Here is a 57,671-nt window from a genome sequence, read left to right as displayed (position 1 = left end):
CGACTCAGACTTATCAGCAACCCCGTCAGGCAGCTCCTGCACAACAGGCTCCGACTGCAGGTGCAGTAACTCAGCAAAAATCTGGCCCTGGTGTGGGTGGTATGGTTGCTGCGGGTGTAGCGGGTGCTGCAATTGGTGCCGTCGCAGCGAATGCTTTGGCAGATGACAACGCGGCATCTCAAGCACAAGTTGAAGCTGTTCAAGAAGAAGAACAAGGTGGTATCCCAGGCTGGATCTGGATCTTACTTGCTGCAGCTGTTGCCTTCTTCATTTTCCGTAAAATGGGCGCAAAAAAAAAAGTAACTTCTAGCAATCCATTCGCTCCAAACAGTGGTGCTGGTTCGTCAGCACCATTTGGTCAAGCACCTGCTGCACCTCGCGGTGGTGATAGTACCAATATCTTTGGTCAGAATGTCGGTGGTCAAACACCTGGCAATAATGCCCCATTTGGTTCTGCTCCGGTAAATAACGCGCCGTTTGGTACTGCTTATACTCAAAGCGGTAGTCAGCTGCCTGATGGTACTGAACCTGCTGCCTTCTTGCGTGTTGCGCGTCAGCGTTTTAACCATATTCAGTCTATGAATACGGCGAGCAACATTTCAGAAATTCAGCGTTATCTGACCCCTGACCTGTATCAGTCTATGTATAACGACATTATGGCGAATCAGGATCAGGATGTTGCTGAGTTCTCTAACCTGAATGCCATGGTTGTAGATTCATCAAATGAAAATGGTCAATACGTAGTGAGCGTACGCTTTACCGGTACAGTAAGTGAAGACCTGAACAGTCTGCCACAGCCATTTGCTGAAGTTTGGCACTTTGTAAAACCTGCAGGTTCTAACCAGGACTGGCAGGTTGCGGGTATCCAGCAAGAAAGCTAAGACTTAAGTATTTTTAATAAAACAGCGGCCTTCGAGCCGCTGTTTTATTTTCAGTATTGGGTTCCCATGCTGTGCTTCAAAATCTTTTATTCCCCTATTTATTACTGCTTAAACTTACACTTCATTTTAATTATTTAAAAGATCTTTAAAAATAGTTATTTAAAATATAAACAATAATTGTTATCATTCGCATCAATGAAATTCCCACAAATAAATAGACAGTATTTTCAATGACCAGCAGTCCTCATATGGATCTTACAGCTACTGAAAAATTAGCTGTCCCCAATCCAGTCATCCGATCTAAAAAGAAAGTGCAGCCCAAACTCACGGCTTATCGCTTTATGATTTTCTACCGTTTCATACTTGCTGCTTTAGGCGGATATGCTTTAGCCACTTTTGCAGCCATGGTCATTGCTCAGTACTTCAGTGATTATCAAAGTAGTGCTGCCATATCCGCCACTATGATCGCTTTTCTTTTACAGACAGGGGCTTTCATCTGGGTATTTATGGTCAATAAAACCCTAAAAGCGACGCTAGGCATTTTGGTTCCAGCTGGGTTGTTCTATATCGCTTACCAGTTTTTAGGGAAATAAGATGAGACCAGATGCAAAACCGGAAGGTCCACGCCAGTCAATGTCATGGTTGCATACTTGGGCCAGTTTAATCTTGGGCTGGCTGCTTTATGCGATTTTTCTGACAGGTACATTAAGTTTTTTCCAGAATGAAATTACTATCTGGATGAAACCAGAGTTGCACCAGTCTGTTCCGCAAGCCACCCAGATTGAACAGACCCGAGTGGCACTCGCCTATTTACAGAAAAATCATCCTGATGCGGGTAGCTGGGCCATTCAGCTGCCGCATGCTCGTCAGAACTATACCACGCTCAATATCCGTGGCGCTGGTGAAGATCCTCGTGCACGCCGCGGCGGCACACGAATTACTTTGGACAGTGCAACCGGTGAAGTACTAGAAGCACGCGAAACCCGTGGTGGTAGTTTCCTGTACCGTTTTCATTTTGATTTATATGGCATGCCACGTATGTGGGCACGCTGGATTGTCGGGATTGCGACTTTACTGATGATGGTAGGGATTATCAGCGGGATTATTACCCATAAGAAAATCTTTAAGGATTTCTTTACCTTCCGCCCAGGTAAAGGACAACGTTCATGGCTAGATGCACACAATGCAACCGCGGTATTTGCACTTCCCTTCCATATTATGATTACATTCAGTGGCTTATTGCTGCTGTTATTTACCATCATGCCTTGGGGAGTAAACCAGATTTATGAAAATCGTGGTGCTTTCCTCCAAGATCAGCGTAAAACTTTAATTCAGGATAATGGTCAGGAAGCTGAATCTCGTGCAGGTCGTAGCGAACGTGGCGGCGAAGTGGCTGGTCGTGGTGAAGGCCGTACTGAAGCTGAAGAACGTCGTCCTCATGGGGCTGGTGAAGCACGTGGCGAACGAGGTGAAATGGCAGGTCGTGGTGAAACACGTCGATCTCGTGACGAAAACCCCTCTGCCCGTCCAGCGCCTTTAACCGATCTGGCACCGGTTTTGGCAGCTGCGGAAAAAGAATGGAATAACAATCCGATTGGTACCATCACCATTATTCGGCCAAATACCAGCAAAGCTGAAATCGAATTACGTGCTCTGAATGGTGTTAGTGTTGCCTATCGTAGTGTGTACCCAAGTCTGGAATTCAACGGCGTAACCGGTGCGCTCAAACCGGATCAAACCGAACTAAAAACACCTTCAGTCTCGAATGGCATCTATAACGTGCTGACTTCACTGCATGAAGCACGCGGTGTGGATCTCGTCCTGCGCTGGTTACTGTTCCTGTCCGGTATTGTCGGCACACTAATGATCGCTACTGGTCTGATTCTATGGTGTGTAAAACGCGCACCGCAACAGCAGAAACAGGGCTATAAATCTTTTGGTTATCGTACGGTGGAAGTGACCAATATCGCAGCAATTATTGGTCTGCCCATTACCTGTGCTGCTTACTTCTATGCCAATCGTTTTATTCCGGTGGAACTGGAAATGCGTGCCAACTGGGAAATCCGTACCTTTTTTATAGTATGGGTGCTGACTTTCTTCTATGCCATGATCCGAACTCATCGTCAGGCCTGGTTGGAGCTGTTAGCACTGGCAACTGCTTTATTTGCCCTGCTTCCGGTCATAAATGTCCTGACTGGTGGTCAGCCAATCTGGAATACTATAGCGAATGGTCAATGGGTCATTGCGAGCTTTGATCTGGCTATGTGGCTACTAGCTGTTGTGTTCTGGCTTGCCTTTAAGAAAGTGAAAAATCACCAAGGTCTGCCTGCTAAAAAAGCCAAGACTACAGCTGTGGAGACTGAAGTATGATGTTCTTCTTATTCATCTGGTCTGTATCTGCACTGGGCTTTATTGCCCTGGCTGCTTCAATGTCTAAACATCAAAAACAGATATTTGGCAAAGAACTGGATGCTGGCAAAACCCGACTAGCCACACTTGCTGGCTGGGGACTGCTGATCATTGCGCTAATTTTTTGCCTGTTTAGCGGTACGATCAGCAATATGGTCAGCTATTGGCTAGGTAGTCTGACTTTTGCAGCATTAGCAGTTGGTCTGAGCCTGACTTACTTTGAATCAAAAATTAAAATAATCAGTATTGGCTTTGTGCTCATTGCATTCATTTCTGGACTAATTTGCGTATTTTAAGCTCAATTTAATTTCTTTTATAAAAAAGCCAGTCTTCGGATTGGCTTTTTTATTTTGAACCTTTTAATCTACATGCAAAGATTTTTGAGATTTTGACATGACCGAGCGTGTTTCTCCCCCTGCCACTCTGGCAAACCGCGCACTGGCAGGCAATGCCGAAGCACAATTTGAACTTGCCGAACTATATATGCACAGCGAGCATGAAGATGACATTATCCTGGCTGAAGAATGGGCACTAAAAGCAGCGAACGGCGGTCTGGTTGAAGCCATGTACTGGCTCGGTGAAGGTTATACGGTTTATGCCAAAGAAATTGCGGAGGAAGACCTGGAAGATTCTAAAGCTCACTTTGAGTTAGCTTATTACTGGTTGAGCAAAGCCAATTTCGAAAAACACCCAGCGGCGACTTTAGAACTGGCAGGTTTTTATCGTCGTGGTGATGTGGTTGAAAAAGATGTCGAAAAATCTATTGCGCTGGTAAAACAGGCCGCTGAATGGGGTGAAGTTCAGGCCATGCGTGACCTTGCCTTTATCTATGCCAATGGTTTGGGTGTGGTAGCAGATGACATACAGGCAAATTACTGGACACAAAAAGCAGACGAAGCTGAGCAGGAAATAGAATAAAGAAAAAGCCCATCGGATGATGGGCTTTTTTATGAGAATTGAATCTGATTTAAGCTTTTAAAAGAATATTTATTTTTCAAAATATTTTGCAAATTTTCTTATTAGTCAGATATTAAACAATTTCGGATTGGAACCAAATTAATTTCCAAGTACAATACCCCGCTAGTCGAGGGATGCTGCGACGTTTTACAGGTACGAAATGTAAAAGCGCCAGGCTCGACGATCGGTCCATCTTTTTCTAGACAGACCAACAACGGCATCCGCGAACTGAATGATCAATTATTGTTTTTTATAAGGAGATCGTGATGAACGCGGTTAATGCTTCATTTACAGATTATAAAGTTGCCGATATTTCACTGGCTGACTACGGCCGTAAAGAAATCAAACTTGCAGAAGCTGAAATGCCAGCCCTAATGGGTCTGCGTAAGCGTTACTCTGCTGCTAAACCACTTGCTGGCGCTAAAATTTTGGGTTGTATCCACATGACAATCCAAACAGCTGTTCTTATCGAAACTTTGGTAGAACTGGGTGCTGAAGTTCGTTGGACATCTTGTAACATCTTCTCAACTCAAGACCACGCTGCTGCTGCCATTGCTGCGTCTGGTGTTCCAGTATTTGCCTGGAAAGGCGAAACTGAAGAAGAATACATGTGGTGTCTTGAACAACAAATCAATGTAAACGGCACACCTTGGGATGCCAATATGATTCTGGATGATGGCGGTGACTTAACTGCACTTGTTCATGAAAAATATCCAGAAGTGTTAGCGAAAATCCACGGTATTACTGAAGAAACCACAACAGGTGTGCAACGTCTGCTTGAAATGTGGAAAGACGGTTCACTTAAAGTGCCTGCAATCAACGTAAATGATTCAGTAACTAAATCTAAGAACGACAATAAATACGGTTGCCGTCACTCGCTAAATGATGCGATTAAACGTGCAACAGATATGCTGTTATCTGGTCGTCGTGCACTGGTCATTGGTTACGGTGACGTAGGTAAAGGTTCTGCACAATCGCTTCGTCAAGAAGGCATGATCGTACGTGTTTCTGAAATTGATCCAATCTGTGCAATGCAAGCATGTATGGACGGTTACGAAGTTGTATCTCCATACAAAAATGGCGTGCAAACAGGCAAGAAAGAAGACGTAAATGCTGACCTTCTTTTAAACACTGACTTGATCGTAACAACGACGGGTAACTACCACGTATGTGATGCTGCAATGCTTGATACATTAAAAGCAGGTGCTGTGGTATGTAACATCGGTCACTTTGACACTGAAATCGATACCAACTACTTACGTGGTTACAAGTGGGTTGAAGTGAAACCTCAAGTACACCAAGTATATCGTTCAGAAAACGAAAATGATTACCTGATCCTTCTTTCTGAAGGTCGTCTGGTGAACCTTGGTAATGCAACAGGTCACCCATCACGTGTAATGGACGGTTCTTTTGCTAACCAAGTATTGGGTCAAATGCATTTATTCGCTGAGAAATTTGCTGATCTACCTGAAGAGCAAAAACAAGCAGCGATTCGCGTTGAACTTCTTCCTAAGAAATTAGATGAAGAAGTTGCGGCAGCCATGGTTGCAGGCTTTGGTGGTGTGTTAACGCAGTTAACGCAAGAACAAGCGGATTACCTTGGTGTAGCTGTTGAAGGTCCGTTTAAGTCTGACGCTTATAAATATTAATTGATTAATCCCTCTCCCTAACCCTCTCCTGAGCTTGCTTCAAGCACTGCTTTGAAGCTCAGCGCAAGAGAGGGAATATTCATTACAATGTGAATATTTTACGAGGGTAAGTCCTCTCCTGAGCGAGTTTTAAGCACTGCTTTTAAACTGAGCGCAAGAGAGGATTCAGGAGAGGTGAAAAATATTAATAAGTATTTATAAAAAGGATTTAAACATGTCTAAACAGATTCCTATTTCTTTTGAGTTCTTCCCAACCAAAACTGATGCTGGTGCGGAAAAACTTAAAGTAGTTCATCAAGAACTACAATTGTTAAACCCAGAATTTTTCTCTGTGACTTATGGCGCGGGTGGTTCAACACGCGAACGTACTTTATCTACAATCAATGACTTTAATGGTAAAGGGACGCCAGTTGCCCCTCACCTTTCATGTATTGGTGATAGCAAAGAACGTATCGCAGAATTATTGGATTTATATAAATCTCAGGGTATCAACCGTATTGTGGCACTGCGTGGTGATTTACCATCAGGTCAAGTCGGTTTAGGTGAATTACCATACGCGCAAGATTTGGTTCGTTTTATCCGTGAACATTCAGGTGATCATTTCCATATTGAAGTGGCAGCCTACCCTGAAATGCATCCACAAGCAGATAACTTTGACGCTGATATCAAACGTTTCTGCGAAAAAGCCCATGCTGGTGCCAATACTGCACTTACACAGTTCTTCTTTAATCCAGATGCGTACTTCTACTTTGTAGAACGTATCCAAAAAGAAGGTGTGAATATTCCTGTCGCACCGGGCATTATGCCAATTACCAATGCCAGCAATTTAATCCGCTTTGCCGATGGTACAGGTGCAGAGATTCCACGCTGGATTCGCAAGCAATTGGCAACTTATGGTGACGATACTGCATCCATCAAAGCATTTGGTCATGAAGTGATCGTTAAACTTTGCGAACGCCTGATTGCTGGCGGTGCACCAAGCCTGCACTTCTACACCATGAACACCACTGACCCTACACGTCAACTTGTAAAAGACTTAGGTCTTGCATAAGTTTTGAGGCGGTATTTTCCCTCCTTAATTTATCCCTTTGGGAGCAATACAGAGGGGGCGTAAAAAAATACCGTCTTGTTTTGTTCCACTTGAGAGTAATCCTTAAATGCCACGTTTTTTTATTGAAGCAGACTTAAATGTTGATTCCACGGTTGAGTTAACTGAAACCGTTTTTCATCATTGGGTGAAGGTATTACGTGCTCAAGTCGGTGAAAAAGCTACCCTGTTCAATGGACAAGGTGGTGAATATGAAGTTGAACTTGTAGAAGTTGCCAAAAAGTCAGCTAATGTACAGGTTAATAGCTTTAACCCAAGCAACCGCATGCCAAAATTCAAAGCTTTACTGGGTCAGGTCATGAGTAAGGGCGACCGTATGGATTATGCCATTCAAAAAGCGGTTGAACTTGGTGTCTCAGAAATTCAGCTTTTAACCTCTGAGCGCTGCGAAATGCGCCTCAAGTACGATCGTGACCAAAAAAAGCTCGATCACTGGCAAGCTATTGCTACGGCAGCCTGCGAACAATGTGGTTTGAATATTGTTCCAAAAATTCTCCCTCCGATGTCACTAGAAAACTGGTTGCAAAGTGAACTTCCTCAAACCAAGCTCGTGTTGGCTCCAAACAAAGATGAAGTGGATGTTCTTTACAATGCAACACCAGACTTGGCGTTACTCATTGGTCCAGAGGGCGGACTCAGTGAAGCTGAAATCTCTGCTGCCAATACTCATGGATTTGTGAACTGGTGTATTGGTGAACGTGTTCTGCGTACCGAAACTGCGCCTGTCGTAGCTTTATCTATTTTGAACTACAAATTTTAATTTCTCTCAATGATCAATTTTACTTTATCGTATTTGTAAAAATTTGTGAGGCTTTTGATTGATTTTTATATATTGGCACTTTAGTCTTAATAAGATAAAAATGAATGACCTATTAAATGATAAAAGTTACTTATTTAAGGGGCTTAATAAAAACAATGCAGTACCACCCTTACGTAGATTAAAGGCATCTTAATCATGATTCATAATCAGGATGATTATATTCAGCAGCAGCTAAACAGTGCACAAATCGTGAATACGATTCGTCACAGTCGATACTTTTTAATTAGTATCCTGCTGGTATGTCTTTATATCTTCTGTATCTACCAGTTACATTATCATCCGGCAGACAACTACCTGAATCTCTGGTTTATTCTTACCGAGATGGTGGTCTGCATGTGCTGGCTGATTAGTACCGTCTACTTTAAACCGAATGAGTTTAAGCTGGAAACTGCTCACCGCTGGCTACAAATCCAGTGTCTACTGGTAGGTATCTGTATTTCAACCGGGATTTTTACCCTGTATGTTCATTTGCCGCGTGTAAATCCATCTTTTGAACTGATTGAAGCATTGACCCTGACTGGCTTGCTGATTATGGTGACTCAAGCTTTTGGTCTCACCTATCTCACGCAAAAACTGAGTTATTTCTGCCTGATATTCTTGCCGTCCCTGGTCCCATTCTTCTTTCTGCAGATTACGGAATCCTCTTCACTTAATCCGTTTTTCAGTCTGGCATTGAACTTTTCTGTCATTGTAATTTTGCTGTGTGCCAATAGTACTTACCGTATTCATCAACGTACTTCACGTCTATATGCAGAGAATAATCTGTTAGTAACAAATGCTGAACAGCAAGTTACCTGGACCGATGAACTGTGTAAACAGTTACAAACTGAAGTGAATAAATCCAAAGATATCGAACTTCAGTTACAGCTCAATAATCAGCTGCTGGAACAAAAAGTACGGGAACGTACTTATGATATCGAGCAGATTAATCTTGCCTTACAGGACCAGCATCAGAATCTGGAACTTGCGCATGAAATTGCGGGCATCCGCCCGTGGGACTGGAACATTAAAGATCGAACCATTACCCTAACTACGCATACACAAGAAAAAATCCAGCGCAGTTCCGGTCAGCATCAGGCACAACTGCATCATCTGATCCATCCGGATGATCTTCGTCATTTCAAAGATATGATGAAACAACACTTACGCGGTCAGGTAGAGCGCTATGAAGCCACCTACCGCATCCAGAATACCCAAGGGGTATGGGGCTGGGTTCATGATATCGGGCGTGTCATCAGCCGTGATCCAAAAACCAATAAACCCGTACGCATGGTCGGTATTCGCCGTGATATTCAGCAGGAACGTAATTCTCAGGAAGGATTAAAACTTGCAGCCAGCGTATTAGAGCAAGCGGCTGAAGGTATCTTTATACTTAATCAAGAGCTGAGCTATATCGAAGTTAATCCTTTTTTCGAGCAACTTTCTGGTTTTGAACGTCAGCAAATTCTGGGCAAGCACCTGTTTGATATTACGGTAAATACCAAATCTCAGCAGCGCAGTGTACATGCCAATATCATCAAGCAGGTCATGAAGATTGGTTCTTTTGATGGCGAACTTAATGAAAAATTCTTGTCCGGCAAAGAGATGCCACTATGGCTGCATATCAATGCCATTATGGATGATGAAGGCCGTATCACCCACTATATCGGGATTGTGTCAGACCTGACTGAACGTAAGCTTCAGGAACAGCGTCTGTCTTATCTGGAAAATTATGACACCCTGACCGACTTACCAAATCGTTTCTATTATAACTATCAGCTGCACCAGTACCTGGTGACACAAAAAGATTCCATCAAGCAGATGGCGGTGATTCGAATCAATATCGACCGTTTCCGTCCGCTGAATGAATATCTGAGCAACAACGGTGGTGATGAGTTATTACGTCAGGTGGCACAGCGCTTACGCTTAACCAATGCTGAAGCCATGTTTGTTGCGCATTTGAATGGCGATGACTTTGCCATTTTGTATGAAATCTCGCATATTCGCCCTTCCGTGCAGGAACATTGTGAGCATATTGCGAAAGCCTTTAGTCAGCCATTCAATATCTTTGGTCAGGACTATGAAATTACGCTTTCAATGGGGGTAGCTTTTTATCCTGATCATGGCCGTCAACTGGACTATCTCAATAACTGTGCCGAACAGGCACTGAGTGAAGCTAAGAATCTCGGTGGGAATACCATTCACTTTTATTCAAGTGAAAATACTGCCCTGCTGGAACAAGGAATTTTCATTGAACGCGATCTGCGTAAAGCCATCCAGAATGGTGAACTGATCGTCTATTATCAGCCGAAGATCAATCTTAATGACCAGAAGATCTACGGTTTTGAAGCCTTAATCCGCTGGAATCATCCGGAGAAAGGCATTATTCCACCGGGGATGTTTATTCCATTGGCAGAACAGACCAGTATGATTTCGGAAATCGGTCAACTGGTGATACAGCAAACGGCAAAGCAGATCCGTAAATGGAATGACCAGGGTTTCCATAATATCTGTATTTCAGTGAATATTGTGGCGCAGCAACTCCGCCGCGGCCAGTTACTGGATGATCTGGATGAAGCGATCAAACTGAACTGTATTTCTGGTTCGAATCTGGAACTGGAAATTACCGAATCTTCATTGGTAGAAAATTCTGAAACTGTAATGAATGTGCTGAATCAGATCAAGGAACGTGATATCAACATTTCCCTGGATGACTTTGGTACGGGCTATTCGTCCCTGTCTTATCTGGCAGAGTTCCCAATCGATATTTTAAAGATTGACCGCAGTTTTGTATCCAAAATTGGTGAATCCAAACAGGATGCTATTGTCAGTGCAATGGTTGCAATGGGCAAAGCCATGGGAATGAAAGTAGTAGCTGAAGGTATTGAGACAGAGCAGCAGCTAGATTTCCTGCGTCAACTCGGTTGTGATATTGCACAGGGCTATCTGTTTTCCAAGCCGCTTCCTGAACAGCAAGCGACCGAATTTCTTGAACAAAATATGACACCTGAGACTTATACCTATCAGGTATAAATCCAGACCTAAGACCAATTATTTCTTCAAAAAACGGGTGCGTTTGGCTGGGCTAAGCGCACAACTAGTGATATATTCTCCTGTATTCCGCGGTTATGTTACCTGCAATTGGGTAATTATTGATACATCGAGAGACTAATGGACGAACAATCTTTAAAACAACAGGCACTGTACTACCACGAATTTCCTACCCCCGGCAAAATCAGCGTCACCCCAAGCAAACAACTCGTTAACCAACATGATTTAGCACTAGCTTACTCTCCAGGTGTTGCAGCGCCATGTTTGGAAATTGAAAAAGACCCATCTAAAGCAGCACTGTATACAGCACGTGGTAACCTTGTTGCGGTAGTAAGTAATGGTACAGCGGTTCTTGGCCTGGGTAACATTGGTCCTTTAGCATCTAAACCGGTTATGGAAGGTAAAGGCGTCCTGTTCAAGAAATTTGCTGGCGTCGACGTATTCGATATCGAAATCGCAGAAAATGATCCAGACAAAATTGTCGACATCGTTGCAGCATTAGAACCGACTTTTGGTGGTATTAACCTCGAAGATATTAAAGCACCAGAATGTTTCTATATTGAACAGAAACTTCGTGAACGCATGAACATTCCGGTGTTCCACGATGACCAACACGGTACATCAATCATTGTAGGTTCAGCATTACTCAATGCTTTAATTATCAATGGTAAAAAAATTGAAGAAATCAAGATCGTAGCATCTGGTGCAGGCGCTGCTGCATTGTCTTGCTTGAACCTTCTTTGTGCACTAGGCGCGAAGAAAGAGAATATCATCGTTGCTGACTCACGTGGTTTATTGACTACAAAACGTGAAGGCTTAGATGAATCGAAAAAAGCGTATGTACAAGACATCGAAGGTACTCAGCTTGCTGACGTAATGGACGGCGCAGATATGTTCTTGGGTCTGTCTGCTGCAGGCATTCTGACTCAAGACATGGTCAAGAAAATGGCCAAAGATCCAATCATCTTTGCCTTGGCTAACCCGGATCCGGAAATTTTGCCAGAACATGCCCATGAAGCACGTTCAGACGTGATCATGGCAACTGGCCGTTCAGACTATCCGAACCAGGTGAATAACGCTCTTTGCTTCCCATACATCTTCCGTGGCGCACTCGACGTTGGTGCAACCACCATTAACGAAGAAATGAAGATTGCTTGTGTACACGCGATTGCGCGTATGGCACATGTCGAAGCAGATGCTGCATCTTATGGTGAAAAATCAGCATCATTTGGTCGTGATTACTTAATTCCTCGCCCACTGGATCAACGTTTGATTTTAGAGATTGCGCCAGCAGTTGCTAGAGCAGCGATGGATTCTGGCGTAGCAACACGTCCAATTCAAGACTTCTCTGTATATCATCAACGTTTGTCTGAGTTTGTTTATAACTCAGCATTTATGATGAAACCGATTTTTGCTCAAGCAAAATCAGATCCTAAGCGTATTGCATATGCGGAAGGTGAAGATCTTCGTGTACTTCGTGCTGTACAAATTGCAGTGGATGAAGGCATGGCGAAGCCAATTTTGGTGGGCCGTACAGCAGTAATTGAAGCAAATATCAAAAAATTGGGCTTACGCTTAGAAAACGGGGTAAACATCACCATCGTTGACCAAGAAAAGAATCCAGATTACGAAAAATTTGCCGATGACTACTATAGCATTATGCAGCGTAAAGGGGTAACACCAGAGTACGCACAACGTGAAGCTCGTCGTCGCTCAACACTTATCGCATCTATGCTTGTCAAACACGGCCTTGCAGACGGTATGTTATGTGGTACGTACTCAAGCTACGACATCCACTTGGACTTCGTCAGCAATATCATTGGTAAAAAAGACGGTCACAATACCTTCTTTACTTTGAATGCCTTAATGCTTGAAGAGCGTAACCTGTTTATTGCAGATACCTATATCAACCGTAATCCAACTGCTGAACAGCTTGCTGAGATGACCATTCTTGCTGCTGAAGAAGTACGTCGTTTCGGTATGACACCACGTATTGCGCTATTGTCTCACTCTAGCTTCGGTTCTGACCAGAACGATGCCAGTGCACAGAAAATGCGTAAGGTCTACGACATTCTGTCTGAGATTGCGCCTGAACTGGAAGTTGAAGGTGAAATGCATGGTGATGCGGCACTGGATGAAAATATCCGCCAGTTTGCTTATCCGAACTCACGCTTCAAAGGTGCTGCGAACCTGTTGATCATGCCAAACCTGGATGCAGCTAACATTTCGTTTAACCTGTTAAAAGCAACTTCTGGTAACAATGTGACCATTGGCCCGATTCTGCTGGGTGCAGCGAAACCAGTTCATATTTTAACGCCGACAGCGACTACACGCCGCGTCGTGAATATGACTGCTTTGACTGTTGCAGAAATCCAACAAGCGGAACAAGACGCCCTGTAAGCAAACGCGGCGAACGCCGAGTTTCTTGACTTGAGAAAACCTCTATTCTGTAGCATGATGCTTCTAAGAATAGAGGTTTTTTCATGCAAGTTTATTTAGTAGGCGGCGCAGTTCGAGATCATTTGCTCGGACACCCCTATCACGAAAAAGATTATGTAGTAGTGGGTGCAAGCCCCAATCAAATGCTCAATCTGGGCTATCAACCGGTTGGGAAGGATTTTCCTGTATTTTTGCATCCTGAAACAAAAGAAGAATATGCATTAGCACGTACCGAACGTAAATCCGGCACTGGTTATCATGGTTTTGAATTCCATACCGATACCAGCGTAACGCTTGAACAGGACTTGATCCGTCGCGACCTGACCATCAATGCCATGGCCATGGATGAAGCCGGTCATGTGCATGATCCCTATAATGGTCAACAGGATCTTGCTGACCGCGTTTTACGTCATGTTTCTGATGCTTTTATTGAAGATCCTCTCCGTGTATTACGTGTCGCGCGCTTTGCTGCGCGTTATCATGCAATGGGCTTCCATGTTGCCACGGAAACACTCGATTTAATGCGTCAACTTACTGAATCAGGTGAATTAAATACGCTAACGCCTGAACGGGTCTGGAAAGAAACATCCCGTGCCCTGATGGAATCACATGCGGATATTTATTTTGAAGTATTACGCAGCTGTGGTGCATTAAAAGTACTGTTCCCAGAAATTGATGCCCTGTTCGGCGTCCCGCAACGTCCGGAATATCATCCGGAAATTGACTGCGGCATTCACACCATGATGTCGCTACAACAGGCTTGTCGCCAGAACTATGATTTGGATGTACGTTTTGCTGTTCTGGTGCATGACTTAGGTAAAGCCTTAACGCCTACCGAGGAATTGCCACGTCATATCATGCACGAAGAGCGTGGTGTACAGCCCGTAACTGAATTATGCGAGCGTTTCAAAGTACCAACTTATACCAAACAACTGGCAATTGCAGTCTGTAAAGAACATTTAAAATGCCATCAGGCACTTAATCTGAAACCAGGTACTTTATGGCGGTTATTGCAGCGTCTGGATGTATTACGTCGCCCGGAACGTGTAGAAGCTTTTGTGCAAGCCTGTGAATGTGATTCTCGTGGCCGTTTAGGTCTGGAAGACCGTGCCTATCCACAAGCGCAATATGTGCGGGAAGCCATGCAAGTGGTTCGTGGTATCAAGGCTCAGGATTTACCCGCAGATATTCAAGGTCCTGATATTGGCGAGATGCTGATTGAACGTCGTATCCATGCCTTAGCCGAGCTGAAAGAACGCCATACTGCCTTAATTTAACAAAGCTCCTTCGGGAGCTTTCTTCTTTGTATATATTGATATCTAAAATACTTTTATTCTGCGCACTTATATTCATATTCAAAATTATTAGAATTCATTGACCTCATCTTCCACCTAGAATCGGGTTATCTCTCTTTCGCTTCTGTCTGATAAAAACTTATGAATTCTCTGATTCGTCCTTTGCAACTTGAACAGGACTTGCATGCAATCCATGCACTTACTACACAACTTGGCTATTCCACCACAGTAGAAAATATTCAGCAGCGCTGGCAACGCATTCATCAGGATTCGAATGATTTGACGCTGGTCGTTGAACATGAATAACAGGTCATAGGCTATACAGGTTTAATTCAGAAAGACACTTGGAAATTTGATGGGGGATATTTGCGAATTCAGTCTTTTGTAGTTGATCAGGCTCATCGCGGGCAAGGTGTGGGAAAAGGCTCATTGCAGCGATTGAAGAGTTAGCTAAACAACGTCTTTTAAAATTGATACAAGTAAATAGCGGCAATCGTGAGGAACGTTTAACTGCACATGCTTTTTATAAGAATCTGGTTTTTGATGCTTACAGTATCGATTTTTCGGAAATATCTGGCTTAATCAGCCTGCTCAGATAACAGGCTGATTAGATCAGGAAGAGGATCAGGAAATATCTGCCGGGAAAGTAATTACCTTTTCAAGCTTCATCTGATTGGTGGCGATCATCAACAGACGATCCACCCCAAGTGCGATCCCGGAACATTCCGGCATATTCGGTAAAGCAGCCAACAGATACTCATCAATCGGCATGACATGTAAACCGAGTGAGCTACGCTCTGCATTATCTGCTTCAAAGCGTGAGCGTAACACTTCCGCATCAATCAGCTCATCATAGGCATTCGCCAGTTCCAGACCTTCTATATAAAGTTCGAAACGTGCTGCAACCAGTTCACCATCTTCATCGAGTTTGGTTTTTGCTAATGAAGCAAGTTCAGGCGGGAAATCGGTCAGAAATACCGCTGTGTCAAATCCCAAGCTCGGTTCCACCATATGCGAGAACAACAGGTCAATATAAGCCAGACGATCCTGCCCCAGATCCAGATTTAAACCAACGCGACGGCAGCAGTCTTTTAACTCTTTTAAAGTTGCCTTTAAGGGATTCAGATCCAGTCGATCCATAAAGGCATGCTTATAGCTCAGTACTGTTGGACGAACTTCGCCAAAACGGGCTTTTAATACTACATTCAACAGATCTGAAACTTCAAACATCAGGTCTTTCAGGCTAAAGCCCGGACGATACCATTCCAGCATGGTGAATTCGCTGTTATGTTTACGCCCATGCTCATCATCACGAAACACTTTGCAGATCTGGTAAATCGGGCCACTACCACTTGCCAGCAGGCGTTTCATCGCAAATTCAGGAGAAGTTTGCAGATAATGGGTATTGAGCTTACCCAGTACATGACGTTGTGCTTGCACAGATGCCAGATGCACATCGGTCACACCCGCTTGAGACAAAATCGGGGTTTCTACTTCCAGCACATCACGTTCCGCAAAGAACTGACGCAGCTGTGCATATAAATGAGCACGTGCGCGCATCGCATTTACATCACAGCTCGGTTGATAAGCAATCGTCATGCTTTCGGTCCTCCATGTGCCGCCCATTCACGACGTAACGGATAGGTCTTACGTAAATGGTCAAAAGCCTGTTGATCGACTTTAGCGTCTTTTAAGCAAGCACGCAGATTGGCATCGTCACGTTGGATATCATAGATTTCACCCAGGTGCTGTTTGAGAGCTGCTTTTAAGTCCCGCCCTGCAAAATATGGCACACATTCTGGTAACTGGCTTTCAAACTGCTTATTAATTTCATAGCCAAAATGACGACAGAAAGCCTCATAAATCATTTGTGTACCACGCGCCTTACCTTCCAGACTATAACCGGCAATATGTGGCGTTACCAAGCTGACCAGATCCAGCACTTCAGCTGAAATCACCGGTTCATGTTCAAATACATCCAGTACCACCTGACGCTGAGTTGCCCTGATATCAGCGATTAATGCTGCTTCTTCAACGACTGGTCCACGCGCTGAATTGATCAGGATAGTTTCAGGCTTCATTTGGGCAAAGGCATCTGCATTGATCATATGATAAGTCGGATGCTCACCCTGTTTGGTCAAAGGAACATGAATACTGATCGCATCAGATTGCGCCAATAAGCTTTGCAGATCAACCTGTTCAATATGGTCTCGTTGTACAAAAGGATCACAACCGATCACACGCCAGCCTAGCAGGGCTGCCATATAAGCCAGTCGCGTACCCACGTTGCCTAGCCCAATAATTCCCAAGGTAAAATCGGGGCCAGCATCCAGGAGTGCTGGACGAAGTTTTAATAAGGCAGTAATCACGTACTCAGCTACGGCTTGGGCATTACAACCGGCGGCATTGCTCCAGGCAATTCCCTGCTGTTCAAGTGCAGCAATATCCAGATGATCCGTACCAATCGTGGCACTACCAACAAACCTGACCGAGCTGCCTTCCAGTAGCTGTGAATTGACTTTGGTCACTGAACGCACCAGTAGGACATCTGCATCCTGCACATCTGCCGCAGTCAGTGTACGGCCTGCACAATGCTGAATCTCGGCAAATTCTGCAAAGAAATAATCGGTAAATGCCAGATTTTCGTCTGCGACAATTTTCATAATGCCTTCCAACAACACAATGCCGTTATCTTAACGCGTGATGCTGCTGATGACCATTCAGTTATGTGGCCTTCTATTTTCTTAAGTGATTAAAAAAACCGAAGACTGGCTTCGGTTTAAGTAGAAAAAAATATTAATAGTTTAGGAAGCCGCAGATACAACATGATCAATAATACCCTGCGCATTGAGCGCGGCAATTTCTTCGGGACTACGGAACTGGGACAGAATCTGCTGGGTATGTTGTCCCAGTTTTGGCGGTGCATGACGATATTGTACAGGTGTATCCGACAGCTTGATCGGTGAACCAATCATTTTAAACTGGGCGTTTAAAGGATGTGGTAAATCCACCAGCATTTCCCGTGCAGCAACTTGGGGCTCATTCAAAGCATCTTCAATCGAGTTAATCACACCGACGGGGACTTTGACCGCGTGAATGGCATCAACCCAGTCTTTGGCATTCTTTGCAAGAAAATATTCTGATAATAAGGGAATCAGTTCATCACGATGTATCACCCGATCCTGATTGCGCTGGAATTTTTCATCCTGCAAAAGTTCAGATAACTCAATTGCCATGCATAAATCCCGGAATTGCTTATCATTGCCACAGGCGATAATAAATTCCTTATCTTTGGCTTTAAAGGTTTGATAAGGCACAATATTGGGATGATGATTTCCCATTCGTTTTGGTGCCGTGCCTGAAGTTAGATAGTTCATCCCCTGATTGGCCAAAGCAGCTACCTGTACATCCAGCAAAGACATATCAATATATTGACCTTTACCTGTATGATGACGAGCCAACAGCGCAGCCTGAATGGCAATGGTCGCATACAGCCCGGTTTGAATATCCACAACCGCTACACCGACCTTCTGTGCTCCACCACCCGGGACATCATCTGCTTCACCGGTAATGCTCATCAGACCTGACATACCTTGAATAATAAAGTCATAACCCGGCTCTTCGGCACGAGGCCCGTTCTGACCAAAGCCAGTAATCGAACAATACACCAGCTTCGGATTAATGGCCTTTAAGCTTTCATAATCCAGCCCATAGCGCGCTAATGCACCCACTTTATAGTTTTCAATCACCACATCGGCAGTTTTGGCAATATCCCGGATGAGTTCCTGTCCTGGTTCAGAGGCAATATCGACAGTGACCGAATATTTATTGCGATTGGCACACTGAAAATAGCCTGCCTCACGGGTATTTTCACCAGATGGCGTTTTCATCCACGGCGGTCCCCACATGCGGGTATCATCCCCTACACCTGGACGCTCGATCTTAATCACTTCAGCACCCAGATCTGCCAGAATTTGTCCACACCATGGTCCTGCCAGCACTCGGCTTAAATCCAGTACGCGTATTCCTTTTAATGCACTCATGCTCAATCCTTTTTTCATTGGCTAGGAAACCCAGCCTTTATAATGTTGATGATTACTGACTTGCAGTCGCTGGACGAGTTGGTTTCTTCGCAGTCACCGATCCAACTGAATCGCCATGTTCTGCTTCAGCCGGCTTCACCAGGCTAGACTGTTGTGGATCATATTGACGCTCACGAATAAACAGTCCTGGAATCACCCCGGCAATAAAGTACGCAGTTCCCATCACGATAAATGCCATGGTGAATGAACCACCTGCGGCGATAAAACCGATAGTTGCCGGTGCAATCGCAGCACCTAGACGGCCCATGTTATAGGCCCCACCAATGGCTGTACCGCGTACATCAGTTGAAAAGGTTTCAGCCATATAAGTTGCATTGACACCGTATGGAATTCCGTAAAGGAAACCGAAAGTAATCAATAAGTAGGCAATATTGGTTGGGGTGTTATAGAAAATGATGATTGGCAGGAAAGCCGCTGTACTGACCGTACCAAATACAAAGGTAATACGACGTCCAAATTTATCCGCTGCATAACCGGCAATAATTTTGCCCAGAATCATGGCGGTATAAGCACCGACCATATAGCCAGTCAAGGCTTTGAAATTCATATTGAGTTCGGTTTCCAAATAGGTCGGCATCCAGTTATTGACACCGTAATAACCGAACTGCAGAAATGCGGCAGTTGTCATCCATAACAGGAACATACGGCGATGCGAGTGATGACCAAAGATACGCTTATAAATGCTTTCTGATGGTTGTTGAGCAGTAACTGTTGTTTCTGGATTTTCCAGTTTCAGCGCTTTACGTTTCGCCTGCTCGATTTTCGCTTCCTGCCAGGATGCTGGCTCTGGCACAAAACGCATAAATAGCAATGCAAAAGCGGCGGGAATGATTGTCACGTAGAACAGCATGCGCCAGCCATAGTCTGGAATAATCGCACCTGCCATCAAAGTCGCCACGATATAACCGACAGTTTGACCCGTCTGTAAGGTACCCAATACTGTAGTGCGGTATTTGGTCGGTACATATTCTGCCATCAAGGTATTACAGGCCATGTACAGTGAACCCAGGCCGAATGCACCAATAAAGCGAAGTACCATGAATTGCTCATAGCTTTGAGTGAAACCCAAGATACAGGTCATAATTGAGAAAAACACGACTGACCAAGCGATGGTTTTTACCCGTCCAAACTTGTCGCAGGCCCATCCACCGGTAATCCCGCCAAGTGCCATTCCGGCCAAAGAGGCACTCCCCAGCATTCCGGCCTGAAACGAAGTCAGGCCAAATTCTGCTTTGAGACTGGTCAAGCTAAATGACAGCAGCATGATGTCTACACCGTCAATCACGAGCGAGACGAATGCGAAGATAAATGCCAGTTTCCAGGTATGGGCATGAATGCGATGAGCTGTGCCGACATTATTCGGTAGCTTTATACCCAAGGCAACGGCGTCCTGATGGAGACTATTTTGATTTTCGTTGTTCATGTATTACCTCATTTTCCCAAATGAGTCATCGACATTCCTCTGTCTTCAGGTTTACAGCAGCGTTCTTTATTCTTTTTCTGCTTACATCTTATGAACTTCTGCTTATTAATACTGAGAATGACAAGAAAGCTTCACGATGAATCCTTTATTTAAGTTATTGACCGGTTTTTAGGGACAAAAGCCCTAAGGATGCTCAACCCTGAGCATCCCGAATTTAGAAAATAAATTAATTAGAAAAAGCTGCGATACCTGTTTGGGCACGACCGAGAATCAAGGCATGTACGTCATGGGTACCTTCATAGGTATTCACCACTTCCAGGTTGACCAGATGACGTGCCACACCAAATTCATCAGAGATGCCGTTACCGCCCATCATGTCACGCGCAACACGAGCAATATCCAGGGCTTTACCACAGTTATTTCGTTTGATCAGTGAAGTTCCTTCTACCGAAGCAATCCCTTCATCTTTCATACGGCCAAAACGTAAAGCAACCTGTAAGCCAAGCGCGATTTCAGTTTGCATATCCGCCAGTTTTTTCTGAATTAGCTGGTTGGCTGCCAATGGGCGACCAAACTGTTTACGGTCCATGGTGTATTGATGCGCCGTATGCCAGCAGAATTCAGCTGCGCCCATCGCACCCCAGGCAATGCCATAACGTGCACTGTTCAGACAGGTAAATGGTCCACGTAAGCCACGAATTTCCGGAAAGGCATTTTCTTCTGGAACAAATACATTATCCATCACGATTTCACCGGTGATCGAAGCACGCAGACCCACTTTGCCGTGAATCGCTGGTGCAGATAAACCTTCCCAGCCTTTTTCCAGAATAAAGCCACGGATATCCCCAACATTACCTTCAGCAGAGACTTCTTTCGCCCAGACCACAAATACATCGGCAATCGGACTATTGGTAATCCACATTTTTGCGCCAGTTAAGCGGTAACCACCATCAACTTTCTTAGCACGGGTAATCATGCTACCCGGATCTGAACCATGATCTGGTTCAGTCAGGCCGAAACAGCCGATATATTCACCAGTTGCCAGTTTTGGTAAATACTTCTGTTTCTGTTCTTCAGAGCCAAATTCATTGATTGGCACCATCACCAGCGAGCTTTGTACGCTGGCCATAGAACGGTAACCTGAATCGACACGTTCAACTTCACGTGCAATCAGGCCATAGCTGACATAGTTCAACCCGGCACCACCATACTGTTCAGGAATCGTCGGTCCTAGCAAGCCGAGCTCACCCATCTCACGGAAAATATTCGGATCAGTCTGTTCATGACGGAATTGTTCCAATACACGTGGTTGAAGTTTACCCTGACAATAAGCGCGTGCAGATTGCATAATCATGCGCTCTTCTTCTGTCAGTTGCTGCTCCAGTAAAAATGGGTCTTGCCAGTCAAAATAGTTTTTCTGGGCTTTTTTTGTATTAACCATTTGATTCATCGCATCCTCTGCTTAGCTGTCTATTGTTCTCAATCTTCTGACTTGATCCTAGGCAGGAATGAAACAGCTTTCAAACGAGCATTTAGCATGTAGATATGCGTTAATTGCATAACTGAGATATGAGCCTTTCAATCAACAAATTTGTAAGCCTGATTAACTCAATGCTGTAGACCAAAGTTGTATATAGGTTTACGTTTAATATGTCATTTTGTGATAGGACGATATTTTCAGGGAGGAAATTATGCGCCGAAAAATCCCTTCTACCCAAAGCCTCATGTGCTTCGAATCTGCAGCACGCCATTCCAGTTATACCCATGCTGCACAGGAGCTCTTTCTGACTCAGAGTGCGATCTCACGTCAGATCCAGCATCTGGAAGAATTACTCGAGGTACAATTGTTTAGCCGTACGCGTCATGGCGTGGAACTGACCGCAGCAGGACAGCAATATTATGAAAGTATCAAACCTTTATTAATAAGTCTGGAACAAGCTACGCTGGATGTCATAGAACATAAAGGTCAAGGCGGTACGCTGAAACTGGGGGTTGTTCCTACTTTTGCAACCCGGTGGCTATTACCTAAGCTACATCGTTTCCAGCAGCGTCATCCGGAAATTACTGTACATCTGGAAACCAGCACACGCCCCTTCCTGTTTCATGAAACTATCTTCGATGCTGCCATTTATGCAGGTACACCAGAACAGGTCGCACAGTGGCCCGGGATTACCAGCCATTTCCTGATGCATGAAGATGTGGTTGCTGTCTGTTCACCCAGTCTCATCAAAACACATTTAAAAATGAAGGTAACAGCTGATACACCACATTTAATACTGAGTGCTGAACAGCTATTACAGTTACCGCTTTTACAACAGACGACCCGCCCCACAATCTGGCAGGACTGGTTCGAATTGCATCAGGTAAAACATCCAAATCCTTTAGGCGGACAGCGGCATGAATTATTTTCTATGCTGGCCGTTGCAGCCAAACATGATATGGGAATGGCCTTGATTCCACAGATGCTGATTGAAACAGAACTCGCCAGTGGAGAACTGGTGAAAATTTCTGATCAGAAACTGGAACGACGCCGGGCCTATCACCTGATTCATGCTCATAATGAACATTCCACGCTCATTGCCAGATTTGTAAACTGGATGAAAGAAGAACTACAGCAAGAACCCATTCAGACTAAATCTGAAGTCCCATAAAAAAACCCCAATCTTTCGACTGGGGTTTTGCAAATCTGGCGGAAGCGGTGAGATTCGAACTCACGGAGGGGTATAAGCCCTCGTCGGTTTTCAAGACCGGTGCATTAAACCGCTCTGCCACGCTTCCATGGGCGCCATCATATAAATAAAAATCCGGCTTGGCAATAAATTTTCGCAAAACTTATTAAAAAATCCGTTCAATCAGCTAATTTTCAGCCGGACGCTTTTCTTGAGTAGACACTTGATAGATAGATGAATAATAAAAATAAACCCAATAAATTTATGATGCTGATTAAAACGGAATCACTAACATGAAAAAAATTATAAGCATAAAAAAACCCCAATCTTTCGATCGGGGTTTTCAAATTTGGCGGAAGCGGTGAGATTCGAACTCACGGAGGGGTATAAGCCCTCGTCGGTTTTCAAGACCGGTGCATTAAACCGCTCTGCCACGCTTCCATGGGCGCCATCATATAAATAAAAATCCGGCTTGGCAAATATTTTTCAAAAATTTAGCTATCAAATGCACAAAATAAAATCAATTCGGTCAATTTGCTGAATTTTCAGGCTTTTCATAGCGGATGGTATTGATGAACCAGACTTTCTTACCGGAGGGTGTTATTACTTCTGCTTCATCATCAACCTGCTTGCCGAGCAGCGCACGTGCCATTGGCGAATCAATCGAAATATGCTGTGGATGGTGGTCATAAATTTCATCAACTCCCACTATGCGTAAAGTCTTTTGTTCTCCGGCTTCATTTTCAATTTCGACCCAAGCACCAAAGTAAACCTTCCCTTCCTGCTCAGGTGAAAAGTCAATGATCCGTAGCTCTTCCAGACGTTTGCCCAAATAACGGACACGACGGTCGATCTTGCGTAACAGCTGCTTGTTGTACTGGTAGTCAGCGTTTTCAGAACGGTCGCCGAGGCTGGCGGCCCAGTTCACTTTTTTAGTGATTTCCGGTCGTTCTTCATGCCACAGATATTTAAGTTCTGCCACTAATTTGTCATGCCCACCACGGGTAATCAAATTGGATTTCATCGTTTTCTTACACCACTCATGACATCGTTTTCTTTGCTAACTGCCCTATTTTATTGGCTATTTTAACAAGCAAACATAATACTAAAAAAATTTTCTAATGATTTTAAATACTTAAATTACATTTTTAAACATTTTTGCGTACAAAATTTGACAATCTATTTTTTGATCATTACCATGCGCACATCTGATTAACTTTGTTTATTTTTTAATCTGTGTAGTTTTTCTACACATTGCCGTTTAATCCCAAGTCATTTTGAATGACGTCATGACTGCCCAACCCTAATTGAATTTATCAACTTTAAGAAAGTTCTGTGGTGTCTTTTGCCTAAAACTTTCGAGGGCATAAATTACTTGTAGCGGAGACAACATGCACAGTAGTTCATCTTCTGGGTCGAGGCTTTGCCTAAGATCTTTATTTTCCTCTCTCCCTGTAAAAATTCTTGTATTGAGCACTGCGCTTGTTCCATTCCACGCCATCAATGCAAGTAAAACACCGGCACACCAGTTTGATAGTGTCGTCAACAGCAATAAGCTTACTGTTGTTGCTGTGAAGAGCCCGACCACAGTGTTTGAAGAAGGTGGTCACCTGCATGGTTTTGGTTATGATTTGGTTCGTAACTATGCCAAAAACATGAATGTAAAACTGGATTTCAAAACAGTGAGCGATGATGCCACTGCATTGAAAATGGTTGCTCAAGGCAAAGCCAACATGGCAATGACTACAAGCAGTATCAGCAGCATTGAAGCGCGTAAACTGACGTCATTCTCTGCAACTTGTGGTGATGGCAGTTCCCTGTCGTCTAAAGGCCTGAATGCCAACCTGAACTGGGTTTTCAAATCAGCCAATGATCCATTGAGCCAGACTGCAAGTAATTTCGTATGTAACAGCAAGCAAAGCGGCGCAATCAATCAGCTCGCTTCCTTTTACAATCAGAATGTAGTCGAGGAGCATTTCAGGGATAATATCCATCAGGATCTTAGCCAGCGCCTCCCCATTTACAAGGCCAGCTTCCAGCGATCTGCACAGCAATACGGCCTGGACTGGCATCTGCTCGCCGCGATCGGCTACCAGGAATCTTATCTCAAGCCAAACTCCGTGTCCCCGACCGGTGTCCGTGGTCTGATGATGCTGACAAGCTCAACCGCAAAGGCAATGGGTGTAAATAACCGTACCGATCCTGTTCAAAGTATTGAGGGCGGTGCAAAATACTATGACAAGATGCTGTCACGCTTTGAGCATATTCCTATGCCAGACCGTAACTGGTATGCCCTAGTAGCCTATAACATGGGTCCAGGTGCAGTTCAGAAAATTCAGAACAGTATCCGTAACCAGGGGAAGGATCCGGATAACTGGGTAAACCTGTATAGCTATCTGGAGCATAACAAAGCCAGCAATGGCCGTTATCGTCAGGCATTGCAATATGTAACCCGTATCCGTTCTTATCTGGAACAGATTAAAAGTTCAGAGCTTGTGAATATCTGATTTATTCAAACCATAAAAAAAGCTTACCCTTGGGTAAGCTTTTTTTATGCAGATAGGATTGATCAGGTTGTTTGCTCAAGCACTTTCTTGAACAGATCTTTTTGCTCTTGGCTTGGTTTTGCAGTTTGCAACGCCATCAGCTGAGACATATCCCCCTGAACCTTGATCTTACCGGTCATGAATGCTTGCATTGCAGCAGCCATGTCAAACTCAAGGAATACTTTACGCAGAGTTTCTGCATCCATGTTCAGCGTAGTCTTCGCATTTGAAGACAGACCTTTTTTGATCGCTCCACCATCTAAAGATAATTCAGTATTACCTGTAGCGTCCGCAACCACCAGGTTGATTGCAAGATTCGCAAGCGCTGGCGCCAGGTTTAGGTCACCTGCTTGAGCAGTCAGAGTTTCTACAGTTGAAAACCAATCATCAGTTAAAAAAGCAGGCATGATCTTTCCTCAATTTATTAGTTCGTGTGTGTCGTCTATCCAGACAACATCATTGTTGACGCTATTGCGCTTGCAGATTGTTATAACATGATCATTTGTCGAATGGCTAACGAATTTTGTACGCAGCGTTCAATTTTTGTCATTATCTTTCTGTTTTTATGTACATAGCCTTGATTGATAAGGCTTGACAGGCATTCAACTTGAATGAATACCCGTCAAAAAGGTCTTAATCCGCAGCAAAACCGAGGTTGACCATATTAATTCGCTTACTCTCGCCTTCTACTGCTTCTTCAGTTGAGCAAGAATCTTTAAAGTCGAATTCACGTTGGCTATCGAGTGCCTCGAAGTCAAACAGTTCGCGGTCAGCCAGTTGTGACGGTGAAACATTTTGCAGTGCACCAAAAATGCTGTGCAGACGTTTCGGATGAGCTTTATCCCAGTCACGCAGCATGTCATTAATAATGGCACGTTGCAGGTTTTCCTGAGAACCACACAGGTTACATGGAATGATCGGGAACTGACGCATCTCGGCATATTTGATGATGTCCTTCTCTTCCACATAAGCCAGTGGACGGATCAGGATGTTCTTCTTGTCTGAAGACAACAGTTTTGGTGGCATCGCTTTTAAGCTGCCGCCATGGAACAGGTTCAGGAAGAACGTTGCCAAGATGTCATCACGGTGATGACCGAGCGCAACTTTGGTCGCACCAATTTCTTGCGCGAAACCATACAGCGAGCCACGGCGCAGACGAGAACATACGGCACAGTAAGTCTTGCCTTCAGGCGTCAGTTTCTTGGTAATGCTGTAAGTGTCTTTTTCCAGGATGTAATACGGAATGTTATTTTCTTCAAGATAACGTGGTAATACATCTTCAGGGAAGCCCGGCTGTTTCTGGTCCAGGTTTACTGCAACTACATCAAAGTTGATAGGTGCGATACGCTTGAACTGCAGCATGATATCTAACAAGGTATAGCTGTCTTTACCACCAGAAATACACACCATGACCTTGTCGCCATCTTCGATCATTTTAAAGTCACGAATAGCGTGTCCGACCTGACGGCGAAGCTTTTTCAACAAACGGTAATAGGCAGAGCTTGTTGGCAATTCTGGTTTGAAATTAAATCCTTGCTCGGATTCAACTGGCGAGTACATAGACGAGAATAACCCATAAATAAAAATACCGCGCAATTTTATCCGATTCGGGTGCTTCTCGCATCAAAAGAATTTATTTTCCTGTTATTGAAGTAATACTCTAAACTTCATGTTTTATTTAGATTGATAAATTGAACGAAACAGTTCATTTTTTATCCAGGATGCTTATGTTTTGAACTTTTCCACAGTTTTCCACAAAACCTGTGGATAACTTTGTGGATTTAAAACGACTTGACAGCTTTATCGGCCCCAAAAATAAGGGTTCTATTTAAATTGATCATTTTTTAACCAATTTATTTTATATTTAGAATCAATTATTTAAGTGTGTCAAGAAAGCCATATTAAAAAAAAATAAATATTTTTTTTGGTTAGTTCTTCAACATTAGGGACTTGCATTTACAAACTTGTTTATAAATGCGTCGCTCATCACTTTTCATTACAGTAAATTTTGTTAAACTCTGTAGTAAGTTTTGGGGACAAATGTTCAATACATATACTTACAATGAATAAAAATTTGTGGTTTAAGGGGACTTCTGTACTAAGTTGTCTTTATATTTTGATGGGAACTGCTGCTTTTTCGCATGCAGGTCAGACGATCTATCAAATGAAAGATAGCAATGGTGTTACCCTGCTGACGAATAATAAAGGTCGCTACAGTAATCTAAAAGTAGAAAAAAAGACCTATTACCCGGACAGTAACATTCATAGCTATAGCAACTGGGGCTCAAGTGAGGCTTCGGTATTGCCGAGCTATAGCAAAAACAAAAATGCCTTTGATTCAATTATCCGTGAGGCTGCACAAAAGCACGGTATTTCTGAAGGTCTGATCAAGGCTGTGATGCATACTGAATCTGGCTTTAATGTCCATGCCCGTTCTCCAGTCGGTGCTCAGGGACTAATGCAGCTCATGCCTGCTACCGCACGCCGCTTTAATGTATCTAATGCTTATGATCCGCATCAGAATATTATGGCAGGTGCCAAATATCTGGCCTGGCTAATGAAACGTTTTAATGGCAATACCGCTTTAGCACTGGCAGGTTATAACGCTGGTGAAGGCAATGTCAGCAAATATGGCGGTATCCCGCCCTTCCGCGAGACGCAAGACTATGTACGCCGTGTGACCAGCCGGTATCACAATCTATATTCCAGTGGTGTTAATCTGACCGCCGCTGCGGCACCGGTTGAAACCGCCAAGATTCTGGCCAGCTCTGCCAATTATAAAACGTCGGCAGCGCCTACCATTAAAGCCAGCAATTATCAGCGTCAGATCATTGCCAATGCAGATGGCAGCTTCACTGATGCGCCTGCCGGTTCTTATGCCACCGCACATGCCACTGCATCCGCCAGAATATATATCAACGATTAAGCCCTTCCTCTTCATCATTCATCCTAAGTTTTGGTTGATCATGGTGATGAGGTAAATTCTGGGTAATTTACTATTTTTTTTCTTGAAATTTGAGTCATTTCACCTCATATTGAGGGTAATGATTGTAATTTGCTAATCAGATTATTTTTCTATAATAAGAGGATTTCTCAATGATGCGGATTGGTTTGTTTTTGCTAACCAACCTCGCGGTACTGGTTGTAGCTGGCATTATCTTGTCACTCTTCGGTGTCGGTAGTTACCATGGCGCGGGTGGCTTGAATCTAGGCAACCTGCTAGTGATCTGTTTTGTGTTCGGTATGGTGGGTTCTTTAATCTCACTATTCATGTCTAAATGGATGGCGAAGAAGACTACTGGTACTGAACTGATTGATCCGAATGCTCCTCGTAACCAGGCAGAAGCATGGTTATTACAGGAAGTAGCACAGCTATCTCAGCGCGCTGGTATTAAAATGCCAGAAGTGGGTATTTTCCCATCTTACCAGTCAAATGCTTTCGCGACCGGCTGGAACAAAAACGATGCACTGGTGTCTGTTTCTACAGGCTTGCTAGAACGCATGAACAAAGATGAGTTACGTGCTGTACTTGCCCATGAAATTGGTCATGTTGCCAATGGTGACATGGTAACACTTGCTCTGATTCAGGGTGTGGTCAACGCCTTCGTCATGTTCTTTGCCCGGGTTGCTGGTGATTTTATCGACCGTAACGTATTTGGCCGTGAAGATGGTGAAGCACCAGGAATTGCTTTCTTCGTGATTACCATTGTGCTTGATATCGTATTTGGTATCCTGGCATCCGCTATCGTGATGTGGTTCTCACGTCATCGTGAATACCGTGCCGATGAAGCCGGTGCACGTTTAGCAGGTAAACAGGCCATGATTTCTGCGCTATTACGCTTACAGGCAGAATCTGAAATGCCAGATGCCATGCCGAAAGAAATGAAAGCCTTTGCAATTTCAGCAGGTCAAGAACAAGGTTTCAGCTTGGCTGCATTGTTCCAGACACATCCAACGATTGAACAACGTGTAGCCGCTTTGCATCAGCTTGATTGTCCTTAATCTACTGAGCACAACGCTATACCGAAAAGCCTCCTGACAGAGGCTTTTCTTTTATCTATACTTTTGTGTTTAAGCAGTTTGACTGATCCATTGGTACAGGGCCATCCCACCCCAGCCAATTGCCAGTACAAACAGAATCAGGAAAATGGTACCCAGAATATCCGGAATATGAATCCAGATCCAGGCAACCACTGGATTGCGCCAGAATGCAGACTGCTGCTGTTTCTGTTCTAGTTTTTCATGCAGAAAAGGATGTACCACATGCCGATCCGTGTGGATCTGGTATTCCTCACGGATATGATCATGCACGATATCCAAGGCCTTACGGCTAGGACGGATAAAAATATCGAAGATGGTTCCAGCCACGGGAATAAAACCGACCACGGCATCCATGGTTGCCAATTTAATGACCGGATTCAGTTTGGACTGTGGCACGCCGATCTGACGTGCCTTATAAATGGCATAACAGGTCAAGGCAAAACCAGCCAGATCTCCCGCCACAGGTACGGTACTGAGTGCAGCATCAGCACCAACACCCTGCTTGGTAAACGGAATCCGGACTACGGAGTCCATCATATTGGCAAACTTGGCCAAATCCCGTTCCAGGCGAATGACTTCCTGTTGTGTCAGTTTTGGTGAGTTGCTGTTGTCTGTCTCAATCATCGGAACAACCCGTTTATCATTGTGTAATGATTCAGCCTAACCTAATTAGATATTAAAAATATAGCGTAATTTTATTAACTTAAAACAAAAGTCTGGATGCCACGAACAAATACACCACCACCCCACTGGCATCGCAGATCGATGTCACCAGGGGCGCTGAAGCACTGGCAGGATCGAGTTTCAGCCTATTCAAGATAAATGGCAGACTCATGCCAATCAGACAACCAAGCAAAACAATCCCGGTCATACTGATGGCAAGTACTACAGCAACCATCAGATCGCCCCGGATATAACCCAGAATCGAAACAGCACAGGCCATAGTTAGACCAAGACACAGCGCCACCAGAGACTCCCGTCCAACCAGACGGAACCAGTCTGTAAACTGTACATCGCCAGTTGCCAATGCCCGGACCATCAATGTAGCAGACTGAGAACCTGCATTCCCGCCACTTCCCACCAGCAGTGGCAGGAAAAATACCAATACGATATGTTCCGCAATGATGTCCTCATATTTGGCAATACCAAAACTGGATAGCAAACTGCCAAACACCAGCAGTACCAGCCAGAATACCCGCTTTTTATACAGCGATAAAATCGGCACAGTTTTGATACTGTGTTGATCTAGCGGTGATACCGCACCTGCTTTTTGGAAATCCTCCGTGCTCTCGGCCTCGGCAATATCCATGGCATCGTCATAAGTCACAATCCCGACCAGTTTTTTGGACGTATCAACAATCGGCAAGGCAATAAAGTCGTAATAGGCCAGCGTGCGTGCAATCTTTTCCTGATCTTCATCCACCGTGCCATAAATCACTTCTTTCGTCATAACCTCGGCAATAGTCGCGGTAGGCAGTGCCTGAATAATCTGACGTAATGAAATTACCCCCAGCAGATGTAGCTGTGAATCTACAATATAGATCAGATACAGCGTGTCATGATTTCCAGCAATATCACGTAGCGTTTCAATTGCCTCGTTCATGCTGAGTTCAGGAGGCAGCGTCAAATAATCCGAACTCATCAATGCACCGGCAGTTTCCTCCGGATAGGCATGGAGTACTTTTAGTACCTGACATGACTGTGCTGAAAGCTTGCCCAGCAATTGCTGCTGTACCGAAAGAGGCAGCTGTTTATACAGGTCAATAAAGTCATCCGAATGCATTGCATCCAGTAAGGTCACCAGTTCTTCGAGAGATAATGATGCCGTAAGCTGAAGCTGCTGATGCAGAGGCAAGTATTCAAAGACTTCTACCGGGCGTTGCAGCTGCTCAAAGTGATGCTGCCGTTCAGCTGGTTTCAGCTCGGCTAATAGCCTTGCCTGATCGGCGATATTCAATTGTGCCAGCTGCTGGTCTGCACCTGTCTGATGCAATTTTAATAATTCCCGTACCTGTTCAACTTGCTGATCCATCTGCGCGCTGCTGCCCTCTTGTTATCATATATTTTTATATTCTAGTTTCATTCACTATGCCTCAGCTGAGTGAAGCATGGTGTTACTTCATTGATCTTTATAGCTGAAGGTAGATGATCTTAATTCAGTGCCTGCTTTTTCTTCTGAAACAGGCTACGGATCATCACATACATAAATGGAATAAAGATCAGCACCAACACAGTTCCAAAGATTACCCCACCCAGAACACTGACTCCGATTTCCTGACGGCTGACCGCCCCGGCACCAAAGGCAAAAACCAGTGGCAGAATCCCGGCACCAAAGGCCAACGACGTCATTAAAATTGGACGTAGACGCAAGCTTGCACCTTCCAGCGCTGCCGCGACAACGGATTTGCCATGCTGCTCTGCCAAGGCAGCAAATTCCACAATCAGAATGGCGTTCTTACAGGACAAACCAATCGTGGTCAGTAAGGCTATCTGGAAATAGATATCATTTGGAAAGCCTGCGAAATAACTGAAAATGATATTCCCACCAATACCCAGCGGAATTGCTGACATTACCGCAGTTGGAATACTCCAGCTTTCATAGAGTGCAGCCAGACACAGGAAGATAAAGCCAATCGAAATCGCATACAGCCAGATGGCCTGATTGCTGGATTGTTTTTCTTCGAAGGACAATCCACTCCAGGTCACATCAATACCTTTTTGATCGGCCACTAATGCTTCTACATCCCGCATTGCTTCACCGGTACTGGTATCTTTGGTGACATCAGCTTCCATCTGCAAAGCGGTATAACCCATAAAACGATTTACCACTTCCGGACCACCGCTCCAGTCTACCGTCGCAAAATTACTGAACGGTACCATCTGATTCTGGTCATTGCGCACATGCCACATCGCCAGATCTTCAGGTTTGGAACGGAATTCTGCATCACCCTGCATCATTACCCGTTTAATCCGGCCTCGGTCGATGAAGTCATTGACATAGTTACCCCCCCAGGCAGCAGAAAGTGTACTGTTGATTGCGGATTGGGTCAGACCATTGGCCATGGCCTGTTTCTGGTCAATATTAACCTTTAATTCAGCCTTCTCCGGATTGGAGCTCTTACCCAGATTTTCAAACGTTGAATATTGTTTGGTTTTTTCTTCCAATTCTTTAAATTGCTGTTCCAGATATTGGCGGCCATTTCCCTCTATATCCCGGATCCAGAATTCCAGTCCATCGGTTTGTCCCAGACCGCTGACTGAAGCTGGCATATTAATATTGACCTGTGCATCCTTAAAACCACGGAAATGTTTTAAGGCACGTTCACGAATAGCTTGCGCAGTATTTTCCTCGCCAGGACGATCATCCCAGTGTTTCAGTGCCACAAAACCGGTTGCCAGGTTCTGACCGGTACCCGAGAAGTTACGGCCATAACGCATCATCACCAGATTGATATTGTCTTTTTCCTGTTCCAGGAAATATTCACGAATCTTTTCTCCGGTGGCCACCGTATTCTTTAGCGGCGCACCTTCTTGCAGGCGCACCTGAATGCTAAGCGTTCCCTGATCTTCACTTGGCAGGAAGCTGGTTGGCAAAGCCTTATAGAACAGACCAAATACAGCAACCAAACCGGCAAATAAAATTAAACAGATGGCCTTATGTTGTAGGGTGACATTAGAAAGTTTCAGATAACGCTGCTTAACACTTTCCAGTTTATGGTTAAACCATTGCGCCCAACGTGCCGGATTCGGATTTGGTTTGAGAATCAGCGCACACAGGGCTGGTGTCAGAATCAGGGCCACCATCAGTGACAATGACATGGCAGCAACCAGCGTAATGGAAAACTGACGATAAATAACCCCGGTAGAACCACCAAAGAACGCCATGGGAATAAATACTGCCGTCAATACCAAAGTAATACCGACCAGAGCCCCACTGATTTCCTGCATGGATTCCAGTGCTGCTTCCTTGGCGGTCAACTGCTTCTCATGCATTAGACGTTCAACGTTTTCCACCACGACAATAGCATCATCCACCAGCAGGCCGATTGCCAGAACCAGTGCAAATAAAGTCAGGGTATTGATGCTGAATCCAAGGGCATACAGGATTGCCATAGTACCGAGTAAAACCACTGGTACAGTGACTGCTGGAATCAGGGTAGCGCGCCAGTTTTGCAGGAAGATAAACATCACCACAATCACCAGGATGATGGCTTCAACCAGTGTTTTAAGGACTTCCTTAATGGATTCCTGAACGAATGGCGTGTTATCCCGTGGATAAGCAATCTTATAGCCTTCCGGCAACTGATTAGACAGACGGGCAATTTCCGCCTTGATTCGTTCTGAGGTCGCGATGGCATTGGCACCGGAAGCCAGCGAGATCGCCAGACCTGCGGATGCATAACCATTATTGGTACTATAGGATTGATAATTTTCTGCACCGAGTTCAACACGTGCCACATCTTTTAAATAGATAAAGCTGCCATCCCGGGCAGACTTTACAATGATATTTTCAAATTCTTCTACTGTTCTGAGTCGCGTGCCCGAAGTTACCTTGGCATTCAGATACTGATCCTCGACCGTAGGCAGATCGCCCACAGCACCGGCTGCGACCTGGGTATTCTGTGATTCAATCGCAGCACGCACATCGCTAGGCATCAGGTTATACTGTTTCAGCTTGAGTGGATTCAGCCAGATCCGCATGGCATATTGCGAGCCAAAAACATCCACCTCACCAATGCCTTCAATCCGGGAAATGTCCTGTTCCAGATGTGTCATCAGGTAGTCCGACAAGGCAATATTGTCACTGCGCCCGGATTCGTCATACAGGCTGATCACCATATGCGTATCGCCCAGCGACTTGAACACATTCACACCCTGCCGTTGTACATCTTCAGGCAAGCGGTTCAGCACCCCATTAATCGCATTTTGTACCTGTACCTGAGCCGTGTCTGGATCAGTCCCGTTTTCAAAGCTGATATTGATCCGGCTACGCCCGGAGGAATCGCTGCTAGAACTGAAATACAGCAAGTGATCAATGCCTTTAATCTGCTGTTCCAGTACCTGGGTCACGCTCTCCTCCACCGTTTCTGCCGATGCGCCGGAATAGGTTGCCGATACGGTCACTCGCGGTGGCGCAATATCTGGATAACGTTCCACAGGTAAATTCATGACCGCAAATAATCCGATCGCCATCACGACGATGGCCAGCACGCCTGCAAAAATAGGTCGATGAATAAAAAACTTAGACAGCATAGGTCTGAATCACTTTGAATTTGATGAATTTTAGGATGAGTTGGACAACTGAATCAGCTATAGGGATATTCAAGCAGTGGCATTGAAATTACAAGGCTTGATCACAGAAAAACATGTATAAAATTAAATCATGAAGAAAATATGAAGATTTTTCCTTTCATCTAGCTGTTTCAACAATTTATAGGGTTATTCATTTTATTTTAGGTATAAAAAAACCCTGCTTGCGCAGGGTCTTCTTTGAATCAGTTCAGTGCTTATGCAGAGAATTGGTTCATTGTGTTTTTCGCATCGTCACCCGCTTTAAGCGCGTTGTCACCAGCGAAGATTTCTTTGTGGTCGTCACCGATGTCAGAACCCGCCATTGCTTGGTGTTTCACACAAGCGATACCGCCACGGATTTCTTTACGTTGTACGCCAGCAACATAAGCCAACATACCTTCAGAACCGAAGTAACCTTGAGCAAGCTCGTGAGTAGAAAGCGCAGCTGTGTGGTAAGTCGGTAGAGTGATCAAGTGGTGGAATACACCTGCTTCACGAGAAGCATCTGCCTGGAATGTACGAACTTTCTCGTCAGCTTCAGCAGCCAATTCAGTGTTGTCGTACTCAGCACTCATTAGTTTAGCGCGGTCGTATGCAGATACGTCTTTACCTTCAGCAACCCAACGGTCGTACGCTTGTTGACGGAAGTTTAAAGTCCAGTTGAACGATGGAGAGTTGTTGTAAACAAGTTTCGCATTTGGAACAACTTCTTTAACACGGTTAACCATGTGAGCGATTTCAGCTACGTTTGGAGTCGCAGTTTCGATCCAAAGAAGGTCAGCACCGTTTTGAAGGCTAGTTACACAGTCAAGTACAACGCGGTCGATTTGAGTGCCTTCGCGGAACTGGTACAGACCAGAAGCAAGACGTTTTGGACGGTGAAGTTTGCCATCACGTTTGATCAGGATTTCGTCTTCTTGCGCTTCTGAAATGTCAATTTCAGTTGTATCTAAGTAGCTGATGTATTGAGAAGCGATGTCACCTGGCTCTTTAACCACTGGGATTTTTTGAGTCAAGTCAGCGCCTTCAGAGTCAGTACGTGCAACGATGATACCGTCGTCTAGACCCATTTCCAGGAATGCATAGCGAAGCGCGTGGATTTTCGCGATGAAGTCTTCGTGTGGAACAGTTACTTTACCAGCTTGGTGACCACATTGTTTCGCGTCAGACACCTGGTTTTCGATTTGAAGTGCACAAGCACCCGCTTCGATCATTTTCTACGCTAGTAAGTAAGTTGCTTCTTCGTTACCGAAACCAGCGTCGATGTCCGCAATGATTGGCACAACGTGAGTTTGGAAGTTGTCGATTTGAGAAGTGATTTCAGCAGCTTTAGCAGTGTCACCAGCTTCTTGAGCTTTTTTAAGTGAACGGAACAGGTCGTTCAATTCTTTCGCGTCAGCTTGACGTAAGAATGTGTAGATTTCTTCAATCAATGCAGGAACAGAAGTTTTTTCGTGCATAGATTGGTCAGGAAGTGGACCGAACTCTGAACGAAGTGCTGCAACCATCCAACCAGAAAGGTAGATGTAGCGACGTTCAGTTGTACCGAAGTATTTTTTGTTCGCAATCATTTTTTGTTGTGCGATGAAACCGTGCCAGCAACCCAGAGATTGAGTGTATTTGCTAGAGTCAGCATCATAAGCAGCCATATCACGACGCATAATTGCTGCTGTGTATTTTGCAATGTCTAAACCTGTTTTGAAACGGTTCTGAAGTTGCATACGCGCAGCATCTTCAGGACTGATGTCTGCCCAAGTGTTGCCGAATTTCGCTTTTAATTCGCGGATTGCATCAATCGCTGTTTGATATGTAGTCATGATATATTCCTGTAATAATATTAGGATTTTTCTGCAACGTTGTTCTAAAATCAGACCCTCAAAACTTTGTTTAGATTTTAGTCAGCTCGTTGCGATGTATAGAGATTAGATGCAATAAAAAAATTAATCCAATATTCTGCAAGAATTATCACTATTTATTTAAAAAATATGTAGATGAAAGTCTAATTATATATTGATTACTTTTATATAAATTATTGTATTTAATAGTTTATTTTTAAATTTTTAAAATTTATTTTTGTCTAAAATTTCAGCTTCTTGAATATAAAATATTCATTAGACTTAAGTCTTGACTCGCTTGATGACCTGACTTTTTTGGTCTTTTTTGCCAGTCTTCCTTTATATTTCCGATAAACTGGATTAATGCAAAACTATATATTTCACATAATTTATCTACTATTAATCATTGACTCATTTCTTGTCTTGAAATCATTTTCACTTGCCCTGTTTTAACTAAAAATAGGCATCCAGTTTGATCCTGTAATTGACCAATTTGACAGACAGAATCCAGACTCGATTTATGTACACCCCTTGTTTGAAAATGAATAAAAACTGTTATAAATTCGGTGGCTTTTTTTTCATCGGTCACGTACACAAGCCGCAGTACTTATGGCATAATCACTATAATTTCATGATTTTATTTTCGGTATTTTTTTTATGAATCTGGAGCGGGTCGATCTCAATCTATTAATTTATCTTGATGTACTTCTTCGCGAAAAAAATGTCACACGTGCAGCTGAGCAACTTGGCGTGACCCAGCCTGCCATGAGTAACATTTTGCGTCGTCTGCGCAATTTATTTAATGATCCCCTCCTGATCCGTTCTTCTGAAGGGATGACACCGACTGAACGTGCACTCGAACTGCAGCCACGTATTCGCGATGCCCTGTCTGATCTGTCCATGATTCTGGAACCCCGTACCGAGTTCCGCCCTTATACCTCAAATCGTGTGTTCCGTATCATGACTTCAGATTATGCTGAAGCGACACTGGTACCGCGCCTGGTCAAAGCTTTACGCTCTGAAGCACCCAATGTTGTTCTGGACTTTCTGACACCTAGTGATGTGTCTTATCGTGACATGGAACAAGGTAAGGTTGACCTGGCGATTAACCGGTTTAATGAAATTCCGCAAAGTTTCCATCAGGTACTGGTGTGGCGTGACAGTTTTTCTTGTCTGTTAAATAATAAACATCCTGCTGCTGGTAACCTGAACCTGAAAAGCTATTTAGATGCACAGCATATCTGGGTATCTAAAACCGGCATGGGCGTGGGATTCGGGGTTAATCCTGAAAAGCAGGCCGGACTTGGCTGGATTGATCAGGCGCTGGAACGTATTGGGCAAAAACGTAAGATTTCAGTATTTACCCGTCACTATCAGATGCCGGGACTTTTGGCGTCAAATGTAGATCTGGTAGCAACGCTACCAACCCGTATTGCCCGCCTGCAAGCCAAGAACCATAATTTGCTACTTAAAGATCCACCCTTCTATATTCCTGAATTTGAACTGAAGATGGCATGGTGTCCATTACTGCATCATCATCCGGCACATCGCTGGTTGCGTCAGCTGATTCTGTATGTAGCGCGCCAGATGATTGAAGAGGAGAATCGTGAATTTATGCAGAATAATTCGCAATTTTCACCTTATTAAAATGAATTTCACATAAATTATTATTTTTTAAGCTTATACTGTAAGGACTTGAGATCTGTTTTTACACCTCAAGTCCTTTTTTGTGTTAAAAATATTCCAAGATAATATCAATCCACAGGTGGATTACGTGAGCCTCTTTCAAAACATCGTGATTATCTTAATACTCATCGCGGGGGCTGGTTTTTTATCACTGACTGAAATCGCACTCGCAGGTGCCCGTAAGGTCAAACTTAAAATTTTGGCCGAATCAGGCGACGTCCGTGCCCAGAAAGTGCTGGATTTGCAGGAAAACTCAGCAGACTTCTTTGCTGCCTCCCAAATTGGCTTAAATGCTGTCGCCATTCTCGGCGGTATTCTGGGTGAAGGGGCTTTCCGTCCTTATATCGCCGAATTTGTCTCGCATATATATGATGGTCCTTGGACCGAGAACATCAGCTTTGCCTTATCTTTCACTCTGGTGACTTCATTATTCATTCTGTTTGCCGATCTGATGCCAAAACGCCTGGCAATGATTGCACCGGAAAAAATTTCAGTCGCAGTTATCAACCCGATTCAAATTTTTATTAAAATCTGCAAGCCGTTGGCTTGGATAATTAATGCCATTGCCAATCTGTTGTTCCGGTTATTCAAAGTCAATACGATCCGGGATGACAATATCACCTTTGCAGATATTTCTGCGGTGATGGATGCCGGTGCTCAGGCTGGCGTACTACAAAAGCAGGAACACCACTTTATTGAAAACGTGTTTGAACTTGAAGAACGTAATGTTCCTTCCAGTATGACCACACGTGAAAATGTGGTGTTCTTTACCCTGACTGAAGCTGAAGACAGTATTCGTCAAAAGCTGGCGCAATATCCTTATTCCAAATTTCTGGTCTGTAATGAAAATATCGACCAGGTAATTGGCTATGTCGATGCCAAAGACATTCTGGTCCGTATTCTCAACAACCAGAAAATCAATCAGCTGAATGAATCTACCATTCGTAATGTGTTGATGATTCCGGACACTCTGACCTTATCCGAACTTCTGGACCGCTTCCGTTCGAGCAAAGAAAAGTTTGCAGTGGTCATTAACGAATATGCACTGGTCGTGGGTGTGATTACCCTGTCTGACATCATGATTACCGTAATGGGTGACTGGGTAACACCAATGGAAGAAGATCAGCAGATCTTTAAACGTGATGCTGATTCATGGCTGATTGAAGGCAGTACGCCAATTGAAGACATGAAACATGCCTTAGGCATTGATGAAATGCCAGATGAAGAAAATTATGAAACGCTGGCTGGTTTTATGATGTACAAGCTGCGCAAGATTCCACGCCCTGCTGATATTGTAATTTTTGGCGGCTATAAGTTTGAAGTTGTGGATGTGGATCACTTTAAAATTGATCAGCTTTTGGTTACCCGCTTACTTCAAGACCATAAAGAATCTGAAACATCTGATTCTGAAGAATAAGTTGATTAATATTTCTTTTTCTAAAGCCTTACATGAACGTAAGGCTTTTTTTATTACATATCAGAAATGCTGATCCATACTTATCATGCATTTCACCATACTTTATGGATATATATTATTTATTAGAAAAATAGAATAAAAAATACCATTTGTTAAATAATATTTAAAAAATGGGTTGAATTGAATAGTATCAAGTTCACTTGAATATTAAATAAAACTATCACACTCAAAGGACTGATCCATGCTGACTATTTTAGGCTTAGGCATGATTATTTGCTTTATGTATTTAATCATGTCCAAGCGTTTGAGCGCGCTCGTAGCTTTAACTTTAATACCTATTCTTTTTGCTCTCATTACTTACGCATTAAGCTTTTTTGTCGACAGTCTAGCAGGATTTAATATTTCAGAATTAGGCCCCATGATGATGGAGGGGATCAAAAAACTTGCCCCGACGGGTGTCATGCTGTTATTTGCGATTCTGTATTTTGCCATCATGATTGATACAGGCTTGTTTGACCCATCGGTAAAATGGATTTTAAAACAGGTCAAAGGGGATCCCCTCAAAGTGACTTTAGGCACGATTACCTTAACGTTGATTGTGTCATTAGATGGCGATGGTTCTACCACTTATATGATCTGTGTCGCTGCGATGCTACCCTTATATAAACGCATAGGTATGAGCCCATTGATCATGGCATGTTTAATGATGCTCGCCAGTGGCATTATGAACTTAACCCCTTGGGGTGGACCAACAGCACGTGCTGCAACTGCACTGCATGTCGATCCAAACGATGTTTTTGTACCGATGCTGTTCCCGATGTTTGTAGCCATTATCTGGTTATATTTCTTGGGCTTTATGTATGGTCGTATGGAGCGTAAACGCATTGGTATTGTTGAGCTGGATATTAGCCATGGTGACAATATTCAAATCTCGCAAGTCCCTGAAGCCAACCGCCATCATTTACGTACCTTCAATGCTTTGCTTACACTCGGCTTGATGATTACGCTGGTGATGGGCATTCTACCCGCTCCAATATTATTCATGGTGGCACTGTGTATTGCTTTAATTGTGAATTATCCAGATTTGGATATGCAAAAGCGCTTGGTGGGTAACCACTCTGCAAGTGCTTTGGCAGTCGTAGGTATTATCTTCGCCGCAGGTATTTTTACAGGAATTCTGTCAGGTACAGGCATGGTTGATGCCATGTCCAAGCAATTGGTCGAGATTATTCCTGAAAGTATGGGACCTTATCTGGCACCAATCACCGCAGTGATCAGTATGCCATTAACCTTCTTTATGTCGAATGATGCGTTCTATTTTGGTGTCTTACCTGTGTTATCGGAAGCTGCCGGACATTATGGTATTACTCCAGCAGAAATGGCACGTGCCTCAATTGTTGGGCAACCTGTGCATTTACTTTCACCCTTGGTACCATCTACTTACTTATTATGTGGACTGGCGGGAATCAATTTTGGTGAACATCAAGAATTTACCATTAAATGGGCAGTAATTACCTGTTTAGTGATGTTGGTGACTGCTGTCATCTTCGGTATTTTCCCACTCTATTCAACACTTGGGTAAAGATTTTTCCATAAAAAAGAGCATCCAAGGATGCTCTTTTTTTAGCGCTGTTTAGAAATTTTCAAGTAAAGCATCTAATACTGCCTGGTAGTGAATACGAATATCATCTTCCAGAATTTTATAGGCATTATCGAACTGCACCATTGGCCAGCCTTCTTTCCAGAATGGGAAAATATTATGCAGGTCATGCGTCACGATTGCATCTTCACGCACAATAGCCTGCGCGATCTGTGCCAATACAAATGCAGTTTCCGCACCATCAATCGCCAGGTAATCAATACCACGCGCCTTTAAAATACGGATACGGTCTTTCTTGTAACGAATCTTTTTGATCTGAGCTTCATTCAAATGAAGCGCGATAGACACTGCTTCAACAAATTTTTCTTCAAATGACTGATGCAATCTAACCAGCGCCTGTTTATGCGCTTCCTGACGACCCGCTTTACCACCCTGACGAATAGCTTCTTTCGCTTCGGTATCTAATTCATCGTTTTTCATTGCCTGTAACAGGTCCAGAATTTCGATGTCGCTTAAAGTCTCAGGAGATTGATCAGTCATGAACTGCCCTTACAAATAATATTTACAATAGGCTATTTTCGCATAATTCCCGGACAAAAAGACAAAATCCTGCTGCAAGTGAGATGATTTAATTGCGCATTGCAATTTTTCGGAAAAATTCAGCAATTTACTTTATAGTAATCTTACTCATCCATCTCCTGCCCGACTTCATACATGCAAAACCAACAAGTCAATGTGCTGCTTCAGCAACTTCAGCGGCTCTATCCAGCGGCTTTTAAGCACAATTACCTGTTTTATAGTCAGATCAAGACCAGAGGTGTACTGGATGACCGTCGTGAATTTATTCCTTGGCTATTGGCGAGCATGATTTTTGTGCCAATCAGTTTCGTACTGAAAGATATTTTCCTGAGTAATTTTACTGAGCTGAGTAACTTTCAGGCACAAGCCTATGCCATTCTGGCAATTCTTTTATTCTTGATGGTGATTGTCCCTTTGGTCATTAAACAGATTCGACATTCTTCGCATTCACTTTATCAACTATTACGACATAGTCCTGTCAAGCTTGCTGTAATCGTCATTCTGTCTGCCCTGAATATTCAATTTTTACAAAGTCAGTTTGTGATGTGGGCGCTCCTGTTCTTTGGTGTCAGTTTTGGCTTTGTGCGTTTTTATAAGGAAAATCTGTTTCGTCAAAACAGTCAGGACAGTGAATATTATCAGCTGCATCAACTGCGTCGTGTGTGTTTCTGGGCATACAAACAAAGCCTGAGAACCCGATTAAAACTCTATATGACTTCGGCTCAAAGTCCTGAATATGAAGTACTCAAGCGTCAGCTAAACCGCTATGCCGACCTATATAGCCAGTTATTCAAATCTGAACACCAGTACTGTAAAAGCATTAAACATATTGATGTGGACAGTTATCTGGATGAAATGCTGTAAATCGATTAATTTATTGAAATTTAAAGCTTTGAATAACATCAGCTTTGCTTTCTTTTAAATTTTAATGGCTAAATTGCCTGAAAATAAAACAAATAATAAGAAATCATCTTGCCAAGTTCTCGCTGCTCATCTATGATGGCGCGCATGCCCGAGTGGTGAAATCGGTAGACACAGGGGATTTAAAATCCCCCGCCCACAAAGCGTGCCAGTTCGAGTCTGGCCTCGGGCACCATTTTGATTCAGTTTAAAATGGTGCAAATGCAGAAACCCAGCAATGAGCTGGTTTTTTTGTGCCTGAAATTTATAAATAGAGTGTGCCTCCTCATGTCCGCACCCCGCTCTTTCGATCTAGCCAGATTACAGTTACGCCATCCTGATGCATTCTTTTGCAGACTTAGCTATAGCCGCTATAAATATTTGAATCAAACCATTGATCCGTATTTATATTTGCGTATCGGGATTTTGATGCTGATTACAGCATTTTGTGGTCTGTGCTTTTCCCTGCCTTTTTATCCAGACTTTATGGATTCAAAGAATCAGGCCATTAGTGCAGGTACGATCGTACTTATTAGTATGCTCTATCCTTATATCTGGCGTGCCCAGTTTCAGGCCAAGTACAGTTCTGTACGCTACGCAAAGCGCTTGCAATCCTGTTTATATATTCAAACCCTGATTGTTGTTCTGTCACTGATCAATTACCAGTATTTTCATTCAGCGTTCATTGCTTTACCTTGCCTGGGTCTACTTGCCTTCAGCAGTTTTGTAGCGGTGTTAATTGAGCCCGGCTTTAGAAGTTCTACCCGCAGCACCCTGCTGGTACGTTTGCAGCACATCCGTCAATTGGCTTACTGGTCTTATCAACAGTCGCAAAGTAAAGAGCCAGAACCTGTGCCACTGCAAAAGGATTTAAAAAAATATTATCTGGAATTACATCAACGCTGCATGCAGGAAGAACAGAAACTCCTAAATGAAATTCATTATAAAAATTTCAAAGAAGCATTTTTAGATCATTAAAAAAAAGCCCTGTAAAAAACAGGGCTTTTTTCACCATTCACGAGTCGCGACCAGCTCTTCCATTTCAACTTCGAAGTATCCCTGTTCCTGTACCACCATCATCATGGCTTCAGTAATATAATCTGCTGCGGTATCATCTAAAGAGGAATCCAGGTCTTCGAACTGCGGTTTCATTTCATTGATTTCTGCCACAGTCGCATTGGCAAACTGATAAATCTCGTATTCAGATAAACCAGATTTTGTCACCTTTTTGGCAAAACGTTCGATGTGCTGCTTTACTTCAGCAACCAGAATATCGGGATAATATTCATCATCGAACATTGGGAGAAGTAAATCTGCAAACATTACAGGCACTCTAAAACTATAACTAAAAATTAAGCGTGCCCTATATACCATATTGCCGCTTAAAAGCCAAACAGCACGCCGCCTAACATGCAATCTAGCCAATAATTAAACCGCGGCTTGCATTGCCTTCCAGACCTTAATCGCATCTGCTGTCGCTTTAACATCATGTACACGTACCATGCAGGCACCTTGTTGAATACTTAGCAAGTGTGCTGCTACTGACCCCACTGCGCGTTCTACGGCTTCTGCTCCATCCAGCACCTGTCCAATAAAGCGTTTACGTGACAACGCCGACAATATTGGATAACCAAGTTGAGTTAGTTTGTACAATTCATTCAGTAGTTTCAGGTTCTGTTCAGCATTTTTGGCAAATCCAAAACCGGGATCAATCATAATGTGCTCAGCTTTCACCCCGGCATCTAAAGCATCCTGCACGCGCTGTTTTAATTCCGCAATGACATCAAGCGTGACATCTTGATACTGATCCAGATTATTCATCGTAGTAGGTTCACCACGCATATGCATAATAATGACCGGAATATCCAACTCAGCAGCAGTTAGCAAGGCATTCGGTCGTGTCAGTGCACGAACATCATTCCAGATATGTGCTCCAGCTTTCACTGCAGCCTTAATCACTTCTGGCTGGGAAGTATCAATTGAAATCACGACATTGTGCTTGGCCAGTTCTTCAACCACAGGCACTACACGGCGAATTTCTTCTTTTACTTCAACCGCCGATGCACCCGGACGGGTCGACTCGCCACCCACATCAATAACTGTTGCACCTTCTGCCATCATTTCTAATGCACGCGCTACTGCAGCATCTTGAGAATTATGTTTGCCCCCATCACTAAATGAATCCGGTGTAACATTCAGAATTCCCATCACATGCGGCTGGGACAGATCCAGTGTTAAGTGTTCAAATGTCCATACGCGTGGTAATAACGGCATCAGCTGCATGTTTTCATCCTAAATCCAATAACTAGCGTATTGTCGTATGGATAGCGATATAAAGCAAAGCTGAAACAAGCCAGAATTAAATTTCAAACTGCGGTTTATTTGAGCATTGCATAAGCTTAGATTGTAACTGTGATTTTACCTCTACCCATTCACTTCTTAAAATACTATAGATATAGCTATCCCGCACTGTCTGACCATCTTTACGCAACATATGACATCGAATGATGCCATCCCGTTTAGCTCCTAGAGCTTCAATGGCTTTTTGACTTTTTAGATTCAGATGATCCGTACGAAAGCCTACTACCCGAGCATTAAGCTCTTCAAAGGCATGACTTAAAAGAAGATATTTACAGACCCGATTCACATAGGTACGCTGATAACGCTGTGCATACCAGGTATAACCAATATCCACACGTGGAATTTCAGGCTTGATATCATGATAACTGGTGGTTCCAATCGCTCGACCCGCTGTTAAATCAATCACAGCAAAAGCCATCCTTGTACCCTGAGCTTGTTGAACCAAAGCTTGCTGTACATATTGTTTTAATTCGCTTAAGTAAGGTACAGAATTATAAAGCACTTCGCCCAAATCTCCTTCAGCACAAGCTGCTTCTAAATCTGTAAAATGCTTCCAAGTCAGCGCTTCTAAACGTAACTGATAAATACGGGATTCCAAAACAGGTATTGTCATTTTTATTTTTGCTCATTGGTTTTTTATAGCTGAATATAGCATCACGCCAAAACAATCCAAATCATTGCCATAAAAAAACCACCCGAAGGTGGTTTTTTTATTTTCTGCTTAATTGGCTGGTAATGGCGGAGGAGTCAACGGCCCATCCTTCGGTGTTACATCAATTACAGGATTATCTGAAACATAGACCTTAGGTGGCTTAGGCTCACGACCTTCCATAATGTCTCGGATTTGCTCGCGATCAATTGTTTCCCATTCCATTAACGCTTTCACCATGGCATGCGCGATATCTTTGTTATTTTCCAGAATATCACGAGCCACTTTATATTGCTCATCGATGATACGGCGTACTTCAGCATCAACCTGCTGTTGAGTCGCTTCAGAAATCGTACGACTGCCAATGCTGCCCATAAATGACTGTTGCGAGTCATCTTCATAGACCATTACGCCTAACTTGTCAGACATACCGTATTTGGTCACCATCGCACGCGCAACTTTGGTTGCACGTTCAAAGTCATTTGAGGCACCAGTCGACATCTGGTTAATAAAGACTTCTTCTGCAATACGACCACCGAACAAGATCGAAATATCATTCAGCATTTTATCTTTGTAATGGCTGGTCTGGTCAAACTCAGGCAACTGCCAGGTTACACCTAATGCCCAACCACGCGGCATGATCGTTACTTTATGCACAGGATCAGTACCTGGCAGCATTTCTGCAACAATTGCGTGCCCTGCTTCATGGTAAGCCGTAGCAAGACGCTCTTCTTCACGAAGTACCATCGATTTACGTTCAGGACCCATATACAGCTTGTCTTTAGCATCTTCAAAGTCATGCATGTCGACAGTATTCTTGTTACGACGTGCCGCGAATAATGCTGCTTCGTTTACAAGGTTTGCCAACTGCGCACCAGAGAAACCAGGAGTACCACGAGCCAGGACTTTCACATCCACACCCGTTGTAGACGGCAGTTTCTTCAAGTGAACATTCAGGATTTGCTCACGGCCTTTAATGTCTGGCAAGCCAACCATCACTTGACGGTCAAAACGACCTGGACGAAGTAAGGCTTTATCCAGTACATCAGCACGGTTAGTTGCCGCGATGACGATAATCCCTTCATTGCCTTCGAAACCGTCCATTTCAACCAGCATCTGGTTGAGGGTCTGTTCACGTTCATCGTGACCACCGCCTGTACCTGAACCACGGTGACGACCGACAGCATCAATCTCATCGATGAAGATGATACATGGCGCATGGCGTTTCGCCTGTTCGAACATGTCACGTACACGAGATGCACCGACACCCACGAACATTTCTACGAAGTCAGAACCGGAAATACTGAAAAATGGAACTTTCGCTTCACCTGCAATCGCTTTTGCAAGCAGGGTTTTACCCGTACCCGGAGGACCCACCATCAGGACGCCCTTAGGAATAGTTGCACCCAAACGTTTGAATTTCGCAGGATCTTTCAGGAAGTCAACGATTTCCACGACTTCCTGTTTTGCTTCATCACAACCCGCAACATCAGTAAAGGTAACTTTAATCTGGTCTTCAGACAGCATTTTCGCCTTCGACTTACCAAAGCTCATCGGGCCGTTCTTGCCGCCTGCACCGCCACCCATGTTGCGCATAAAGAACATGAATAACAAAATGATTAAGAGCACAGGGAAACTTGCAATCAGCAACTGCATCAACAAGCCTTGGCGTTGTGGTGCAGTACCTTCAACAACCACATTGTTCTTGATGAGATTTGGCATCAGTTCAGGATCCTGAACTGCCGGACGAATACTTTCAAACTCGGAACCGTTTGATTTCTCACCACGAATTCTTTCGCCATCTATTGTCACTTGCTTAATCTGGCCGTCATTCACCGCTGCAACAAACTCTGAATAGTTCATTGTTGTCGGCTGATTGCGATCACTGACGTTGCTGAAGATGAGCACCAGCACACCCAGTATCACGAGCCACAATACGGCATTCTTAAAAAGATCGCTCAAAGCTTTATTCCCATTTCCAATCTAATTTGATCATGCCCTCGCGGGTGACCTGAATTTCCAAGTTTGTTCAACTTGCAATTATTAAAAACGTACAAAATGCACAATTTTTAGCGTGTTGGCAAGTAGACTTTATTTAGAAGCCTTCTTGCGCCCCTGCCCCACCAGAAAGACTTCTTTCGAGCGAGCACGCGATGCAGCAGGTTTTACCGTTTTCAGAACATCAAAACTATTAACAACTTCCTTACGGAATTCATCAAAGCCAGTGCCCTGGAAGACTTTAACAATAAACTGACCTTTAGGACCTAAAACCTTGTTGGCAAAGTCAAGGGCCAGTTCACAGAGATAGATCTGACGCGGTTGATCTACAGCCTTATTACCTGATGTATTGGGGGCCATATCGGAAATTACAACGTCTACCGTACGTCCATCTAAAATATTTAACAATTTATCGAACACTTCCTGCTCACGAAAGTCACCTTGCAGGAAGGTCACATCTGGCAGTGCATCCATTTCCAGGATATCCGATGCGATCACCAGACCTTTAGAACCGACCAGTTTACCAGCAATTTGCGACCAGCTTCCTGGCGCTGCGCCCAGATCGACAACCGTCATACCTGGTTTGATAATGCCGTATTTTTCTTGAATCTCAAGAAGTTTATACGCTGCACGTGCCCGATAACCTTCTTTTTGCGCTTTCTTCACATAAAAGTCATCGAGATGCTCTCTCATCCACGCACGACTACTTTTGGATAACTTCTGGTTGGTAATGCGTGTTGCCATAACTCTCTAAATAAAAAAAACTTCCAATTATTAATTGTACGTGAAAAACACATGATTTGCAGTATTGATCTGTATCTAAATCTAAGACAGTTGGTTGGATTTTTTATGTGATGGCACCGATTATTTCCTGAGAATATAAAGCGTTTGTTTTTTGCTTTTGCTATACTAAGCCGTTTTAAAAATCAGGTTATCTCTCATGGCGTCTTTATCTATTCAGGAACGTAAACGTTTACGTCAAATCGGACATGCATTAAACCCGGTGGTAATGCTTGGTGACAAAGGCCTGACTGAAAATGTGATCGAAGAACTTGAGCGTGCGCTTAACGACCACGAACTGATTAAAGTGAAAGTTGTGGCTGAAGATCGTGAAGCACGTGCTGTTCTCATTACTGAGATTGTTGAAGCAACAGGTGCTGAAATCGTACAAACCATTGGTAAAATCGCGTTGCTTTACAAAAAAGCGCCGAAACAGAACCAAAAACTGTCTAACCTTGTTCGCTTTGCGCACTTGTCTAACTAAGTTCAGGATCTATGGCTAGTTACGAACTGAATGCATTCGATCGTCGTTTTCAGGCGATCTCGCTGGTCGGCGCGATTGAACAGCAAGGTCCCTCCACATTGAATGTGGGTTTTTGGCTACGTGATCCGAACCAGTATGTGCTTTGGCCAGAACTGGTCGCAGCACATCCCCGTCAGGACTTCCTCTGGGAACAGACGTGTTTTGAAATTTTTATTGGGGTAAAGGAAGAGGATTTTTATCGCGAAATCAATCTCTCTCCTTCTCAGGCCTGGCAAGCCTATCAGTTTGAAGAATACCGTTATCCGGAAGAAATGCCGCCACAAGCGGCTTATGATATCGACCTGAATCAGCTCAAGCGTACCCATTATGGACTCAATGTCAGCCTGGATCTAACCGACTTCATGGCCCTGAACAAGCTAAAATGGACTGATCTGTTCCTTGGCTTGTCTGCTGTATTGAAAACCTCACAAGGCGATCAATACTATGCCATGCAGCACAGCAGTCCACAGGCAGACTTTCATAACAAGCGTGACTGGTTACATGTGTTCTAGGATGTAAATACTCTCCTGTAATACACAAATGATAAAAATATAAAAACGTGAGGCTCATCGGTCTCACGTTTTTTATTTTGCCTGAAGTTCAGGGTAAGTAGATTAGTGATGTAGTCTTGCATTTCTCTGTACTGCTGTCACAGCAGCGTAAAAAATCAGAATCATAGTAATCGCAATAATGGAAACTGCGGCCTGTAAAACACTGAAATAGCTAAAACTCAGTATTACCATGGCAAGATAGGCTAGACGGCTTTTCCAGGTTTCAAGATTTAAAACCATGATCAAGGCAAGTAGCAATATTGCCGCTATAAGATGATGTTGCATCATGACCCCCTATTTTTGATTTATGAGTCAGTGTTGCGTCTAATACGAAAGGAGAACATAGATGCTCCCCTTCGGCTGCTTTTTTTGTTTTGTTGCTTGTTTAACTTTTTAGATCAGTTTCTTTTTCTTCGGTTTCTCCTTTTACAACGACGGGTTTAACTTTTTTCAAAACTTCAATCGTACTGTCTTTAGAGCGTTTTAGGGTATCTGCCAGATGATCCTTATGCTTGGTTGAAATCTGGGTGACATCTTCTTTTAATTCTTTACCGAGTTTCGATAGATCATCAATGACCGCATTAAATTCGGTTTTGATAAAGCTGGTCAGTTCATTCAACTCTTTTTGTGAGCCAAACAACTGCTCTTTCAGGGTATCGATGCGCTGTAGTAAATCCTGTTTAAACTGGGTCAGCTGATCAGTCACAGTATTGCTCAGTTTTTTTACTTCAGCTTCAATATTTTCTTTGCTTTCGCCAAGCGTTTCCACTGCCTGCTCTTTCGCCTCTATTGCTGCTTTTTCAAGCTGCTCGGCAGTTTCAGTGACAACGACATTCAGATTTTTTTTAGATGTTGTAGTTTTAGTTGTGGTAGCCATGTCTTTTGCCTTTAGTTATGTTTTGACGCTTTCATATTAGTAAATTCGATAAAATTTAAGACTTGATTTGTCTGACAATTATTAAATGGTTACATTTTTCAACATTGATCATGAAACAGACTTTCAAGCAAAAAGCAAGCCATTTATCTCATACTTTTGCGGCAAAGCTATTGGACTTAGCAGGTGTTACTGCGTATAATGCCGTGTTAAGTTCAAGCGAGCAGACATAGGAGGGTAGGTTTAAAAATTAACCTTCCTTTTTTTTCGTCTACTCGCTTTTTTACAGCCTAAATTTCAGGAGCTTTGGTTTGAGCACCCCAGCAATTTTAGCCCTTGCCGACGGAACTATCTTTAAAGGTACTTCGATTGGCGCATCGGGTTGTACGACTGGTGAAGTCGTTTTCAACACTGCCATGACTGGCTATCAAGAAATTTTGACTGATCCAAGTTATGCACAGCAGCTTGTAACTTTAACTTACCCACATATCGGTAATACGGGTTGCAACGAAGAAGACGCAGAATCAGGTCGTATTCATAAAGTATGGGCAAACGGTTTAATTATCCGTGACCTTCCTTTATTACACAGTAACTTCCGTGCTGAACAATCACTAGGTGAATATCTAGAACAGCACAATGTAGTGGCTATTGCTGACATCGACACGCGACGATTAACTCGAATTTTGCGTGATAAAGGTGCACAAAACGGTTGTATCCTTGCAGGCGAAAACATCACTGAAGAAGAAGCACTTGAAAAAGCACGCGCATTCGGTGGTCTGAATGGTTTAGACCTTGCAAAAGAATGCTGTGATCCTGAAGGTTTTGAATGGACTGAAGGTTCATGGACTTTAGGTAAAGGCTTCGCTCAACCAGAATTTAAATTCCATGTTGTTGCATACGATTACGGTGTCAAAACCAACATCTTACGTATGCTTGCAGATCGCGGTTGTAAATTGACCGTTGTGCCTGCGCAAACTCCTGCTGCTGATGTACTTGCACTGAATCCAGATGGCGTGTTCCTGTCGAACGGCCCTGGCGATCCAGCTGCATGTGACTACGCAATTGAAGCTGTAAAAACAATTGTAGAAGATGCCCGCAATATTCCTGTATTCGGGATTTGCCTAGGTCATCAGATTCTTGCGCTTGCAAGCGGTGCCAAGACTGTGAAAATGCCTCACGGCCATCACGGTGCCAACCATCCTGTACAAAACATTGAAACTGGTACAGTGATGATTACTTCTCAAAACCACGGCTTCGCAGTGGATGAAAGCACCTTGCCTGCGGTATTGCGTGTGACTCATCGCTCACTGTTTGATGGTACTAACCAAGGTATTCATCGCACAGACAAACCTGCGTTCAGCTTCCAGGGTCACCCTGAAGCAAGCCCTGGTCCACATGACTGCGCACCATTGTTCGATCATTTCATCGAACTTATCGAAGCATCTAAGAAGTAATTAAGGAAGCATCATGGCTAAACGTACAGACATTAAAAGCATCTTAATTATCGGTGCTGGTCCTATTGTGATTGGTCAGGCGTGTGAGTTTGACTATTCAGGCGCGCAAGCGTGTAAAGCGCTTCGTGAAGAAGGCTACCGTGTTATTTTGGTGAACTCTAACCCGGCAACCATTATGACTGACCCTGCAATGGCAGATGCAACGTATATCGAACCGATTACCTGGCAGACTGTTGCAGCAATCATTGAGAAAGAACGTCCAGACGCAGTTCTTCCTACAATGGGTGGTCAAACAGCATTGAACTGTGCCCTTGCCCTTGATGAGCACGGCATTTTAGAAAAATTCAATGTTGAACTGATCGGTGCGACCAAAGAAGCAATTGAAAAAGCTGAAGACCGTAAACTGTTCGACCAGGCAATGCGTAAAATTGGTCTTGAATGTCCAAAAGCAGACATTGCCGAATCAATGGAAGAAGCTTTAGAGATTCAAGCACGCTTCGGCTTCCCTGTGATTATCCGTCCATCATTCACCATGGGTGGTTCAGGCGGCGGTATCGCATACAACAAAGAAGAATTCATTGAAATCTGTGAACGCGGTTTCGATCTTTCTCCAACCAAACAGTTATTGATCGATGAATCATTAATTGGCTGGAAAGAATACGAAATGGAAGTTGTTCGTGACAAAAACGACAATTGTATCATTGTATGTACCATTGAAAACTTCGACCCAATGGGCGTGCACACAGGTGACTCGATCACTGTTGCGCCTGCACAAACGCTTACAGATAAAGAATTCCAGTTACTACGTAACGCTTCTCTAGCTGTACTTCGTGAAATTGGTGTAGAAACAGGCGGTTCTAACGTTCAGTTCGGTATTAACCCGAAAGACGGCCGTATGGTTGTGATCGAGATGAACCCGCGTGTTTCTCGTTCATCTGCGCTTGCGTCTAAAGCAACTGGTTTCCCGATTGCTAAAATCGCTGCGAAACTGGCTGTGGGTTATACCCTTGATGAACTGAAAAATGACATCACTGGCGGTACGACTCCAGCATCTTTCGAACCTGCGATTGACTACGTTGTCACCAAGATTCCCCGTTTCAACTTCGAGAAATTCCCGCAAGCTGACGCAACTTTGACAACACAGATGAAATCTGTGGGTGAAGTGATGGCCATTGGTCGTAACTTCCAGGAGTCTATGCAAAAAGCACTTCGTGGTCTTGAAGTCGGTGCATCTGGCTTTGATGAAAAAATCGAAGCGGGTACTGAAGGCGCGCGTGAGAAAATTTTACAAGAGCTTAAAGTTCCAGGTCCTGAGCGTATCTGGTACGTGGGCGATGCATTCCGTCACGGCTTCACGCTTGATGAAGTCTTTGCTGCGACGAACATCGACCGTTGGTTCTTGATCCAAATCGAAGACATCATCAAAACTGAAAACCAGATCAAAACTTTAGGTTTTGGTGACTTGAATGCGGACAATATCCGTGGGTTCAAACGTAAAGGTTTATCAGATCTTCGCATTGCGAACTTGATGGGTATTTCACAAAAACAATTCCGTAAACACCGTTGGAACCTGGGCGTAACGCCAGTTTACAAACGTGTCGATACATGTGCTGCAGAATTCGAATCTGATACAGCTTACATGTATTCAACTTACGATGAAGAATGTGAAGCAAATCCATCGACTCGTGACAAGATCATGGTGATTGGTGGCGGTCCTAACCGTATCGGTCAAGGTATCGAATTCGATTACTGCTGTGTACACGCGGCGCTTGCAATGCGTGAAGACGGCTATGAAACCATCATAGTGAACTGTAACCCAGAAACAGTTTCTACGGATTACGACACATCTGACCGTTTGTACTTCGAACCAATTACACTTGAAGATGTGCTTGAAATCGTACGTATCGAGAAGCCAAAAGGCATTATCGTTCAGTATGGTGGTCAAACACCTTTGAAACTGGCTCGTGCTTTAGAAGAAGCGGGTGCGCCAATCATTGGTACATCTCCTGATGCGATTGACCGCGCAGAAGACCGTGAACGCTTCCAGCAAATGATTCAACGTCTGCAACTTCGTCAACCAAACAACAGCATCGTAAAATCTGCTGAAGAAGGTATGGCTGAAGCGTCTAAAGTAGGCTATCCACTTGTGGTACGTCCATCTTACGTCCTTGGTGGCCGTGCGATGGAAATCGTTTATAACGATGAAGAACTTAAACGCTACCTACGTGATGCAGTTCAAGCATCAAACGAAGCGCCTGTTCTGCTTGACCGTTTCCTGGATGATGCAATCGAAGTTGACGTAGACTGTGTCTCTGACGGTAAAGACGTTGTGATTGGCGGCATCATGCAGCATATTGAACAAGCAGGTATTCACTCAGGTGACTCAGCATGCTCGATTCCTCCTTATTCTCTGTCTAAAGAGATTCAGGACGAAATGCGTCGTCAAACAATTGCAATGGCAAAAGAACTTGGCGTAATTGGTCTAATGAACGTTCAGTTTGCGGTTAAAGGCGAAGACGTTTACATCCTGGAAGTGAACCCACGTGCATCACGTACTGTGCCGTTCGTTTCTAAGTGTATCGGCGAATCTTTAGCGAAAGTGGCTGCACGTTGTATGGCGGGTCAATCTCTAGAATCTCAAGGATTCACTTCAGAGATTATCCCTGAACACTTCTCTGTAAAAGAAGCAGTATTCCCATTCAACAAATTCCCTGGCGTTGACCCGATCCTTGGCCCTGAGATGAAATCTACAGGCGAAGTGATGGGTGTTGGTAAAACATTCGGTGAAGCATTTTATAAAGCTGTTCTAGGTGCGAACGAACGTCTACCTGGTCTTCCGACAGAAGGTGAAGTGAAACACGCATTCATTTCTGTACGTGACTCAGATAAACCTCGTGCAGCAGGTATTGCGAAACAATTGATTGACCTAGGCTTCAAGATTCTTGCAACTGATGGTACATTTAAAGTGATTAGCGAAGCTGGTCTTGAATGTGAACGCGTAAACAAAGTAACTGAAGGTCGTCCAAACATTGTGGACCGTATCAAAAACGGCGAAATCCACCTTGTAATCAATACGACTGAAGGTAAAAAAGCGCAGGAAGATTCATTCTCGATCCGTCGTTCAGCGCTTCAAGGTAAAGTGTATAACACAACTACCTTGAATGGTGCGGACGCAGTATGCCAAGCTTTAGCGATTAAATTGCCGATGGATGTATATCGTTTGCAAGATTTAACAGTAGGTTAATTCGTTACTGAGAAGTCCCGCCACCTTCTCGGTGGCGGGCTTTTTTTCATTTATACACTTTGTATTTTACTTACATACCTAATTTTGAGGGACAACTATGCAACGTTATCCTATGACTCCTGAAGGCAAACTTGCCTTGGAAAAAGAATTACATCAGCTAAAAACTGTTGATCGCCCGCGTATTACAGCCGCAATTGCTGAAGCACGTGAACATGGAGATCTAAAGGAAAATGCAGAGTATCATGCTGCACGTGAACAACAGGGCTTCTGTGAAGGTCGTATTCAGGACATCGAAGGTAAACTTGGTGCTTGCCAGGTGATTGATGTTAAAGCACTGGAACAAAACGGTCGTGTTGTATTTGGCGTGACAGTGACCATTGAAAATCTGGACACTGAAGAACAAAAAACTTACAAAATTGTGGGTGATGACGAAGCAGACTTTAAGATCAACAAGATCTCTGTGAACTCTCCGATCGCGCGTGGACTTTTAGGTAAAAACGAAGGCGACGAAGTGAAAATCGTGACACCACAAGGTGAAGTGGAATACGAAATTTCCAAAGTTGAATATATCTAATTTTTTATTTAGATATTTTTAGGCTGTAAGACCCCTCGCTTGAGGGGTTTTTTATTGATCCTGAAAATTTCTATCGATTTTATTTTAAGAAGCCAGAAGCCAATGCTTCAAATGCCTGTAAAGCCTCAGATAAAACCTGTGCAGGATCATCGCTGGATGCCACCCACAGTGCTGCATTCATTGCTGCGCCATTTAACAAGACCGCAGCAGCAAGCGCATCGACTGGTTTTAATCGACCTTCAGCCAGTAACTGTTCTACACATTCACGTGTTGATTGCAGGCATTTATTTTGACTTGGCCAATGTGCTGGATCACCCAGTATTGCCGGGCCATCGCGCAGCACAATCCGTTGAAACTCAGCATTTAGGGCATGTTCGATATAAGTGCGTCCTTCAAGCATCAATCCTTCCCAGAGATTATCAGGCTGCTCCAGATGTTGCTGGGCAGATGAAGCCATTTCTGAATCAATCTGATCGACCACCGCAGCAAATAAGCCCTTTTTATCACCAAAATGATGATATAGCGCACCACGGGTCAGCCCTGCTTCTGCTGTGAGTTTATCCATTGAAGTCTCTGCATAGCCATATTCCCCAAATGCACGGCGTGCCACTTGAATCAGTTTTTTACGGGTCTCGGCCATTTTTAATTCACGAACAGACATTTCTATTCCCACTTCAGCATTACAAAAATTTTAATTGACATACGCTACGTATGTCAATTATGTTTACATACGTAGCGTATGTGAAACTGCCAGACGCTTTAAGAAAAAATTTTCATAGTAATTTTTTTAAAGAGAATAGCCATGACTAGAACTGCAATATTTCCCCAAGACCGCCATGCCCTGTATGAACAACATGGTTATTCTGCTGCGATCAAATCGCAAGATTTACTGTTTGTTTCAGGTCAGGTCGGTAGCCGTGAAGATGGTTCTCCCGAACCAGATTTTGAAAAACAGGTAGAACGCGCTTTTCAAAATTTAGCTGCGACATTGGCAGCGGCTGGTTGTACTTTTGATGATATTATCGATGTCACCACTTTTCATACCGATCCTGAACAGCAGTTTGAAAGCATTATGAAAGTTAAAAACCAGATTTTTACCCAAAAGCCTTATCCGAACTGGACGGCTGTGGGCGTGACTTGGCTGGCTGGTTTTGATTTTGAAATTAAAGTCATTGCACGTATCCCTCAAAGCACTTAGATCAGCATTTACCTTAAAATTTTCTTCATGGACTAGATCGAGATTGTTGATTCAGCTTGCAGCGCAATTCGGTATAATGACCCATTCCTTATTGTTCTTGTCTCCCTATGTCCGAAAAGTTAATTAATTCGCCTGTGAATCATTGGTGTGAGTTCGAGTTTATCTCAAAAACCGTGAAGAACCCGAATATTCATATTAAAGGGAATTATTCCTACTATTCAGCCTATTGGGATCAGGGTTTTGAGCGTTGTGTTGTGCGTTATTTACATGATAAGCCTGCAACGCCTGAGAAGCCGATTGATCAGCTTTATATCGGCAATTTCGTCTGTTTTGGCGCAGAATGCGTGATTATGATGGGTAGCAACCAGTTGCACCGTATCGACTGGATTTCAGCGTTTCCGTTCGATACACGGGGTTTTGAGCTTGCGGGTGATACGATCATTGGTGATGGCTGCTGGATCGGCTCTCGTGCCATGATTATGCCGGGTGTAAAGCTTGGTGAAGGTGCTGTAGTCGCAACGGGGGCTGTCGTGACTGAAGATGTGCCACCTTATGCCGTGGTCGGTGGTGTACCTGCTAAAATTATTAAATACCGTTTCGCACAGGAAGATATAGACAAACTGCTTTCTCTTAAAATTTATGATATCGATGAAAAGCAGTTTTTAAAAATGCGTGAACAGTTGCAGATGGATGATGTTAAATCACTATTCCATCATGTACAAAATTTCATCTAAACATTAGATCTCTTTCATAAATCAAAAAACGATCTTCTTTTTGGTTAATATT

49 protein-coding genes, 3 tRNA genes and 1 pseudogene (1 of these 53 running past the window's edge) are annotated in these 57,671 nt (G+C 43.7%); 30 read left to right on the top strand and 23 right to left on the bottom strand.

Features of this window, described 5'->3' with window-relative positions; translation table 11 throughout:
- From C8322_RS04225 to C8322_RS14705, 13 genes are all read left to right on the top strand, one after another.
- Positions 1-881, top strand: partial view of a Tim44 domain-containing protein gene (locus C8322_RS04225; protein ID WP_108675392.1) — the 3' portion only. Its footprint begins 127 nt before the window's first position; only the last 881 of its 1,008 coding nucleotides appear in the window; its start codon lies beyond the left edge, outside the window; its stop codon occupies positions 879-881.
- Positions 882-1,129: 248 nt separating this feature from the next.
- Positions 1,130-1,474 (top strand): hypothetical protein, encoded by a 345-nt coding sequence (locus C8322_RS04220; protein WP_008302367.1) that lies wholly within the window; start codon positions 1,130-1,132, stop codon positions 1,472-1,474.
- 1 nt (position 1,475) lies between these two features.
- Entirely contained in the window at positions 1,476-3,251 is a 1,776-nt protein-coding gene (locus C8322_RS04215) for a PepSY-associated TM helix domain-containing protein (protein WP_108675393.1), read from the top strand.
- A complete protein-coding gene (locus C8322_RS04210; RefSeq protein ID WP_111810402.1) occupies positions 3,248-3,586 on the top strand; it encodes a DUF3325 domain-containing protein in 339 nt (112 codons plus the stop codon). The genes C8322_RS04215 and C8322_RS04210 overlap by 4 nt, the downstream gene beginning before the upstream one ends.
- A gap of 97 nt (positions 3,587-3,683) precedes the next feature.
- The gene (locus tag C8322_RS04205) at positions 3,684-4,208 is read left to right on the top strand and encodes a tetratricopeptide repeat protein (RefSeq protein ID WP_111810401.1); all 525 of its coding nucleotides are present in this window, start codon (positions 3,684-3,686) and stop codon (positions 4,206-4,208) included.
- Positions 4,209-4,513: 305 nt separating this feature from the next.
- Positions 4,514-5,896 (top strand): adenosylhomocysteinase, encoded by a 1,383-nt coding sequence (gene ahcY / locus C8322_RS04200; protein ID WP_048882425.1) that lies wholly within the window; start codon positions 4,514-4,516, stop codon positions 5,894-5,896.
- A gap of 214 nt (positions 5,897-6,110) precedes the next feature.
- Positions 6,111-6,947 (top strand): methylenetetrahydrofolate reductase [NAD(P)H], encoded by an 837-nt coding sequence (gene metF / locus C8322_RS04195; RefSeq protein WP_108675396.1) that lies wholly within the window; start codon positions 6,111-6,113, stop codon positions 6,945-6,947.
- A 106-nt stretch (positions 6,948-7,053) separates the two neighbouring features.
- Complete coding sequence (locus tag C8322_RS04190) at positions 7,054-7,764, top strand: 16S rRNA (uracil(1498)-N(3))-methyltransferase (RefSeq protein WP_108675397.1); 711 nt, start codon at positions 7,054-7,056, stop codon at positions 7,762-7,764.
- Positions 7,765-7,959: 195 nt separating this feature from the next.
- Positions 7,960-10,836 carry a putative bifunctional diguanylate cyclase/phosphodiesterase gene (locus C8322_RS04185; protein WP_008302354.1) on the top strand — a complete coding sequence of 959 codons (2,877 nt, stop codon included), beginning with the start codon at positions 7,960-7,962 and terminating at the stop codon, positions 10,834-10,836.
- 138 nt (positions 10,837-10,974) lie between these two features.
- Complete coding sequence (locus C8322_RS04180) at positions 10,975-13,254, top strand: NADP-dependent malic enzyme (protein ID WP_008302352.1); 2,280 nt, start codon at positions 10,975-10,977, stop codon at positions 13,252-13,254.
- A gap of 83 nt (positions 13,255-13,337) precedes the next feature.
- Entirely contained in the window at positions 13,338-14,570 is a 1,233-nt protein-coding gene (locus tag C8322_RS04175) for a multifunctional CCA addition/repair protein (RefSeq protein ID WP_008302349.1), read from the top strand.
- Between the two features lie 159 nt (positions 14,571-14,729).
- On the top strand, positions 14,730-14,894 hold the full coding sequence (locus C8322_RS14535) for a hypothetical protein (protein ID WP_227499321.1): 165 nt from the start codon (positions 14,730-14,732) through the stop codon (positions 14,892-14,894).
- 60 nt (positions 14,895-14,954) lie between these two features.
- Entirely contained in the window at positions 14,955-15,038 is an 84-nt protein-coding gene (locus C8322_RS14705) for a hypothetical protein (RefSeq protein WP_262478311.1), read from the top strand.
- Positions 15,039-15,212: 174 nt separating this feature from the next.
- Here C8322_RS14705 and epmA read toward each other — a convergent pair whose 3' ends face one another.
- From epmA to C8322_RS04145, 5 genes are all read right to left on the bottom strand, one after another.
- Entirely contained in the window at positions 15,213-16,187 is a 975-nt protein-coding gene (gene epmA, locus C8322_RS04165; RefSeq protein WP_008302346.1) for an EF-P lysine aminoacylase EpmA, read from the bottom strand.
- On the bottom strand, positions 16,184-17,251 hold the full coding sequence (locus tag C8322_RS04160; RefSeq protein WP_103799933.1) for a 4-phosphoerythronate dehydrogenase: 1,068 nt from the start codon (positions 17,249-17,251) through the stop codon (positions 16,184-16,186). Before C8322_RS04160 ends, epmA begins: the two co-directional genes overlap by 4 nt.
- A 141-nt stretch (positions 17,252-17,392) precedes the next feature.
- A complete protein-coding gene (locus C8322_RS04155; protein ID WP_103799934.1) occupies positions 17,393-18,631 on the bottom strand; it encodes a CaiB/BaiF CoA transferase family protein in 1,239 nt (412 codons plus the stop codon).
- A 52-nt stretch (positions 18,632-18,683) separates the two neighbouring features.
- Positions 18,684-20,114 carry an MFS transporter gene (locus C8322_RS04150; protein WP_103799935.1) on the bottom strand — a complete coding sequence of 477 codons (1,431 nt, stop codon included), beginning with the start codon at positions 20,112-20,114 and terminating at the stop codon, positions 18,684-18,686.
- Between the two features lie 226 nt (positions 20,115-20,340).
- Complete coding sequence (locus C8322_RS04145; RefSeq protein WP_004814982.1) at positions 20,341-21,564, bottom strand: acyl-CoA dehydrogenase; 1,224 nt, start codon at positions 21,562-21,564, stop codon at positions 20,341-20,343.
- 241 nt (positions 21,565-21,805) lie between these two features.
- Here C8322_RS04145 and C8322_RS04140 point away from each other — a divergent pair, with 241 nt between their 5' ends.
- Entirely contained in the window at positions 21,806-22,765 is a 960-nt protein-coding gene (locus C8322_RS04140) for a LysR substrate-binding domain-containing protein (RefSeq protein ID WP_103799936.1), read from the top strand.
- Between the two features lie 36 nt (positions 22,766-22,801).
- Here C8322_RS04140 and C8322_RS04135 read toward each other — a convergent pair.
- The 3 genes from C8322_RS04135 to greB form a co-directional block, all read right to left on the bottom strand.
- Positions 22,802-22,892 (bottom strand) — tRNA-Ser (locus tag C8322_RS04135).
- Between the two features lie 241 nt (positions 22,893-23,133).
- Positions 23,134-23,224, bottom strand: a tRNA-Ser gene (locus tag C8322_RS04130).
- Between the two features lie 88 nt (positions 23,225-23,312).
- Positions 23,313-23,807: a transcription elongation factor GreB gene (greB, locus tag C8322_RS04125; RefSeq protein WP_004814978.1), complete on the bottom strand. Its 495-nt coding sequence runs from the start codon at positions 23,805-23,807 to the stop codon at positions 23,313-23,315.
- A gap of 367 nt (positions 23,808-24,174) precedes the next feature.
- Here greB and C8322_RS04115 point away from each other — a divergent pair, with 367 nt between their 5' ends.
- Positions 24,175-25,290, top strand: coding sequence for a transglycosylase SLT domain-containing protein (locus tag C8322_RS04115; RefSeq protein ID WP_071320241.1), 1,116 nt, complete (start codon positions 24,175-24,177; stop codon positions 25,288-25,290).
- Between the two features lie 62 nt (positions 25,291-25,352).
- Here C8322_RS04115 and C8322_RS04110 read toward each other — a convergent pair whose 3' ends face one another.
- Positions 25,353-25,736, bottom strand: coding sequence for an SCP2 sterol-binding domain-containing protein (locus C8322_RS04110; protein ID WP_004814972.1), 384 nt, complete (start codon positions 25,734-25,736; stop codon positions 25,353-25,355).
- Positions 25,737-25,962: 226 nt separating this feature from the next.
- Complete coding sequence (gene ttcA / locus C8322_RS04105) at positions 25,963-26,889, bottom strand: tRNA 2-thiocytidine(32) synthetase TtcA (protein ID WP_004814970.1); 927 nt, start codon at positions 26,887-26,889, stop codon at positions 25,963-25,965.
- Positions 26,890-27,448: 559 nt separating this feature from the next.
- Here ttcA and C8322_RS04100 point away from each other — a divergent pair.
- Both C8322_RS04100 and htpX read left to right on the top strand, forming a co-directional pair.
- Complete coding sequence (locus C8322_RS04100) at positions 27,449-28,255, top strand: lytic transglycosylase domain-containing protein (RefSeq protein WP_008305700.1); 807 nt, start codon at positions 27,449-27,451, stop codon at positions 28,253-28,255.
- A gap of 170 nt (positions 28,256-28,425) precedes the next feature.
- Positions 28,426-29,331 (top strand): protease HtpX, encoded by a 906-nt coding sequence (htpX, locus tag C8322_RS04095; protein WP_004814968.1) that lies wholly within the window; start codon positions 28,426-28,428, stop codon positions 29,329-29,331.
- 69 nt (positions 29,332-29,400) lie between these two features.
- Here htpX and C8322_RS04090 read toward each other — a convergent pair whose 3' ends face one another.
- From C8322_RS04090 to C8322_RS04075, 4 genes and pseudogenes are all read right to left on the bottom strand, one after another.
- On the bottom strand, positions 29,401-29,994 hold the full coding sequence (locus C8322_RS04090; protein ID WP_004892045.1) for a DUF4112 domain-containing protein: 594 nt from the start codon (positions 29,992-29,994) through the stop codon (positions 29,401-29,403).
- Between the two features lie 79 nt (positions 29,995-30,073).
- Positions 30,074-31,402, bottom strand: coding sequence for a magnesium transporter (gene mgtE / locus C8322_RS04085; protein WP_103799937.1), 1,329 nt, complete (start codon positions 31,400-31,402; stop codon positions 30,074-30,076).
- A 119-nt stretch (positions 31,403-31,521) separates the two neighbouring features.
- A complete protein-coding gene (locus C8322_RS04080; RefSeq protein ID WP_108675398.1) occupies positions 31,522-34,623 on the bottom strand; it encodes a multidrug efflux RND transporter permease subunit in 3,102 nt (1,033 codons plus the stop codon).
- Positions 34,624-34,877: 254 nt separating this feature from the next.
- A pseudogene (locus C8322_RS04075) lies at positions 34,878-36,479 on the bottom strand (isocitrate lyase).
- A gap of 675 nt (positions 36,480-37,154) precedes the next feature.
- On the opposite strand from C8322_RS04075, the gene C8322_RS04070 reads away from it, so the two are divergent.
- The 3 genes from C8322_RS04070 (at position 37,155) to C8322_RS04060 (ending at position 41,182) form a co-directional block, all read left to right on the top strand.
- Positions 37,155-38,144 carry a LysR family transcriptional regulator gene (locus tag C8322_RS04070; protein WP_004814962.1) on the top strand — a complete coding sequence of 330 codons (990 nt, stop codon included), beginning with the start codon at positions 37,155-37,157 and terminating at the stop codon, positions 38,142-38,144.
- Between the two features lie 127 nt (positions 38,145-38,271).
- Positions 38,272-39,600, top strand: a complete 1,329-nt coding sequence (locus C8322_RS04065) for a hemolysin family protein (RefSeq protein WP_103799944.1) — start codon at positions 38,272-38,274, stop codon at positions 39,598-39,600.
- Positions 39,601-39,841: 241 nt separating this feature from the next.
- Positions 39,842-41,182 carry a CitMHS family transporter gene (locus tag C8322_RS04060; protein WP_076753941.1) on the top strand — a complete coding sequence of 447 codons (1,341 nt, stop codon included), beginning with the start codon at positions 39,842-39,844 and terminating at the stop codon, positions 41,180-41,182.
- A 51-nt stretch (positions 41,183-41,233) separates the two neighbouring features.
- Here the strand turns inward: C8322_RS04060 and C8322_RS04055 are convergent, their stop codons facing one another.
- Positions 41,234-41,740, bottom strand: coding sequence for a hypothetical protein (locus C8322_RS04055; protein ID WP_004814957.1), 507 nt, complete (start codon positions 41,738-41,740; stop codon positions 41,234-41,236).
- A gap of 174 nt (positions 41,741-41,914) precedes the next feature.
- Between C8322_RS04055 and C8322_RS04050 the strand changes: the two genes are divergently transcribed.
- The 3 genes from C8322_RS04050 (at position 41,915) to C8322_RS04040 (ending at position 43,657) form a co-directional block, all read left to right on the top strand.
- The gene (locus C8322_RS04050) at positions 41,915-42,643 is read left to right on the top strand and encodes a hypothetical protein (RefSeq protein WP_004814955.1); all 729 of its coding nucleotides are present in this window, start codon (positions 41,915-41,917) and stop codon (positions 42,641-42,643) included.
- Positions 42,644-42,789: 146 nt separating this feature from the next.
- Positions 42,790-42,875, top strand: a tRNA-Leu gene (locus C8322_RS04045).
- 92 nt (positions 42,876-42,967) lie between these two features.
- On the top strand, positions 42,968-43,657 hold the full coding sequence (locus C8322_RS04040; RefSeq protein ID WP_071320252.1) for a hypothetical protein: 690 nt from the start codon (positions 42,968-42,970) through the stop codon (positions 43,655-43,657).
- A gap of 30 nt (positions 43,658-43,687) precedes the next feature.
- On the opposite strand, the gene C8322_RS04035 is transcribed toward C8322_RS04040, so the two are convergent.
- The 5 genes from C8322_RS04035 to rlmE all read right to left on the bottom strand — a co-directional run bounded on the left by C8322_RS04035 (position 43,688) and on the right by rlmE (position 48,431).
- Positions 43,688-44,002, bottom strand: coding sequence for a DUF5713 family protein (locus C8322_RS04035; RefSeq protein ID WP_103799939.1), 315 nt, complete (start codon positions 44,000-44,002; stop codon positions 43,688-43,690).
- Between the two features lie 105 nt (positions 44,003-44,107).
- Entirely contained in the window at positions 44,108-44,962 is an 855-nt protein-coding gene (folP, locus tag C8322_RS04030) for a dihydropteroate synthase (protein WP_004814950.1), read from the bottom strand.
- Between the two features lie 76 nt (positions 44,963-45,038).
- Positions 45,039-45,653, bottom strand: coding sequence for a GNAT family N-acetyltransferase (locus C8322_RS04025; RefSeq protein WP_103799940.1), 615 nt, complete (start codon positions 45,651-45,653; stop codon positions 45,039-45,041).
- A gap of 108 nt (positions 45,654-45,761) precedes the next feature.
- Positions 45,762-47,651: an ATP-dependent zinc metalloprotease FtsH gene (gene ftsH, locus C8322_RS04020; RefSeq protein ID WP_103799941.1), complete on the bottom strand. Its 1,890-nt coding sequence runs from the start codon at positions 47,649-47,651 to the stop codon at positions 45,762-45,764.
- Between the two features lie 129 nt (positions 47,652-47,780).
- Positions 47,781-48,431 (bottom strand): 23S rRNA (uridine(2552)-2'-O)-methyltransferase RlmE, encoded by a 651-nt coding sequence (rlmE, locus tag C8322_RS04015; RefSeq protein WP_048882412.1) that lies wholly within the window; start codon positions 48,429-48,431, stop codon positions 47,781-47,783.
- A gap of 196 nt (positions 48,432-48,627) precedes the next feature.
- Between rlmE and yhbY the strand changes: the two genes are divergently transcribed.
- Complete coding sequence (gene yhbY, locus C8322_RS04010) at positions 48,628-48,951, top strand: ribosome assembly RNA-binding protein YhbY (RefSeq protein WP_004814942.1); 324 nt, start codon at positions 48,628-48,630, stop codon at positions 48,949-48,951.
- Positions 48,952-48,962: 11 nt separating this feature from the next.
- A complete protein-coding gene (locus C8322_RS04005) occupies positions 48,963-49,502 on the top strand; it encodes a DOMON-like domain-containing protein (protein WP_008305680.1) in 540 nt (179 codons plus the stop codon).
- 102 nt (positions 49,503-49,604) lie between these two features.
- On the opposite strand, the gene C8322_RS04000 is transcribed toward C8322_RS04005, so the two are convergent.
- Entirely contained in the window at positions 49,605-49,826 is a 222-nt protein-coding gene (locus tag C8322_RS04000; protein WP_004892004.1) for a hypothetical protein, read from the bottom strand.
- A 100-nt stretch (positions 49,827-49,926) separates the two neighbouring features.
- On the bottom strand, positions 49,927-50,418 hold the full coding sequence (locus tag C8322_RS03995; RefSeq protein ID WP_004814935.1) for a hypothetical protein: 492 nt from the start codon (positions 50,416-50,418) through the stop codon (positions 49,927-49,929).
- Between the two features lie 308 nt (positions 50,419-50,726).
- On the opposite strand from C8322_RS03995, the gene carA reads away from it, so the two are divergent.
- The 3 genes from carA to greA all read left to right on the top strand — a co-directional run bounded on the left by carA (position 50,727) and on the right by greA (position 55,687).
- Positions 50,727-51,869 (top strand): glutamine-hydrolyzing carbamoyl-phosphate synthase small subunit, encoded by a 1,143-nt coding sequence (gene carA / locus C8322_RS03990; RefSeq protein ID WP_004814933.1) that lies wholly within the window; start codon positions 50,727-50,729, stop codon positions 51,867-51,869.
- Between the two features lie 13 nt (positions 51,870-51,882).
- Positions 51,883-55,113, top strand: a complete 3,231-nt coding sequence (gene carB / locus C8322_RS03985; protein ID WP_008305092.1) for a carbamoyl-phosphate synthase large subunit — start codon at positions 51,883-51,885, stop codon at positions 55,111-55,113.
- 97 nt (positions 55,114-55,210) lie between these two features.
- A complete protein-coding gene (greA, locus tag C8322_RS03980) occupies positions 55,211-55,687 on the top strand; it encodes a transcription elongation factor GreA (protein WP_005222895.1) in 477 nt (158 codons plus the stop codon).
- Positions 55,688-55,766: 79 nt separating this feature from the next.
- Here greA and C8322_RS03975 read toward each other — a convergent pair whose 3' ends face one another.
- Positions 55,767-56,348 carry a TetR/AcrR family transcriptional regulator gene (locus tag C8322_RS03975; protein WP_008305090.1) on the bottom strand — a complete coding sequence of 194 codons (582 nt, stop codon included), beginning with the start codon at positions 56,346-56,348 and terminating at the stop codon, positions 55,767-55,769.
- Positions 56,349-56,489: 141 nt separating this feature from the next.
- Between C8322_RS03975 and C8322_RS03970 the strand changes: the two genes are divergently transcribed.
- On the top strand, positions 56,490-56,885 hold the full coding sequence (locus tag C8322_RS03970) for a RidA family protein (protein WP_008305088.1): 396 nt from the start codon (positions 56,490-56,492) through the stop codon (positions 56,883-56,885).
- Positions 56,886-56,992: 107 nt separating this feature from the next.
- Positions 56,993-57,619 (top strand): CatB-related O-acetyltransferase, encoded by a 627-nt coding sequence (locus tag C8322_RS03965; protein ID WP_103799942.1) that lies wholly within the window; start codon positions 56,993-56,995, stop codon positions 57,617-57,619.
- The last annotated feature ends 52 nt before the right edge of the window (positions 57,620-57,671 follow it).

Origin of the sequence: Acinetobacter sp. SM1B, from assembly GCF_003289665.1 — a bacterium.
Classification (GTDB): Bacteria; Pseudomonadota; Gammaproteobacteria; order Pseudomonadales; family Moraxellaceae; genus Acinetobacter; species Acinetobacter schindleri.
Note: the sequence above shows the minus strand (reverse complement) of the source record. Positions and strands in the feature narration are given on the sequence as shown.

What these genes read in the sequence shown, in the direction of transcription:
- C8322_RS04220 (WP_008302367.1), top strand. Translation starts at nt 1,130, where the DNA reads ATGGATCTTACAGCTACTGAAAAATTAGCTGTCCCCAATCCAGTCATC.
- C8322_RS04215 (WP_108675393.1), top strand. Translation starts at nt 1,476, where the DNA reads ATGAGACCAGATGCAAAACCGGAAGGTCCACGCCAGTCAATGTCATGG.
- C8322_RS04210 (WP_111810402.1), top strand. Translation starts at nt 3,248, where the DNA reads ATGATGTTCTTCTTATTCATCTGGTCTGTATCTGCACTGGGCTTTATT.
- C8322_RS04205 (WP_111810401.1), top strand. Translation starts at nt 3,684, where the DNA reads ATGACCGAGCGTGTTTCTCCCCCTGCCACTCTGGCAAACCGCGCACTG.
- ahcY (WP_048882425.1), top strand. Translation starts at nt 4,514, where the DNA reads ATGAACGCGGTTAATGCTTCATTTACAGATTATAAAGTTGCCGATATT.
- metF (WP_108675396.1), top strand. Translation starts at nt 6,111, where the DNA reads ATGTCTAAACAGATTCCTATTTCTTTTGAGTTCTTCCCAACCAAAACT.
- C8322_RS04190 (WP_108675397.1), top strand. Translation starts at nt 7,054, where the DNA reads ATGCCACGTTTTTTTATTGAAGCAGACTTAAATGTTGATTCCACGGTT.
- C8322_RS04185 (WP_008302354.1), top strand. Translation starts at nt 7,960, where the DNA reads ATGATTCATAATCAGGATGATTATATTCAGCAGCAGCTAAACAGTGCA.
- C8322_RS04180 (WP_008302352.1), top strand. Translation starts at nt 10,975, where the DNA reads ATGGACGAACAATCTTTAAAACAACAGGCACTGTACTACCACGAATTT.
- C8322_RS04175 (WP_008302349.1), top strand. Translation starts at nt 13,338, where the DNA reads ATGCAAGTTTATTTAGTAGGCGGCGCAGTTCGAGATCATTTGCTCGGA.
- C8322_RS14535 (WP_227499321.1), top strand. Translation starts at nt 14,730, where the DNA reads ATGAATTCTCTGATTCGTCCTTTGCAACTTGAACAGGACTTGCATGCA.
- epmA (WP_008302346.1), bottom strand. Translation starts at nt 16,187, where the DNA reads ATGACGATTGCTTATCAACCGAGCTGTGATGTAAATGCGATGCGCGCA.
- C8322_RS04160 (WP_103799933.1), bottom strand. Translation starts at nt 17,251, where the DNA reads ATGAAAATTGTCGCAGACGAAAATCTGGCATTTACCGATTATTTCTTT.
- C8322_RS04155 (WP_103799934.1), bottom strand. Translation starts at nt 18,631, where the DNA reads ATGAGTGCATTAAAAGGAATACGCGTACTGGATTTAAGCCGAGTGCTG.
- C8322_RS04150 (WP_103799935.1), bottom strand. Translation starts at nt 20,114, where the DNA reads ATGAACAACGAAAATCAAAATAGTCTCCATCAGGACGCCGTTGCCTTG.
- C8322_RS04145 (WP_004814982.1), bottom strand. Translation starts at nt 21,564, where the DNA reads ATGAATCAAATGGTTAATACAAAAAAAGCCCAGAAAAACTATTTTGAC.
- C8322_RS04140 (WP_103799936.1), top strand. Translation starts at nt 21,806, where the DNA reads ATGCGCCGAAAAATCCCTTCTACCCAAAGCCTCATGTGCTTCGAATCT.
- greB (WP_004814978.1), bottom strand. Translation starts at nt 23,807, where the DNA reads ATGAAATCCAATTTGATTACCCGTGGTGGGCATGACAAATTAGTGGCA.
- C8322_RS04115 (WP_071320241.1), top strand. Translation starts at nt 24,175, where the DNA reads ATGCACAGTAGTTCATCTTCTGGGTCGAGGCTTTGCCTAAGATCTTTA.
- C8322_RS04110 (WP_004814972.1), bottom strand. Translation starts at nt 25,736, where the DNA reads ATGCCTGCTTTTTTAACTGATGATTGGTTTTCAACTGTAGAAACTCTG.
- ttcA (WP_004814970.1), bottom strand. Translation starts at nt 26,889, where the DNA reads ATGTACTCGCCAGTTGAATCCGAGCAAGGATTTAATTTCAAACCAGAA.
- C8322_RS04100 (WP_008305700.1), top strand. Translation starts at nt 27,449, where the DNA reads ATGGGAACTGCTGCTTTTTCGCATGCAGGTCAGACGATCTATCAAATG.
- htpX (WP_004814968.1), top strand. Translation starts at nt 28,426, where the DNA reads ATGATGCGGATTGGTTTGTTTTTGCTAACCAACCTCGCGGTACTGGTT.
- C8322_RS04090 (WP_004892045.1), bottom strand. Translation starts at nt 29,994, where the DNA reads ATGATTGAGACAGACAACAGCAACTCACCAAAACTGACACAACAGGAA.
- mgtE (WP_103799937.1), bottom strand. Translation starts at nt 31,402, where the DNA reads ATGGATCAGCAAGTTGAACAGGTACGGGAATTATTAAAATTGCATCAG.
- C8322_RS04080 (WP_108675398.1), bottom strand. Translation starts at nt 34,623, where the DNA reads ATGCTGTCTAAGTTTTTTATTCATCGACCTATTTTTGCAGGCGTGCTG.
- C8322_RS04070 (WP_004814962.1), top strand. Translation starts at nt 37,155, where the DNA reads ATGAATCTGGAGCGGGTCGATCTCAATCTATTAATTTATCTTGATGTA.
- C8322_RS04060 (WP_076753941.1), top strand. Translation starts at nt 39,842, where the DNA reads ATGCTGACTATTTTAGGCTTAGGCATGATTATTTGCTTTATGTATTTA.
- C8322_RS04055 (WP_004814957.1), bottom strand. Translation starts at nt 41,740, where the DNA reads ATGACTGATCAATCTCCTGAGACTTTAAGCGACATCGAAATTCTGGAC.
- C8322_RS04050 (WP_004814955.1), top strand. Translation starts at nt 41,915, where the DNA reads ATGCAAAACCAACAAGTCAATGTGCTGCTTCAGCAACTTCAGCGGCTC.
- C8322_RS04040 (WP_071320252.1), top strand. Translation starts at nt 42,968, where the DNA reads ATGTCCGCACCCCGCTCTTTCGATCTAGCCAGATTACAGTTACGCCAT.
- C8322_RS04035 (WP_103799939.1), bottom strand. Translation starts at nt 44,002, where the DNA reads ATGTTTGCAGATTTACTTCTCCCAATGTTCGATGATGAATATTATCCC.
- folP (WP_004814950.1), bottom strand. Translation starts at nt 44,962, where the DNA reads ATGCAGCTGATGCCGTTATTACCACGCGTATGGACATTTGAACACTTA.
- C8322_RS04025 (WP_103799940.1), bottom strand. Translation starts at nt 45,653, where the DNA reads ATGACAATACCTGTTTTGGAATCCCGTATTTATCAGTTACGTTTAGAA.
- rlmE (WP_048882412.1), bottom strand. Translation starts at nt 48,431, where the DNA reads ATGGCAACACGCATTACCAACCAGAAGTTATCCAAAAGTAGTCGTGCG.
- yhbY (WP_004814942.1), top strand. Translation starts at nt 48,628, where the DNA reads ATGGCGTCTTTATCTATTCAGGAACGTAAACGTTTACGTCAAATCGGA.
- C8322_RS04005 (WP_008305680.1), top strand. Translation starts at nt 48,963, where the DNA reads ATGGCTAGTTACGAACTGAATGCATTCGATCGTCGTTTTCAGGCGATC.
- C8322_RS04000 (WP_004892004.1), bottom strand. Translation starts at nt 49,826, where the DNA reads ATGCAACATCATCTTATAGCGGCAATATTGCTACTTGCCTTGATCATG.
- C8322_RS03995 (WP_004814935.1), bottom strand. Translation starts at nt 50,418, where the DNA reads ATGGCTACCACAACTAAAACTACAACATCTAAAAAAAATCTGAATGTC.
- carB (WP_008305092.1), top strand. Translation starts at nt 51,883, where the DNA reads ATGGCTAAACGTACAGACATTAAAAGCATCTTAATTATCGGTGCTGGT.
- greA (WP_005222895.1), top strand. Translation starts at nt 55,211, where the DNA reads ATGCAACGTTATCCTATGACTCCTGAAGGCAAACTTGCCTTGGAAAAA.
- C8322_RS03975 (WP_008305090.1), bottom strand. Translation starts at nt 56,348, where the DNA reads ATGTCTGTTCGTGAATTAAAAATGGCCGAGACCCGTAAAAAACTGATT.
- C8322_RS03970 (WP_008305088.1), top strand. Translation starts at nt 56,490, where the DNA reads ATGACTAGAACTGCAATATTTCCCCAAGACCGCCATGCCCTGTATGAA.
- C8322_RS03965 (WP_103799942.1), top strand. Translation starts at nt 56,993, where the DNA reads ATGTCCGAAAAGTTAATTAATTCGCCTGTGAATCATTGGTGTGAGTTC.